This window comes from Enterobacter cloacae complex sp. SYL001 (assembly GCF_049237025.1).
GTDB lineage: Bacteria > Pseudomonadota > Gammaproteobacteria > Enterobacterales > Enterobacteriaceae > Enterobacter > Enterobacter intestinihominis.
On the sequence record NZ_JBMKJI010000008.1, the window covers coordinates 1 to 57,671 of the forward strand.

A 57,671-nucleotide genomic window follows, 5' to 3' on the forward strand; every position below is an offset into this window, starting at 1 on the left:
GCCTCAGCGATTTACAGCCGGACCAGGGCATCGCTGACAGCCCTCAGTCATTTAGAAAGCACCTTTATTGCTTCTGCATAAAAAAATTACTGGGGATCCCTCAGCCCCGTGGGAGAGGGTTAGGGTGAGGGCATCAGGCCGCACTATTCTGAGCAACAAAAACAAAAAAGCCCGCAGAGCGGGCTTGTTTGTTTTAAGTGGCTGGGGTGCAGGGATTCGAACCCCGGAATGCTGGTATCAGAAACCAGAGCCTTACCGCTTGGCGACACCCCAATTGCGTTAAACAAACTGCTTAACGACTTTAAAGTGGCTGGGGTACGAGGATTCGAACCTCGGAATGCCGGAATCAGAATCCGGTGCCTTACCGCTTGGCGATACCCCAACAATGTTCAGTTTACCGAATCGTATTCGATAACATAAATATGGTGGCTACGACGGGATTCGAACCTGTGACCCCATCATTATGAGTGATGTGCTCTAACCAACTGAGCTACGTAGCCAGTACTGCAATCTTCGATGGCTGGGGTACCTGGATTCGAACCAGGGAATGCCGGTATCAAAAACCGGTGCCTTACCGCTTGGCGATACCCCAATACCGCGGAGAACCGCATGATCGAAGAAATATGGCTGGGGTACCTGGATTCGAACCAGGGAATGCCGGTATCAAAAACCGGTGCCTTACCGCTTGGCGATACCCCATCCGTGCAACGCTTACCTGGGAATGGTGCGGGAGGCGAGACTTGAACTCGCACACCTTGCGGCGCCAGAACCTAAATCTGGTGCGTCTACCAATTTCGCCACTCCCGCAAAAAAGATGGTGGCTACGACGGGATTCGAACCTGTGACCCCATCATTATGAGTGATGTGCTCTAACCAACTGAGCTACGTAGCCATCTTTTTTTCGCGTTACCTTATCGGCGTTGCGGGGCGCATTATGCGTATAGACCCTTGCAGCGTCAACACCTTTTTCAATGAAAATAGCCGGAATGTGACTGTTTGGTTAGGTTGCGAACAGCGAGGCCGAATATTCGACAATTATTGGTTATTAATCGATTTTATGCGGGGAAAAGAGAGGAAAAAAAATCAGGCCCCGGAGGGCCTGATGATACTCTGAACATTATTTATAGGCAGACTGGTGAACGCCCACTGCGCGTCCTGACGGATCGTTCATGGCTTTGAAGGATTCATCCCATTCAATGGCTTTAGCAGAAGAGCAGGCGACCGATGGACCACCCGGTACGCACTCGGCTGCACTTGGAACCGGGAACAGCTCCTCAAAGATCTCACGGTACAAATACGCTTCTTTCGAGGCTGGCGTGTTGTACGGGAAGCGGAAGCTCGCAGTTTCCAGTTGTTGATCAGAAACCTGTTTTGCCGCCACCTCTTTCAGAGTGTCGATCCAGCTGTAACCCACGCCATCCGAGAACTGCTCTTTCTGACGCCACGCCACGCTCGCCGGCAGGTAGGATTCAAAACATTCACGCAGGATATGTTTCTCCATTTTGCCGTTGCCGCACATTTTGTCCTGCGGGTTGATGCGCATCGCCACATCGAGGAATTTCTTATCGAGGAACGGCACGCGGGCTTCCACACCCCAGGCGGACATCGCTTTGTTGGCGCGCGCGCAGTCAAACATGTGCAGCGCCTGTAGCTTACGCACCGTTTCTTCATGCAGCTCTTTGGCGTTTGGCGCTTTGTGGAAATAGAGATAACCGCCAAACACTTCGTCAGAACCTTCGCCGGAGAGCACCATCTTGATGCCCATCGCTTTGATCTTCCGCGACATCAAATACATCGGCGTGGAGGCGCGAATGGTGGTCACATCATAGGTTTCAATGTGATAGATCACATCGCGGATCGCATCCAGACCTTCCTGTACGGTGAAGTGAATTTCATGGTGCACCGTGCCGAGATGGTTCGCCACTTCCTGGGCGGCTTTCAGGTCAGGTGCCCCTTCCAGACCCACGGCAAAGGAGTGCAGCTGCGGCCACCAGGCTTCAGAGCGCTCCTGATCTTCCACGCGACGTGCGGCGAATTTCTTGGTAATCGCGGAGATCACGGAGGAGTCCAGACCGCCGGAGAGCAGTACGCCATAAGGTACGTCTGACATCAGGTGGCTTTTCACTGACTCTTTTAGGGCCTGACGCAGTTCGGCTTTATCCGTCACGTTGTCTTTCACCGCTTCATAATCAAACCAGTCGCGCTGGTAGTACGGGCGGATCTCGCCGTCTTTACTCCACAGGTAGCTACCTGCCGGGAACTCTTTGATGGTGCGGCACACCGGTACCAGGGCTTTCATCTCTGAGGCAACGTAGAAGTTACCGTGTTCATCGTGTCCCATGTACAGCGGGATAATACCAATATGGTCGCGGCCAATCAGGTAAGCGTCTTTTTCGCTGTCGTACAGCGCGAAGGCGAACATACCTTGCAGGTCGTCGAGGAACTCCGGGCCTTTCTCCTGATACAGCGCCAGGATCACTTCGCAGTCTGAGCCGGTCTGAAACGCATAGCGATCGCCGTACTCAGCGCGCAGCGCCTGATGGTTGTAAATTTCACCGTTAACAGCAAGCGCGTGCGTTTTTTTCTCGTTATACAGCGGCTGTGCGCCAGCGTTGACATCAACAATGGAAAGACGTTCGTGAGCCAGAATCGCTTTATCGCTGGCGTAAACGCCTGACCAGTCCGGACCGCGATGGCGCATCAGGCGGGACAATTCGAGTGCTTTTTTACGCAGTTCGCCCGCGTCAGTTTTAATATCCAGTACGCCAAAAATAGAACACATAACCTTCTCCGTTAACCCTGTTGCGTTGTGATGTTGCTTGCTTATGAAAATGCCGCAAAAAGGGGAGGGGGCGCAAGCGTTTTACCGATGAAAACGTAAAAAGTGCAATGGCAATTGCCGAATCTTAAAAAAAGAGTATGCATTAAGCCATTCTATTGATGATTTCTCAATGAAGAGCTGATTTCGTTAGATGAAGTGATATTTTCAGGCAGCAGAAATGAAAAACCACGCCCTGAGGCGTGGTTCTGAATCAAATAACGTCGATTTCGTCGACAGAGGGGTAAATCCAGCTTGGCCGGAACGGCATCGTATCAATGTCATCAAGCTGTGAAACGCCAGAAAGCACCAGGATGGTTTCAAGCCCGGCCTGGAAGCCGGCCAAAATATCGGTGCGCAGGTTGTCGCCAACAATGACGGTTTCTTCTGAGTGTGCCTGCATCGTATTCAGTGCAGCGCGGATGATCCACGGGCTCGGTTTGCCGACAACAAACGGCTTACGGCCCGAGATTTTTTCGATACCGGCGCACAGCGCACCGCAGGCGGGATAAAAACCACGACCATGCGTATCCGGGTTAGTGGCGATAAAACGTGCACCATTGGCGACAAAGTAGGCTGCTTTATGCATCATCTCCCAGTTAAAGGAGCGCGTTTCGCCCACGATGACAAAGTCCGGATTCACGTCGGTGATGGTGAAGCCCGCTTTATACAGCTCGTGGATCAGCGCGCCTTCGCCAACCACGTAGGCTTTTTTGCCTTCCTGACGCTTCAGGAAATCCGCGGTCGCCATCGCAGAGGTATAAAACACGCTGTCCGGGACGTTGACACCCGCGGTAGCAAAGCGATTTGCCAGATCCTGACCAGTCTGTGAAGGGTAGTTCGTGAGAAGAACCAGTGGCATTCCTTTGTCGATGATGCGGTGAAGAAACTCCGCAGCACCTGGCACGGCAACGTTGTCGTGCATTAGCACGCCGTCGATATCACAAATTACATTCTTAATGGTCATGGACAATCCGACATCAAAAAAAGAAGGCGTTACTATAAGGTCCGATCAGGATTCCAGCAAATGTTGCAGCAGGATCCCGTTGAGCATGGCACGTTTTACCAGGGCGAATGCGCCAATTGCCGAGCGGTGATCGAGCGTAGATCGCACCACCGGCAAATTCTGGCGAAATGCCTTCAGCGCCTGGGTATTGATGCAGCCTTCAATGGCAGGCAGTAATACTTTTTCGGCTTCAACGATCTCGCCGGCAATCACCACTTTTTGCGGATTAAACAGGTTGATGGCAATGGCGATGGTCTTACCCAGGTGGCGTCCTACCTGTTCGATCACTTCGCAGGCCAGCGCATCGCCTTTGTTTGCCGCTTTGCAGATGGCACCGATCTTACAGTCGCCCAGCGTGACGCGGCTCTGATAACCCTGCTCCAGCAGGTGGCGGACGCGATGTTCAATGGCGGCATTGGCGGCAACGGTTTCAAGACAGCCAAAGTTACCGCAGTGGCAGCGCTCGCCAAGCGGTTCCACCTGGATATGACCGATCTCGCCTACGTTACCGTTACGACCAATAAAAATGCGGCCATTCGAGATGATACCCGCACCTGTACCACGGTGAACGCGCACCAGAATAGAGTCTTCGCAGTCCTGGCTCGCACCAAAGTAGTGCTCCGCCAGCGCCAGTGAGCGGATATCGTGACCAACAAAGCAGGTCAGCTTGAAGCGCTTTTCCAGCGCCTCAACCAGCCCCCAGTTCTCTACCTTAATGTGCGGCATGTAGCGAATAACGCCGCTTTCCGGGTCAACCAGACCGGGTAAAATCACCGAGATGGCGATGAGTTCACGGATCTTGCGCTGACAGCTTTCGATAAACTGCGCGATGGTATTCAGTAACGCGTGTTCGAGCGTCTCCTGTGTGCGCTCAGGAAGGGGGTAGTGCTCTTCGGCAATGGCCTTGCTGCTCAGATCGTAGAGCGTAAGCGTGGTGTCATGACGGCCTAAGCGAACGCCAATGGCCTGAAAATTGCGGGTTTCAGTGACGATGGAAATCGCGCGGCGGCCGCCGGTGGAGGCCTGCTGATCCACTTCTTTGATCAGGCCGCGCTCAATAAGCTGACGTGTAATTTTTGTCACGCTGGCGGGAGCAAGCTGGCTTTGTTCGGCTATCTGAATGCGTGAGATTGGCCCGTGCTGGTCAATCAGGCGATAAACTGCCGCGCTGTTAAGTTGTTTAACGAGATCGACATTACCGATTTGAGCTTGTCCGCCTGGTGTCATACTTTTACTTACTCAGTGACGACCTCGTTACCATTAACGATGGTCTTAATAATTTTATAATCGTGTGTGAACGCCGTCAGGTTTGCAACCATACCTGGCGCAATACCGCCGAGCTGTTTATCGACGCCAATAGCGCGCGCCGGATAAAGCGTGGCCATGCGCAGCACTTCCTCAAGCGCAATGCCGCAATGTTCAACGAGGTTACGTACCCCTTCGATCATCGTCAGAGAAGAACCGCTCAGCGTGCCGTTCTCATCCACACACAGTCCATTCCGGTAGTATATTGTTTTACCAGCAAAAATGAACTGGTCAATATTCGCTCCTGCCGGAGCGGTAGCATCCGTGACCAGGCAGAGCTTGTCGCCTTTAAGGCGCTTGGCGTTGCGGATGTTGGTGTAATCGACATGCAAGCCGTCGGCGATAATGCCGCAGTAGACGTCTGGTTCATCCAGAATTGCGCCAACCAGTCCCGGTTCGCGACCGGTAATATACGGCATCGCGTTATAAAGGTGTGTGGCAAATGTAATACCTGCGCGGAAACCGGCCTTCGCCTCTTTAAGCGTCGCGTTCGAATGGCCCGCAGATACCACAATCCCGGCGGCGGCCAGTTTGCTGATAACGTCCGTGCCGGTCATTTCCGGTGCCAGCGTCACTTTGGTGATCACATCGGCATTGGCGCACATGTAATCCACCAGCTCGGCATCCGGTTTGCGCACGTAGTTCGGGTTATGGGTGCCTTTCTTGACCATATTCAGCCATGGTCCTTCCAGGTGCAGACCCAGCGCCTGATTCGGATGTTTTGCCAGGTATTCGCGCATGACGCGGATACCCTGTTTCATCAGGTCATCGCTGCTGGTAATCAGCGTTGGCAGATAGCTGGTGCAGCCCGATTTCTCGTTGGCTTTTTGCATGATTTCCAGCGTTTCAACCGTTACCGCCTCTGCGGTATCGTTAAACTGGACACCGCCGCAGCCGTTAAGCTGTACGTCGATGAAACCGGGGGAGATTACTGCTCCATTGAGGGAACGTTGTTCGATCTCCGGCGGCAGTTCCGCCAGCGGGCAAACACGTTCAATCAGGCCATTGGCGATTACAATCGCATGGTCATCCAGAATTTCATGGCCGGTATAAATCCGACCGTGGGTTAAAGCGTACATATCGACCCCCGGTTAAAAAAGCGACCGCCCCTGATAAAAGAGGCGGTTATTCAATTACAGACCTTTAATGTTCTCAGCTTCCAGCTCGTTGAAGTATTTCAGCGTTTTCACTTTCAGCTCCATGGTGGACGGTTCGTCACACACGACAACCGCTTTTGGATGCAACTGTAAGCAGCTGATCGTCCACATATGGTTCACGTTGCCTTCAACGGCAGCCTGAAGCGCTTGCGCTTTCACTGCGCCCAGTACCAGAATCATCACTTCTTCGGCATCCAGCAGTGTACCCACACCCACGGTCAGCGCGTATTTCGGCACCTGATTGACGTCGCCGTCAAAGAAGCGGGAGTTAGCCACACGCGTGTCATGGGTCAACGTTTTAATACGGGTACGGGAAGCCAGTGAAGATGCCGGTTCGTTGAACGCGATATGACCATCGTTGCCTACGCCGCCCATAAACAGGTGGATTTTACCGTAGGAACGGATTTTTTCTTCATACTGACGGCATTCTGCGTCAATATCAGGCGCGTTTCCATTCAGCAGGTTAATGTTTTCAGCCGGAATATCAACGTGATCGAAGAAATTACGGTGCATAAAGCTGTGGTAACTTTCCGGATGTTCCTTTGGCAGGCCGACATATTCGTCCATGTTGAAGGTCACAACATGTTTAAAGCTAACCTGGCCCGCTTTGTGCATTTCAACCAAAGCCTTATACGCGGTCAGGGGAGTACCACCGGTTGGAAGACCGAGTACGAAAGGACGATCGGCTGTTGGTTTGAACGCGTTGATGCGGTTAACGATATGACGAGCAGCCCATTTTCCGACTTGTTCAGCTGTTGCCAGGGGAATCAGTCTCATTATTCACCTCTAAAGTTTAAGTAAAAGTGGGCGGATGATTAGTGCAACCTGAACTAAGCGTAACCTGGAACCTTTCAGGCCGGATCAATCCGTCTTGATTTTTTGAATGATAAAATAAGTTTTCGTGGTTAGCCAGTGAAAGGGAGGGTTTAATACGATATTTGGTGACAATAATCACAAAAAATAGGTGTTTAATTTGCGATACGAATTAATTTTTCACACACTCACACTGCCAGTGAATCATCAACAGTATCTATCGTTCGTGACACAATAAAAACATAGTTTATGCGCGAGTCTTAACAAAGGGTCTCGTAGGGGGAATAGGATGAATATTTTAGGTTTTTTCCAGCGCCTCGGTAGGGCTTTGCAGCTCCCTATCGCCGTGCTACCGGTTGCAGCGTTGCTGCTGCGATTCGGGCAACCCGATCTTCTTAATGTGCCGTTTATTGCCCAGGCAGGCGGCGCCATTTTTGACAACCTTGCGCTGATTTTCGCCATCGGCGTGGCGTCAAGCTGGTCAAAAGACAGCGCCGGTGCTGCGGCACTGGCAGGGGCGGTAGGTTACTTCATCCTCACGAAAGCGATGGTAACCATCAACCCGGAAATCAACATGGGTGTACTGGCGGGTATCATTACCGGTCTGGTCGGTGGCGCCGTGTACAACCGCTGGGCGGGTATCAAACTGCCTGACTTCCTGAGCTTCTTCGGCGGTAAACGTTTTGTGCCGATTGCGACGGGCTTTTTCTGTCTGATCCTCGCCGCCATCTTTGGCTACGTTTGGCCACCGGTTCAGCATGCTATCCATGCGGGTGGCGAGTGGATCGTGTCTGCGGGTGCAATGGGCGCGGGCATCTTCGGTTTCATTAACCGTCTGCTGATCCCAACCGGTCTGCATCAGGTACTGAACACCATCGCCTGGTTCCAGATTGGTGAGTTCACCAACGCGGCTGGCGCGGTATTCCACGGTGATATCAACCGCTTCTACGCAGGTGACGGCACCGCGGGCATGTTCATGTCCGGCTTCTTCCCAATCATGATGTTTGGTCTGCCTGGCGCCGCGCTGGCAATGTACCTGGCTGCGCCGAAAGCGCGTCGCCCAATGGTTGGCGGGATGCTGCTGTCCGTTGCGATCACCGCCTTCCTGACCGGCGTGACCGAGCCACTGGAATTCCTGTTCATGTTCCTGGCTCCGCTGCTGTATCTGATGCACGCGATCCTGACCGGTATCAGCCTGTTCGTTGCCACCCTTCTGGGTATCCATGCAGGCTTCTCCTTCTCCGCAGGCGCTATCGACTATGTGTTGATGTACAACCTGCCGGCGGCAAGCAGCAACGTCTGGATGCTGGTGGTGATGGGCCTGATCTTCTTCGTTATCTACTTCGTTCTGTTCAGCGCGGTTATTCGTATGTTTAACCTGAAGACGCCGGGCCGCGAAGATACGAAAGATGATGTTGTGACCAGTGAAGCCAACAGCAATACCGAAGAGGGTTTAACCCAGCTGGCAACCAGCTATATTGCCGCTGTGGGTGGCACCGACAACCTGAAAGCGATCGATGCCTGTATTACCCGTCTGCGTCTGACCGTGGGCGACTCCGCGCGCGTGAGCGATGCAATGTGCAAACGCCTTGGTGCGTCTGGTGTGGTGAAGCTGAACAAACAAACCATCCAGGTTATCGTGGGTGCGAAAGCCGAATCTATCGGCGATGAAATGAAAAAAGTGGTTGCCCGTGGGCCGGTCGCTGCCGCCTCAACGGATAACGCGCCAGTAGCTGACGCGCCGGTTGCAAAACCGCAGGCTGTGCCAAATGCGGTGACCATCGCTGCGCTGGTTTCTCCGGTGACAGGTGACGTTGTTGCGCTTGAGCAGGTGCCTGACGAAGCGTTCGCCAGCAAAGCGGTCGGTGATGGCGTGGCGGTGAAACCAACGGACAAAACCGTGGTCTCTCCGGCAGCCGGTACTATCGTGAAAATCTTCAACACCAACCACGCGTTCTGCCTGGAAACGGAAAAAGGCGCGGAGATCGTTGTCCATATGGGTATCGATACCGTTGCGCTGAACGGTCAGGGCTTTACTCGCCTGGTGGAAGAGGGCGCTGAAGTGGCGGCAGGCCAGCCGATTCTGGAAATGGATCTGGAGTTCCTGAACGCCAACGCGCGCTCCATGATAAGCCCGGTAGTGTGCAGCAACATCGACGACTTCAGCGGTCTGGTGATCCAGGCGCAGGGGCAGGTAGTTGCAGGCCAAACGCCACTGTATGAGATTAAAGGCAAGTAATCGCTCCTGAGTAGAGTTATGCCTTTAGCGGCGGGGGATATCCTCCGCCGCTTTTTTTTGCAGCAATTGCCCCCATTATTTTCTTCCGGGACGTTTTAAGGGTTGTCACTACGTCCGGCTTATAAGATCATATGCCGTTATACGTTGTTTACGCTTTGAGGAATCCACGATGAGTGAGGCAGAAGCCCGCCCGAGTAACTTTATTCGTCAGATCATCGATGAAGATCTGGCCAGTGGTAAGCACACCACAGTCCACACGCGTTTCCCGCCGGAGCCAAATGGCTACCTGCACATTGGTCACGCCAAATCGATCTGCCTGAACTTTGGTATTGCGCAAGACTACCAGGGGCAGTGCAACCTGCGTTTCGATGACACCAACCCTGTAAAAGAAGACATCGAATACGTTGAGTCGATTAAAAACGACGTGCAATGGCTGGGCTTCAACTGGTCTGGTGATATCTGCTATTCCTCAGACTATTTCGATCAGCTGTATGCCTATGCGGTTGAACTGATTAACAAGGGTCTGGCATACGTCGACGAGCTCTCTGCTGACGAAATCCGTGAATACCGCGGTACGCTGACTCAGCCCGGTAAGAACAGTCCGTTCCGCGATCGTAGCGTGGAAGAGAACCTGGCGCTGTTTGAAAAAATGCGTGCCGGTGGCTTTGAAGAAGGTAAAGCGTGTCTGCGTGCCAAAATCGATATGGCGTCTCCGTTCATCGTGATGCGCGATCCGGTGCTGTACCGCATTAAGTTCGCAGAACACCACCAGACCGGTAACAAGTGGTGCATCTACCCGATGTACGACTTCACCCATTGCATCAGCGATGCGCTGGAAGGCATTACGCACTCTCTGTGCACGCTGGAATTCCAGGACAACCGTCGTCTGTACGACTGGGTGCTGGATAACATCACCATTCCTGTGCATCCGCGTCAGTACGAGTTCTCTCGTCTGAACCTGGAATACACCGTGATGTCCAAGCGTAAGCTGAACCTGCTGGTCACTGACAAGCACGTTGAAGGCTGGGACGACCCACGTATGCCGACCATTTCTGGCCTGCGTCGTCGTGGCTACACCTCTGCGTCCATTCGTGAGTTCTGCAAACGTATCGGCGTCACCAAGCAGGACAACACCATCGAAATGGCGTCTCTGGAATCCTGCATTCGTGAAGACCTGAACGAAAACGCGCCGCGCGCGATGGCGGTGATCGATCCAGTGAAACTGGTTATCGAAAACTATCCGCAGGGCGGGAGCGAACTGGTCTCTATGCCTAATCATCCGAACAAACCGGAAATGGGCACCCGCGACGTGCCGTTCAGCGGTGAAATCTGGATCGATCGTGCCGACTTCCGCGAAGAAGCGAACAAGCAGTACAAGCGTCTGGTGCTGGGCAAAGAAGTACGTCTGCGTAACGCCTATGTAATCAAAGCCGAGCGCGTAGAGAAAGATGCGGAAGGTAACATCACGACCATCTTCTGTACGTACGACGCAGAAACGCTGAGCAAAGATCCGGCGGATGGCCGTAAAGTGAAAGGTGTAATCCACTGGGTGAGCGCGCAGCATGCGCTGCCGGTTGAGATCCGTCTCTACGACCGTCTGTTCAGCGTGCCTAACCCAGGCGCAGCGGAAGACTTCCTGGCGGTTATTAACCCTGAGTCGCTGATTATCAAGCAGGGGTATGCCGAGCCGTCTCTGAAAGCCGCTGAAGCCGGTAAAGCGTTCCAGTTCGAACGTGAGGGTTATTTCTGCCTGGACAGTCGTTACAGCACGGCAGAAAAACCGGTATTTAACCGTACCGTGGGTCTGCGTGATACCTGGACTAAGATCGGCGAATAATAACGCTGCTCTGGTCAATGAGAAACAAACGCCGCGTAATGCGGCGTTTTTTTATTTAACGATCATGTCGTTAAGCATCGGGATAATCTTTTAAAGCCAACATTCCAGGTCAATGTGGTGCTACTTATTTTATTTAAAAAAAGTTTGTTGTTTTCCAAAAACAAAAACGCTGAAAAATATATTCTCAATCTCAATGTTACTTACTGAAAATTAGCGTATTCCCCCGCCAGCACTCGCTTCCCGGTAAATGTTACAAAGCACTACGAAATATGTGCTCTTCGTCATAATCCTGACTTTTGCCTGATTAAAAGCATTGATAATTCGCGTCGCGAAAAATAACCTAAAGACGGTAGTTAATTCGAGGGTATTTCTGACTACCCCTGACCATTTGGTCTTTTCTGTTTTTCGCCGTTTAAGGCGTTTTAATTCGTCAAAGAGGAATAATCTATGCGTACGTTCAGTGGCAAACGTAGTGCGCTGGCGCTGGCTATCGCCGGTGTGACAGCAATGTCGGGCCTGGTGGTTGCGCCAGAGGCAAAAGCAGCAGGTTTCATTGAAGATTCCACCCTTACGGGCGGTATTTATTACTGGCAACGTGAGCGTGACCGTAAAGACGTCACTGAAGATAAATACAAAACTAACCTTTCTCACTCGACCTGGAACGCCAACCTGGATTTCCAGTCGGGATATGCCGCCGATATGTTCGGGATCGATATTGCAGCGTTCACCGCAATTGAAATGGCCGAAAATGGCGACAGCGGCCATCCGAACGAAATTGCGTTTTCCTCCAGCAATAAAGCTTACGACGAAGACTGGTCCGGCGATAAAAGCGGAATCAGCCTGTATAAAGCGGCTGCAAAATTCAAATATGGCCCGGTCTGGGCGCGTGGTGGTTATATCCAGCCAACCGGTCAGACGCTGTTAGCGCCGCACTGGAGCTTTATGCCAGGTACCTATCAGGGCGCGGAAGCCGGTGCTAATTTTGACTACGGCGATGCGGGGGCGTTGAGCTTCTCCTATATGTGGACCAACGAGTACAAAGCGCCGTGGCACATTGAGATGGACAAGTTCTATCAAAACGATAAAAAAACCAAAGTTGATTATCTCCACTCGCTGGGGGCGAAGTACGACTTCAAAAACGATCTGGTGCTGGAAGCGGCTTTTGGTCAGGCTGAAGGCTATATCGATCAGTACTTTGCTAAAGCCAGCTACAAATTTGATATCGCAGGTAGCCCGCTGAGCACCAGCTATCAGTTCTACGGTACGCGCGACAAGGTCAGCGATGGCAGCGTAAATGATATTTATGACGGCACCGCGTGGTTACAGGCGCTGACCTTCGGCTACAAAGTGGGTCAGGTTGATTTGCGTCTGGAGGGTACATGGGTGAAGGCAGAAGGGCAGCAGGGCTACTTCCTGCAACGTATGACGCCAACCTACGCCTCTTCCAATGGTCGTCTGGATATCTGGTGGGATAACCGCTCTGACTTCAACGCCGACGGCGAAAAGGCGGTCTTCTTCGGCGCAATGTATGACCTGAAGAACTGGAACCTGCCTGGCTGGGCAGTGGGTGCGTCCTACGCGTACGCCTGGGACGCGAAGCCAGCGGATATGGCTACGCCAGACGCCTACTACGATCCGAACTACCGTCTGAAAGAGTCTTCATACAGTCTGGATGCGATTTATACCCTGCAGGAGGGTCGTGCGAAAGGCACGATGTTCAAACTGCACTTCACCCAGTATGACAACCACTCCGATATCCCGAGCTACGCGGGCGGTTACGGCAACATCTTCCAGGATGAGCGCGACGTGAAATTTATGGTCATTGCGCCATTTACCATCTTCTGATGAATGCTGCGGCGGGCTGTGTCCCGCCGTTATGGAGACTGAACATGATGAAAAAAAGGGTAATCGTTGCGCTGCTGGCATTCGGGCTGGTGGCGTGCGCGCAGGATCAGGCGCCGAAAGAAGACTCCCGTCTGAAAGAGGCGTATAGCGCTTGCATCAATACCGCACAAGGTTCACCTGAGAAGATTGAAGCCTGTCAAAGCGTGCTGAACGAGCTAAAAAAAGACAAAGCCCATGAGCAATTCGCCACGCAGGAAAACGTTCGCGTGATGGATTACCAGGCCTGCATTCAGGCGCGTAAAACCGGTAACGATCAGGAAGTGGCGAAGCGTTGCGATAAGATATGGGACGAGATTCGCAATAACAATAAATAAGTTGCTTTACGCCCGGTGGCGCTGCGCTTACCGGGCTTTTTCCAGGCAAAAAAAAGCCAACCTCACGGCTGGCTCAGAGTATGAACACTGACTTATTTTGCGTCGTGCGCATGTTCATTTTCGCGGCAATCCCCTTCAGCACAGTGACCGTACAGGTACAGGCTGTGGTTGGTCAGGCGGATGCCATGACGGGCGGCGATTTCACGCTGGCGTGATTCAATGGAATCATCGCTAAATTCAATGACCTTGCCACAGTCGAGGCAGATCAGGTGATCGTGGTGGTGCTGCTGAGTCAGCTCGAACACGGATTTACCGCCTTCGAAATTATGACGAGTAACAATGCCCGCGTCATCAAACTGGTTCAGCACACGATAGACGGTTGCCAGCCCAATCTCTTCACCCATATCGATAAGACGCTTATAAAGGTCTTCCGCACTGACATGGTGATTGTCTGGCCCCTGAAGCACTTCAAGGATTTTTAACCGAGGAAGCGTTACTTTCAGGCCAGCTTTCTTTAATGCGGTATTGTTGTCAGTCATGCGGAATCTGTCCTGTTGCTAAACGATTCACTTCAAAAGAAGAAGTGACAGAAAATGCACTTGGGATAATGCGTCTCATTATAGAACTGCCATGGCTAAATGAAAACTGCAAGTCTCAAGCAAAGTATGCTTATAAAAACGTGGTATCACCAACAAACTTGTTCGATGGCACCCACTTTTTACCAGGGGGATATTGTACAGGTCTGGACGAAAAAGTTAAAAGTTTGTAGCAATTAATTTAATCGGTTTTACCTGGACAACGGGCGCAACCGGAGTTGCGCCGCAGGGATATCAGGCGTTAAGGATATCGTCCAGGTTCAGCTCTTCACGAACCTGCTTAACCCATTTTTCTACACGCTCTGCGGTCAGCTCTGGCTGACGGTCTTCATCAATGGCAAGGCCAACGAAGTGATCGTCATCTGCCAGACCTTTGGAAGCTTCGAAGTGGTAACCCGCTGTTGGCCAGTGACCAACGATCGCCGCACCGCGCGGCTCAATGATGTCGCGAATAGTGCCCAGCGCATCACAGAAATACTCAGCGTAGTCTTCCTGATCGCCACAGCCAAACAGGGCAACCAGCTTGCCGTTGAAGTCGACTTCTTCCAGCGTCGGGAAGAAATCGTCCCAGTCACACTGTGCTTCACCGTAGTACCAGGTCGGGATGCCCAGCAGCAGGATGTCATAGCCCTCGAGATCTTCTTTGCTGCTCTTGGCGATGTCATGCACATCAGCAACGTCTTTACCGAGCTGTTTTTGAATGTTTTTTGCGATATTTTCTGTATTGCCGGTATCACTGCCAAAGAAAATGCCGATGATTGCCATGAGTAAAATAACCTCTTGAAACTTAATGGTATGGTGGCGCAAATTGTCCACGGATAAGGGCAATAATAGCAGAACAGGCAACCCTGCGGAAACAGCTATCACGCAGGACTGCACTCTGTGCTACATGAAAAAGGTAATATTGGGGATTTTCTGACTCACGCCTTGCCGCGTAACGTCTCAAGCTGGGCGATCAGCATCTCTTCGATCAGTTCGCTGCGGCTGATGTTGCGCGCGTCAGCTAACTCGTTAAGCGCATCGACGGCATCGGCATTCAGCTTGAGTTCGACACGCTTAAGCCCACGATTTTTATCGCGTTTAAGCTGGTTGCGTTTATTGATACGCAGCTGTTCATCGCGCGAAAGCGGATTCGTTTTCGGTCGTCCCGGTCGACGCTCATTCGCGAACAGATCTAGTGTCGTACGGTCCGTTTGTTCTTTGGCCATGATTCTGAGACTTCGGGGGAAACACGCCGCCCTGCTAATGCCCGGGCGATAAGCGCGCCATCATACATCACCCAAATCCACACGCCAACGACTGGAAGCCCGTCGTCTTCCGGTCGCTGGCTTTTTAATCAATTCGCTGTATCAGTAAGATAGCGGCGAATGGCGCGCAGGACGGCATCCGGTTTTTCCGCGTGTACCCAGTGCCCGGCACCGGCGATGACGTGAGCGCGAGCCTGCGGAAATTGCGCCAGCAGCGTGTCACGGTACGCGTCAGTAACGTAAGGGGAGTTGCCGCCGCGAATAAAGAGGGTAGGGTGCGGCCAGGCGGGGACATTTTCCCACCCCACAATATGCGAATACTGATCCCACAGTACCGGGACGTTAAAGCGCCATTGTCCGTCAACAAAGGATTTCAGCAGGAACTGGACCACGCCTTCTTCATCGAGATGCTCGCGCATAACGGCTGCCGCCTGCTGGCGTGTGGAGACGCCTGACTCTGTCACGGCATTGATCGCAGCGAAAATCTCATCGTGACGGCGAACGTCGTAATTGACGGGCGCAACGTCAATGACCACCAGACCGGAAATTCGCTCAGGGGCCAGCGCTGTAAGCGCCATCACCGCTTTACCGCCCATTGAATGCCCGATGAGCGTCGCTTTCTGGATATTATTCGCATCGAGGGTGTCCCGCAGATCCTGCGCCATGGCTGCGTAGGTCATCTCCTCCGAGCGTCCTGAAAGACCGTGATTGCGCATATCAACCTGGAGGATCTTGTGATCGGTCACTAAATCGCGCGCCAGCACGCCCAGGTTATCCAGACTACCAAACAGGCCGTGAACCAGTACGATGGGAGAATTATTGTTCGGCGATTGTGCAGTTTGCGCTCGGGTATTCAATTTCATGGCAAAGTTCTTTTTTTAGGTTTGTCAGGTTAGGGTATCATGTTGACCATTCTGCCGCCCGGGGGCAAGGATCCAGTTTAATCTGACTTTTGCCGCCAACCTGGTTTGACGCTATCCGCTGTTGGGATTAGACCTTATAATCTCAACGACTTGTATTCAGATAAGATATCGCACTGGATTAAGATGAAAACAATCGAAGTTGATGACGAACTCTATCAGTATATTGCCAGCCAGACGCGGCATATTGGGGAGAGCGCGTCCGACATTTTACGGCGCATGCTTAAAATTTCCGCCGCCTCACAGCCCACTCCTGTCACTAAAGATGTCGTGTCTCAGCCGAGCGTTGTTGCACAAGTAAAACCTGCCGTCATGCCGGCAAAAGACAAAGTGCGCGCGATGCGCGAGCTGCTGCTGTCCGATGAATATGCAGAGCAGAAAAAGGCGGTTAACCGCTTTATGCTGGTGCTGTCTACACTTTACTCACTGGATAACAACGCATTTGCAGAAGCGACAGAGTCGCTGCACGGTCGCACGCGCGTTTACTTCGCAGGTGACGAGCAGACCCTGCTGCAAAATGGCAACCAAACCAAACCCAAACATGTTCCCGGTACGCCATACTGGGTGATCACCAATACCAATACGGGCCGCAAGTGCAGCATGATCGAACATATCATGCAGTCCATGCAGTTCCCGGCGGAATTGATCGAAAAGGTTTGCGGTACAATTTAACCCTTGCATCAGAAGGACCAGGCAATGGCAAATCACAGCCGTGCAGGACAACCTGCACAACAACGCGATTTGATTAACGTCGCTCAACTGACCTCGCAGTACTACGTGCTGAAGCCGGTGGTGGGCAACGCAGAACACGCAGTGAAGTTTGGTACATCTGGCCACCGCGGCAGCGCGGCGCGCCATAGCTTTAACGAACCGCACATTCTGGCCATTGCTCAGGCCATCGCGGAAGAGCGCGCCAAAAATGGCGTCACCGGTCCGTGCTATGTTGGGAAAGATACCCACGCCCTGTCTGAACCTGCCTTTATCTCCGTGCTGGAAGTACTGGCGGCAAACGGCGTAGACGTGATTGTTCAGGAGAACAACGGTTTCACGCCAACGCCTGCGGTTTCTAACGCTATTCTGGTACATAACAAAAAAGGTGGCGCGCAGGCGGACGGTATTGTGATCACCCCGTCCCACAACCCACCGGAAGATGGCGGCATCAAGTACAACCCACCTAACGGTGGCCCGGCGGATACCAACGTCACGAAAGTGGTGGAAGATCGCGCCAACGCGTTACTGGCTAACGGTCTGAACGGCGTGAAGCGCATCTCGCTGGATGAAGCCATGGCGTCCGGCCATGTGAAAGAGCAGGATCTGGTGCAGCCGTTCGTGGAAGGGCTGGCGGATATCGTCGATATGGCCGCTATCCAGAAAGCCGGTCTGAAGCTGGGCGTGGATCCGCTGGGCGGCTCCGGTATTGAATACTGGAAACGCATTGCCGAGCACTACAAGCTGGATCTGACCATCGTGAACGATCACGTCGATCAGACCTTCCGCTTTATGCACCTGGACAAAGACGGCGCGATCCGTATGGACTGCTCCTCCGAATGCGCAATGGCTGGCCTGCTGGCGCTGCGCGACAAGTTCGACCTGGCGTTTGCCAACGACCCGGACTACGACCGTCACGGCATCGTCACCCCCGCTGGGCTGATGAACCCGAACCACTACCTGGCTGTTGCGATTAACTATCTCTTCCAGCACCGTCCGCAGTGGGGCAAAGAGGTTGCGGTGGGTAAAACGCTGGTCTCTTCCGCCATGATTGACCGTGTGGTCGATGCGCTGGGCCGTAAGCTGGTGGAAGTGCCGGTGGGCTTCAAGTGGTTTGTTGATGGTCTGCACGACGGCAGCTTCGGCTTTGGTGGTGAAGAGAGCGCGGGGGCATCCTTCCTGCGCTTCGACGGCACCCCATGGTCAACCGATAAAGACGGCATCATCATGTGCCTGCTGGCGGCGGAAATCACCGCGGTTACCGGTAAGAACCCGCAGGAACATTACAACGACCTGGCAGCACGCTTTGGTGCGCCAAGCTATAACCGTATTCAGGCTGGCGCGACCTCTGCTCAGAAAGCCGCTCTGTCCAAACTCTCTCCGGAGATGGTCAGCGCCAGCACCCTGGCGGGCGATCCGATCACCGCGCGTCTGACGGCGGCACCGGGTAACGGCGCATCCATCGGCGGCCTGAAAGTGATGACTGAAAACGGCTGGTTCGCCGCGCGTCCATCCGGTACGGAAGATGCGTACAAAATCTATTGCGAAAGCTTCCTCGGCGCTGAGCACCGCCAGCAGATTGAGAAAGAAGCGGTAGAGATTGTCAGTGAAGTGCTGAAAAACGCGTAAGTGGTGTCTGGTGCGGGCTGATGCCCTCACCCCGGCCCTCTCCCACAGGGAGAGGGAGAAAACATTGATCTCGTAGGCCCGGTAAGCGTTAGCGCCACCGGGCTTCTTTTTTAACTATGCTTATTCTTCAGTTCAAATCTCGGCGATACCAGACCGTACAGCGTCCAGCCCATAAAGGTCACCATCGCGCCATACAGCATCGCCTCCTGACCGGACGAGTAGAGCGCATAGAAGCTGTAAATCGCCCCAATCAGCGCCACGATATTGGCCGCCCGGGCTTTGCGCGGATCCACCTTCGCCACCTTCTGAATAATCACCAGTGCCGCCATCGACAGAATGTACGGAATGATGTTCGTCACCACCGCCAGGTTGACCAGTACATTAAACTGGCTGTTCAGTGACGGGCTGATGGTCATCAGCGACAAACCGCTCTGGAAAATCACAATCGCCAGCATACCCTGTACCGGCGCATCCGCTTTGGTGACGCGGGAGAAGATTTTCGGGAAATAACCTTCGTCAGCGGAGGATTTGAATACCTGGGCGATGGTGAACTGCCAGCCCAGCAGCGAGCCGCAGCAGGACATCACCATCAGTCCCATGATCACTTTCCCTACCTCTGGCGTAAACATCTGCGCAAACGCCAGCCCGAACGGCGCCGTGGAGTTGGCGAGATCCATGTTGGGCACAATTCCCGCAATCACGTTGGTTGAGACGATATAGATCACCGCCGCCCCCAGCGTCCCGCCGAGTACCGCGATCGGCACGTTCTTTTCCGGGTTTTCCACCACTTCCGCATTCGCACAGGCTGACTCCAGCCCGAGGAAAGCCCATAGCGTCATGGCGATGGACGATCCCACGGCGGTAAAGAACGGCACGTGGTGCGGGTTCCAGGAATTGGCGTACAGCGTCGGGCTAAACCAGAACCAGCCGATGATGCACAGACCGACAACCGGAATGATCACGCCCCAGACGGTGATGCTGCTGAGCTGTCCGGTGATGCGCGCGCCGCCAAAGTTGGCGACGGTGCAGATCCACAGCACGCCGATGGTCGCCAGCCCAATCTGCACCGGGGTCAGCGTCGCGCCAAACAGCTCCGTACCGTAACCGACAGCGGAAATGGCAATCGCCACGTTGGCGATCAGCAGCGACACCCCGTAGGTATAGTTGGCCATAAAGTTGCCCGACTTGCCAAACGCATATTCGGCATAGCCGCCCATGCCGCCAGACTTACGGCTGAACATCCCGCACTTGGCAAACGCCCACGCCAGCGCCATTGAGCCGACTGCCGTTACCAGCCAGGAGATAATCGAAATCGTCCCCACTTCAGCGAGCTTAGTGGGCAGCATGATGATCCCGGACCCCATCATATTCACCATGGTGAGGATAGTGAGTTGTACCACGCCCATCTTGTTGGACTTACTCATAATTTTTCTCCCTTCAGCAGAGACGGCTGAGCGGCGGGTTGTTTAATGACGTAGCAGCGCACCTGTTTGCGCCCGTCACACTCCTCGACGTAAACCCCCTGTAACTCCGGCGCAAAGCCCGGCAGCAGATTGATCCCGTCTTCCAGCGCGGCGAAATAGCGCAGCACGGAACCGCCCCAGACTTCCCCCGGAACCACGCACAACACCCCCGGTGGGTAAGGCAGCGCGCCTTCCGCGGCGATACGGCCTTCCGCGTCGCGCAGTGACACCAGCTCGACCTCACCGCGCAGATAGGCATAGTTCGCCTCCTGCGGGTTCATCATGACGCGCGGGAAGTGAGACTTGCGGAACATCTCTTTCTGCAACTGCTTCACGTTATGGCGGGCGTAGAGGTCGTGCATCTCCTGACAAATCTGACGCAGGGAATAATCCGCATAACGTTCCGGATGTTGCTTATAAAGAGAGGGCAGAACCTCTTTCAGCGGCACATCGCTCTGGAGCAGTTTTTCGAAGCGCACCAGCTGGGCGACGAGCTGCTGCAATTTGCCCATGTCCTCCGCCGGGGTGAGCAGGAACAGAATGGAATTGAGGTCGCATTTTTCCGGCACGATGCCGTTTTCACGCAGGAAGTTGGCGAGGATGGTGGCGGGCACGCCGAAATCATCATACTCGCCGGTGCGGGCGTTGATGCCTGGCGTGGTCAGCAGCAGTTTGCAGGGATCGATAAAATACTGATGCTCGGCATATCCCTCAAAGGCGTGCCAGCGTTCGCCCGGAACGAAATGGAAGAAGCGCAGATCGGTGGCGATCTCCGCCGTATCCCAGCTTTCCCACGGACGGCCATCCACCGTCTCCGGCACGAACGGGCGAATAAACTGACAGTTCTGAAGGATCAGTTTTCGCGCTTCGATACCCGTCACCACGCAGTCCATCCACATGTTGCGCCCACTTTGCCCCTCGTGCATGCGGGCGTTGATATCCAGGGCGGCAAACAGCGGATAAAACGGGCTGGTGGAGGCGTGCATCATAAAGGCGTTGTTGAGGCGCTTATGCGGGACATAGCGCGGCTGGCCTTTTATGTGGCTGTCCTTCTTATGGATTTGCGAGGTTTGCGAGAAGCCCGCCTGCTGCTTATGCACCGACTGGGTAACCAGAATGCCCGGATCGTTTTCGTTCAGCTCCAGCAGCAGCGGCGAGCAGTCGGCCATCATCGGGATAAACTGCTCGTAACCCACCCAGGCGGAGTCAAACAGGATGTAATCGCACAGGTGACCAATCTTATCCACCACCTGACGGGCGTTATAAATGGTACCGTCGTAGGTGCCCAGCTGGATCACCGCCAGACGGAAGGGACGTTCATCCCGCGCGCGACCAGGCGCGACCTCTGACACCAGTTCCCGCAGGTAACTCTCGTCGAAACAGTGTGCGTCAATACCGCCGATAAACCCGTACGGGTTGCGCGCTGTTTCCAGATACACCGGCGTCGCTCCCGCCTGTAACAGTGCTCCGTGGTGATTAGATTTATGGTTATTGCGATCGAACAGCACCAGATCGCCTGGCGTGAGCAGGGCATTGAGCACCACCTTATTGGAAGAGGAGGTGCCGTTCAGCACGAAGTAGGTTTTATCCGCATTAAAGACTTTTGCCGCATGCTGTTGGGCGATGCATGGCGCACCTTCATGGATCAGCAGATCGCCCATTGCCACGTCGGCATTGCACAGATCGGCGCGGAAAAGCGTTTCGCCAAAGAAATCGACAAACTGGTTTCCGGCCGGATGGCGGCGGAAGAACTGACCTCCCTGATGTCCGGGGCAGTCAAACGCGCTGTTCCCCTGCTGGACGTAATCGACCAGCGCGCGGAAGAACGGCGGACGGAGCTGGGTTTCGTACTTCTGCGCAGCCGCTTCAAGCTGGCGTCCGTAGTACGCATTGCTGGTGTCGGAGTACTCAAAAACGCCGTGAATACGCGACAAAAATTCAGCCGGAACCCTTTCTTCTTTATGCGTGGCAATAAACACCGGAATACCGAATCCCGTGGCTTCTATTTCTTCTATGGCGCCATTGAAAATATCACTGACGGCCAGAACCACGGCTGCCACATCAATATAATCCGATGCGGTGATATCCACGATCTCGCGCGAAGTGGTAAAGCATTCAGGGCAGGCACGGCTGACGGCAATTTTTAACGTTTTCATCTTTATCTCTTTATTTCAGGCAATATGGGTCCCTCGACTTCTTGCGGTAAAGAAATCGATTTTTTCCGGAAAAAAAAGCAAAGCGTGTCCGCTGATACGAAATCAGTTAATTGCTTTTTTGCTGAGTAGAATTCAGTCCGCCCGGTTGCGGAGAATCTGAATCACAAGGAATGAGCGCAGGTGTTCACAGGCAACAGCCTGTAAAATAGCGTTTTTCAGGATAACCTGTAAGCAGATGCGCCAGAAGTCGAAGGACTACCGGGCGTTAAAGAGATGAAAGTCAAAACAGTTTCGGTGGGCAAACATCATGATATGTGTTGTCCGCCTTATATGGGGCATTAAACGATTATTGTTTTCCATGTTCATTTTCCTTTCAGTAATTGAAAGCACGGTCATTTTATCCAGGAAAAAGGGATTAACTGTGAAACAGATCACCAATAACCGATCGTTTCAGAAATAATTAGTCGTTATGAGTGAATAACGCAGATCAAAATGCTGTTTTGTTGGTTTGGTGTTAAATTGGTGTTCTAATTATGTTTAGTGAGGGCGAATATAGGCATGAAAATAATCTCGTCGTTATTTTCATGGCTATATTCAGGCTGGTGTGTTCTTTATTTAAAATTAAAGTGAATACTTATTCAGATCATAAACCGATATCCGATACCGGTTTCTGTTAATAAATGACGAGGACGCGCGGGATCGGCTTCAAGTTTCTGGCGAAGGTGTCCCATATAAATGCGTAAATAGTGACTATGTTCGACAGCATTCGGTCCCCAGACCTGGCTTAACAGCTGTCGCTGCGTTAACACTTTTCCGTGGTTACTGAGCAACACGGCCAGCAGACGAAACTCGATAGGCGTAAGGTGGATCTCTTCTTCCCCTCGCACGATGCGGCGGGCGGCAAGATCGACGCGGATATCGCCAAAGACGTACACCGGTTCAGAAGGGGTCGTGGCACTGTGTCGACGCAGCGCCACACGCAGCCGGGCCTGTAACTCGCCAATGCCAAACGGTTTGATCAGATAATCATCCGCTCCGGCATCCAGCGCGGCGATTTTATCCGTCTCTTCGGTGCGGGCAGAGAGCACCAGAATGGGCATCTGGCTCCACTGACGCACCTCACGAATAAAATCGATGCCATCGCCATCCGGGAGTCCCAGATCCAGGATCACCAGATCTGGCTTGCGGGTGGCGGCTTCAATTAACCCCCGTTGAAGCGTACCGGCTTCATGAACGCGCAAACCGTCGCCTTCCAGCGCGGTACGCAGAAATCGGCTGATAGCGAGCTCATCTTCAACAATCAGAACGTTAATCACAAATCCTCTGGTAATTCATCAAGTTCTGGTGGGGTTTCAAGAGGAAGTGTAACACAAAAGCGTGCCCCACCTTCCGGGCGGTTCTCTGCGGAAATGGTGCCGCCATGCACGTCAACAATCGCCTGGCAGATCGCCAGCCCCAGCCCGACACCCGGAATGGCAGATTCCTTATTACCGCGCGCAAATTTTTCGAATATGGCGCGCTCCTGGCCGGCCGGAATACCCGGCCCGGTATCCCAGACATCGAGCCGCAGCAAACGTTTATCCACCCTGGCAGCAATCCCCAGCCGGGCCTTTGCCCCGGCGTATTTAGCGGCATTTTCCAGAAGATTAATCAGCACGCGCTCAAACAGCGGGCCATCCACATGGATTAACGTCAGGGGTTCCGGCATGTCCAGCTCGATATGGCGCCCGCCGAGACCCGGCTCCAGCATCTTCAGCGCACTGCCGACAACCTCCTCAAGGGTGAGCCACTCTTTTTTGAGGTTAAACCCGCCGGACTGAATGCGCGCCATGTCCAGCAGGTTGTTCACCAGACGCGTGGTATTTAGCACGTGCTGACGAATTTCGCTGGCCTGCATCGCATGTTTTGATCCTTCCGCCGCCAGATCCAGCGTCAGAATTTCGGACTGACCAAACAGCACGGTAAGCGGGGTGCGCAAATCGTGAGACAGCGCTGCCAGCAGCGAATTGCGAATACTTTCGCGCTCGCTTGCCAGCCGCGCCTGCTCTTCGCTGGCGGTGAGCGCCAGCCGTTCAAGGGCGCTGGCGACCAGCAGGGTGAAGGTTTCCAGCAGGCGCTGCTGCTCGGGGATCATCAGCTGACGCAGGTTAGACGGCTCGACGATGACCAGCCCGTGATTTTTATCCGCGCTGCGCAGCGGCAGGATCTGGTAAGGCACCCCGGGCAGAGTGTCGGTGCCGGCACCGGCAGGTAAACCCTTATCAAAGCTCCAGCGGGCAATCGCTTCATCCCAGGGCGTCATCCCCGAAGGGGAGGTCAGCGGGCGAAGGCGCCCCTGCTCGTCGGGGAGCAAAATCAGGTTACTGGCGTGAAAGGTCGAACGGATAAACTGCTCGCTGGTCTGGACGATATCCTGCTGCGTGCGACCGACCGCCAGCGATTTTGACATCTCATAAAGATGGCGGGTGCGCTGCTCGCGATAGCGGGCAATGCGTGCCTGGTAGCGCACGCCTGCCGTCAGATTCCCGATCACCAGCCCGACGGTAAGCATCACGGCAAAGGTCAGAATGTACTGTACGTCCGAGACAGCAAGCGTCCCGCGCGGAGCGATAAAAAAGAGGTCGAAGCTGATGACGTTGATCACCGTTGCCAGCACCGACGGCCAGCGGCCATAAAAGAGCGCGACCACAACGACGCCCAGCAGATAAATCATGACCAGATTGGCGGCATCGAAGGCGATTAGCCACTGGCTGGCAATCACCGTAATCAGGGCGCAAAGGACCACGGCCACGAGGCAGCCCCGGATCTGGACGCGCCATTTATCGCCAAAGGTGCGTGCGTCCGGCGTACGGCCGGGCAGGGGGGCGGGCTTGTCATCCAGCGCGACGATGACTAAATCCAGATCCGGCGCGCGGCGTGCCAGCCTGTCGGCAAAAGATTCGCGGCTAAACCAGCGGCGATGCTGGCGACGTCCAATGACAATCTTGCCCAGGTTATGCTCGCGCGCGTAGCGAAGAATGGCTTTATCTTCCTGCGGATCGGACAGGGTTGCAGTTTCGGCGCCCAGCTCCTGCGCCAGCCGCAGCGCGCTCAAAATGGCGCGACGCTGATTTTCCGGCAGGCCGTGAAGCTGTGGTGTTTCGACATACACCGCGTGCCAGACGCTGCCAAACTTCGCCGCAAGCCGGGCGGCGGTGCGGACCAGTTTTTCATTGCCGCTGCCGTGACCAATGCATAACAGAATGGCGTCACGCGTGTGCCAGACGCGCTCCCGCCCCTGCAGGTCCCGCCAGGCTCGCATCTGGTCATCCACGCGATCGGCGGTGCGGCGCAGGGCCAGCTCGCGCAGGGCAATCAGGTTTCCTTTGCGGAAAAAATGTTCGATGGCGCGTTCGGCCTGGCCGGCAATATACACCTTGCCTTCGTGCAGGCGCTGGCGCAGATCGTCCGGCGGCAGGTCAACCAGTACGACTTCATCGGCAGAATCAAAAAACGGATCGGGGACGGTTTCGCGCACCTGGATACCGGTTACCCCGCTTACCACGTCGTTCAGGCTTTCCAGATGCTGAACATTCACCGTGGTGAAGACGTCGATGCCGGCTTCAAGCAGCTCCTCAACATCCTGCCAGCGCTTCGGGTGGCGTGAGCCAGGCGCGTTGCTGTGCGCCAGTTCGTCCATCAGGATCAGCGCGGGGCGGCGGGCGAGGGCGGCATCAAGATCGAACTCCGTCACCAGCCGACCGCGATGGCTGATACGCTGGGGCGGCTGCGTCGCCAGTCCCGTCAGCAGCGCCGCCGTCTCTTTGCGACCGTGGGTTTCCACCACGCCGATGAGAATATCAAGCCCCTGCGCCCGAAGCCGCTGGGCTTCCGTCAGCATGGCGAAGGTTTTCCCGACGCCCGCGCAGGCGCCGAAGAAAATTTTCAGCTTGCCGCGGTGGGCTTCAGCCGTTTGTTCAAGCAGCCTGTCCGGATCCGGGCGCATGGGCTCATCGGTCATTTAGTTCTTCCTTAGCGCATCCAGCGCCAGATTCAGCTCAACAATGTTCACTACCGGCATGCCGATGAAGCTGACCAGCGGCTTTTGCGTATGTTCTGCAACCAGCTGGCTCACCTGCTCGACGGTCAGCTGACGGGCGGCGGCCACGCGTGGGATCTGCCACGCCGCTGCGTCCGGCGTCAGGCTGTAATCCAGCCCGCTCGCGGAGGCGGTGACCAGCTCAACCGGCACCTCACGGCTGGCCTGCGGATTCGCGGCGCGCAGGGCGGCAACGCGTTCAGCAACGGCTTTGTCCAGGTCAGGATTACTGCCAGCCAGATTGCTGCCGCCGGAGGCCATTGGATTATACGGGCTTTCCGCAGTGGCGGAAGGGCGTCCCTGGAAGTAGCGCGGGTCCGTAAAGTTTTGCCCAATCAGACGCGAGCCGCGGTTTTCACCGTTCTGGATAATCAGCGAGCCGTTGGCCTGGTCCTCAAACCACCACTGGCCCAGCGCGGTTGTCATCAGCGGGTAAAGCCCGCCGGTAATCAGAGACAGCAGAATAAACAACAGTATAGCGGGACGTAACATCGTCATGAGATTCACCTTTTAAACCAGCCCGAACAGCGTTAACAACATGTCGATAACCTTGATCCCAATAAAGGGCACCACCAGCCCACCCAGACCGTAAATCCACAGGTTACGGCGCAGCATGGCGGCGGCCGTCAGTGGCTTATAGCTCACCCCTTTCAGCGCCAGCGGAATAAGAAAGACAATAATCAGCGCGTTGAAGATCACCGCGCTCAAAATGGCCGAGGCTGGAGAGTGCAGGTGCATTACGTTCAGGGCATTCAGCTGCGGATAGGTTGCCGCAAAGGCCGCCGGGATTATGGCGAAATACTTCGCCACGTCGTTGGCGATACTGAACGTGGTCAGCGAGCCGCGCGTCATCAGCATCTGCTTCCCGATATGCACCACTTCGATCAGCTTGGTCGGGTTCGAGTCGAGATCCACCATGTTGCCCGCCTCTTTTGCCGCCTGGGTACCGGAGTTCATCGCCACCGCCACGTCGGCCTGCGCCAGCGCCGGGGCGTCGTTGGTGCCGTCGCCGGTCATCGCCACCAGACGACCTTCCGCCTGATACTGGCGAATGAGCGCCAGCTTTGCTTCCGGTGTCGCTTCGGAAAGGAAATCATCCACGCCCGCTTCGGCGGCAATGGCCGCCGCAGTCAGACGGTTATCCCCGGTGATCATCACCGTTTTAATGCCCATCTTACGCATCTGGGCGAAACGCTCTTTTATACCGCCTTTAACGATATCCTTCAGGGCGATAACCCCCAGAACGCTTGCACCTTCCGCCACCACCAGCGGGGTTGCCCCCTGACGCGCCACGCTTTCCACCAGGTGGTCGACTTCCGGAGGGAAATGTCCATTATTGGCTTCAATATGACGGCGGATGGCATCAACGGAGCCTTTACGGATCATTCGGTCCTGAATGTTAATTCCACTCATCCGTGTTTGCGCCGTGAAGGGCACGAACGTGGCGTGCAGGCTTTGTACGTCGCGCTGGCGCAGGTTAAAGCGCTGCTTGGCGAGGATCACGATACTGCGACCTTCCGGCGTCTCATCGGCCAGCGAAGAAAGCTGCGCCGCGTCGGCCAGCGTTTTTTCATCCACGCCGGGAGCAGGTAAAAAGTCAGAGGCCTGACGATTACCCAGGGTGATGGTCCCGGTTTTATCCAGCAGCAGTACGTCTACGTCACCCGCCGCTTCAACGGCGCGTCCGCTGGTGGCGATGACGTTCGCGCCCAGCATACGGCTCATCCCCGCCACGCCAATCGCGGAAAGCAGGCCGCCGATAGTGGTGGGGATCAGACAGACCAGCAGGGCGATCAGTACGGTGATGCTGACCGCTGTACCGCCGTAGGCGGAGAAGGGCCACAGGGTCGCCGTTGCCAGCAGGAACACAATGGTGAGCGCCACCAGCAGAATGGTCAGGGCGATCTCGTTCGGCGTTTTACGACGCTGTGCGCCTTCCACCATGGCGATCATCCGGTCGAGAAAGGTTTCGCCCGGGTTAACGCTGCACTGGATCACTAGCCAGTCGGAAAGAATGCGCGTTCCGCCGGTAACTGAGGCGAAATCTCCGCCCGACTCACGGATCACGGGCGCGGATTCCCCGGTAATGGCGCTTTCGTCTACCGACGCGCCGCCCTCAATTACCTCCCCGTCGCAGGGGATGATGTCCCCGGCTTCCACCAGCACCACGTCACCTTTGCGCAGTTCATCCGCCGGAACGTGGTCCATCTGCGCGCCGTATTTAGGTTCGCGTAATTTGCGCGCAAAGGCGGTTTTTTTGACCCCTTTCAGACTGTTGGCCTGCGCCTTACTGCGGCCTTCCGCCAGCGCTTCGGCAAAGTTGGCGAACAGCACGGTAAACCACAGCCACAGGCTGATGGCGCCGGTAAAGGTTGCATTTCCTGAAAGGTGTCCCGTTCCCATGGCAATCGCCAATGCGGTGGTGAGTAAACTTCCAGTCCAGACAATAAACATCACCGGGTTGTGCCACTGCACTCGCGGGCTCAGTTTTTTTACCGCATCCATGAGGGCCTGACGAACTAAGGTTGGTTCGAGCAGGGCCAGTTGTTTACGACTCATGACAAATTCTCCGCAAAATCAGCGTAAAGAGAGGTATTCCGCAACCGGGCCTAACGCGAGGGCGGGGATAAAGGTCAAGGCACCTACCAGCAGAACGGTGCCAATCAGCAGGCCGACGAACAGCGCGCCGTGAGTCGGTAACGTACCGGTAGTGGTCGGCTGGATCTTCTTATTCACCAGTGTTCCGGCGATCGCCATGACGGGAATAATCACGCCGAAACGACCGAAGAACATGCAGAACGCCAGCAGACAGTTCCAGAACGGTGAGTTGGCACTTAACCCTGCAAAGGCGCTGCCGTTGTTGTTTGCGGCAGACGAAACTGCGTAAAGCACTTCGCTAAAGCCGTGAATGCCCGGGTTAAAGATGCCGCTGCGCCCGGCGTCGGTCATCAGCGCCAGGGCGGTACCGAGCAGCACAAGGGTGGGGGTGACCAGGATTGCCAGCGCGGTTAATTTCATTTCGCGGACGTCGATTTTTTTGCCGAGATATTCCGGCGTGCGGCCGATCATCAGCCCGGCGATAAACACGGCGAGCAGAACGAACAACAGCATGCCGTACAGCCCCGAACCGACCCCACCGAAGACTACCTCGCCAATCTGCATCAGCCACATCGGGATCATGCCGCCAAGCGCGGTGAAAGAGTCGTGCATGGCGTTCACCGCCCCGCAGGAGGCCGCCGTGGTGACCACCGCGTAGAGGCTGCTGGCAAGAATGCCGAAGCGGCTCTCTTTGCCTTCCAGGTTGATATTGCTGTTAGCCCCCAGCTGCATGAAATGGCTGTTGCCGTTCCATTCGGCCCACATCACCAGTGCAACGCAGACCACGAAGATTAACGACATGGCCCACAGCAGCGTACGGCCCTGGCGGCGATCGTTAACCACATCGCCAAAGGCGAAGCAGAGCGCGGCGGGGATCAGGAATATCGCCAGCATCTGTACAAAATTGGTTAATGCCGTTGGGTTTTCAAACGGATGCGATGAGTTGGCGTTGAAGAAGCCGCCCCCGTTGGTGCCCAGCATCTTGATTGCTTCCTGCGACGCCACTGGCCCCATTGGCAGGAGTTCCCTGCCCCCTTCAAGCGAGGTGTAAGGGGTATAAGGCAGCAGGTTTTGCAGAGTGCCTTGCTGTATAAAGAACAGGGCAATAATCAGCGCAACAGGCACCAGGATCCAAAGGGTGATGCGCGTGACATCAACCCACGCGTTGCCGAGCGTGCTGACATTCTGGCGGGCAAACGCGCGCGTCAGGGCGAAGATCACCGCGATACCGCTGGCTGCAGACAGAAAGTTTTGCACGGTTAACCCGGCCATCTGGCTGAAGTAGCTGAGCGTGGTTTCACCGGCGTAAGACTGCCAGTTGGTATTGGTGACAAAGCTGACCGCCGTGTTCAGCGCCAGATGCCAGGATAAACCTGGTAACTGCTGCGGATTGAACGGCAAATTGCCCTGGAGCATGAGCAGCGTAAAGAGGGCAATAAGCCCCACGATATTCAGAAGCAGTATCGCCATCAGGTACTGGCCCCAGCTCATTTCGCGGTCGCTGATACCTGAAATGCGCCAGAGCACGTTTTCAATTTTTCGCGTACCCGGCAGTGGCACGTTGTTTATCAGCCGCGCCAGCGCTGTTCCCAGCGGCCTGGCGAGCACAAACAGCAGCAGTAAAAAGCTGGCAATAAGCAAAAACGCCTGAGCAGCCATCAGAATGCCTCCGCATTAATCAGGGCATAAATCAGATAACCCAATAACAGGAACACCAGCACGATGCCGGCAATCAGACCTGCACTCACACTCCACCTCCGGGTGACTTTTGTTGTTGTACAAACGGTAGGATTTGTGGCGCAAAGATTTCGCAAAAATCAGAAGGGCAGGTGTAAAAAAAGTATAAAAATGGGAAAGACCACAATTTAACTATTGTTAAGTAAACTGTTAACTTTTTTGTAACTTAATTACAGGCGTGAATGTAAATATTCACGAAATGGATGAAAATAAGTGGTCGGATGAGTAGTAAAATTACAAACAAAGCGGTATTATTTTAACCAGGTCACAGATTTCACATTTTCCGGAGAAGGTTTCCGGCCAACTACAGGGGAGAAAAATATGGATCTTTATAAAGAGTATCCGGCTCATATCGTGTTCATGCGTCGCACTTTCGCCGTAGTGGCTGGCGTGCTGGCCCTGCCGGTGATGCTGTTCTGGAAAGATCGCGCACGTTTTTACAGCTATCTGCACCGCGTCTGGGCGAAAACCAGCGAAAAGCCGGTGTGGATGGATCAGGCCGAGAAAGCAACCTGCGATTTCTACTGATACGGTGTGACATCGTAGCCATAAAAAAACCGCCTACAGCAAAGTGGCGGTTTTTTTGTCCCTCGGGATTCGCGGTCCGTTGGGTAATCTTGCAGCCCCTACCCGGGATTTTTATCATACCCTTCTTTAAAAAGTTCGCAATCCACTTCACCTTTATAAATTCCTAATTTTACTGAAATAACTTACTTTTGGCGTTGGTGTTAATTATGATGCCACGTCCCTTTCCGCCATCTCGCAAATGGGCATCGGTCCTGGGAAAGGTGTATCCATAGCCGTAAAGCAGCCCGCCTACCCGGGCTTGTGTCCACCGATTTATCACCGGTGGTGATAGGTGGAGCGGTTAGCAGCAGGGACCGCATAGTGAAACGCTATTTATGCATCGCGTTCATGGTCGCCAGCGCACTCGTTGTAAAGAGTGATAAACCGGATGTGTTTATTGCCTTTACCCCGATAGCGCAGGACAAGTAGCGTTAAGGCCGCCTCGGGCGGCCTTTTTTATTTCATCCCGTCTACACTTCATGGCAAAGTAGTTCAATGCATGCCTTTTTCCTTTTACGGCATGCCCTTACGGACATAATGGACAATTGCCTGGAGTTTTATGCCCACCCATCTGGTTTGGTTTCGCGCGGATTTACGCATTCACGACAACTTCGCTCTCGCGGCCGCCTGCCGCGCTAAAGACGCGAATGTGCTGGCCCTGTTTATCGCCACGCCTGAACAGTGGCGGCAGCATGACATGGCGCCCCGGCAAGCGGCATTACTCAGCGCGTATCTGAATGACCTGCAACATTCACTGGCCGAAAAAGGCATTCCGCTGATCTATAAAGAGGCCCATGATTTTGCCGCACAGCTTGAGATGGTGCAGGCAATCTGTAAGCAGCACGCGGTAACGCGTCTTTTATACAACTACCAGTATGAATTTAACGAGCAGCAGCGGGATCGTCAGCTGGAGAAAAACCTTACGGGCGTGGTCTGTGAAGGCTTTGATGACAGCGTGATGCTCGCACCGGGCAGCGTGATGACCGGCAGTCACGAAATGTATAAAGTTTTCACGCCGTTTAAAAATGCTTTTATCAAACGCCTGAAAGAGGGGCTGCCAGAATGCGTTCCCGCCCCGGCCATAAGAGGGGAAACGATAACGGATCTGCAGGACATCAGGCTGAATTATCCCCAGCAGTCGTTTGATGAAACACTATTCCCCGCCAGCGAGAAAGCGGCCATCGCCCGGTTGCGTCAGTTCTGCGCGCAGGGGGCGGCGGAGTACGAGGCGCAGCGGGATTTTCCAGCGATTGAAGGCACCAGCCGCCTGTCGGCCTGTTTAGCGCTGGGCGCGCTCTCCCCGCGCCAGTGTTTACATCGGCTACTGGCGGAACAGCCTAAGGCGTTAGACGGGGGGGCGGGCGCAGTGTGGCTGAACGAACTGATCTGGCGTGAGTTTTATCGCCATCTGATGACGTATCATCCTGATTTATGTAAACATCGCCCCTTCATTCGTTGGACCGATAAGGTACAGTGGCAGTCGAATGAGAAGCTGCTGAAGGCATGGCAGCGTGGGCTTACCGGCTTCCCGATTGTTGATGCGGCTATGCGGCAGCTCAATGAAACCGGGTGGATGCATAACCGTCTGCGTATGATTACCGCCAGCTTCCTGGTAAAGGATCTGCTTATCGACTGGCGAACCGGAGAGCGTTATTTTATCTCTCAGCTGATCGATGGCGATCTCGCGGCAAATAACGGCGGCTGGCAGTGGGCGGCCTCCACCGGCACGGATGCGGCTCCCTATTTTCGGATCTTTAATCCGACCACGCAGGGACAACGATTTGACGTCGACGGCGAGTTTATCCGTCGCTGGCTGCCTGAACTTAAGGATGTCCCCGCCAAAGCCATTCATGAACCCTGGGCATGGGCGGATAAACAGCGTGTTACCCTGAACTATCCCCGTCCCATTGTCGACCATAAACAGGCGCGCGTCGCCACGCTGGCGGCGTATGAAGCCGCCCGAAAAGTTTGAGAGAATGATGATGAAAAACAGTGAACTGGAACGCCTGATTAACGAAAAACTCAACACGGCCTCGTTTAGCGACTACGGTCCGAATGGCTTACAGGTGGAGGGTCGCGAGACGGTGCAAAAAATCATCACCGGCGTAACGGCAAGCCAGGCGCTGCTGGATGAGGCGGTGCGTCAGGAAGCCGACGCGGTGATTGTCCATCACGGTTATTTCTGGAAAAACGAATCACCGATTATTCGCGGCATGAAGCGCAACCGTCTCAAAACGCTGCTGGCGAATGACATCAACCTGTACGGCTATCACCTGCCGCTCGATGCGCATCCTGAACTGGGGAATAACGTTCAGCTTGCGCAGCTGCTGGGGATTACCGTGATGGGCGAAATTGAACCCCTGGTGCCGTGGGGTGAACTGTCGATGCCGGTTCCGGGTCTGGAGCTGGCATCGTGGATCGAAGCACGCCTGGGGCGTCGTCCGCTGTGGTGCGGCGACACCGGGCCGGATACCGTGAAGCGCGTGGCATGGTGCACCGGCGGCGGCCAGGGCTTTATTGATAGCGCGGCGCGTTTCGGTGTCGACGCCTTCATTACCGGCGAGGTTTCCGAGCAGACCATTCACTCTGCCCGTGAACAAGGCCTGCATTTTTACGCGGCAGGCCATCACGCCACCGAGCGTGGCGGCATCCGCGCCCTCAGCGAGTGGCTGACGGAAAATACCGATCTGGATGTGACGTTTATTGATATCCCTAATCCGGCCTGATGAGAGGTAGTTAAGTGCAGCGAGCGCGTTGTTATCTTCTGGGTGAAACCGCAGTGGTTCTGGAACTTGAGCCTCCGGTGACGCTTGCCACGCAAAAGCGTATCTGGCGTCTGGCTCAACGACTGCCCGAGCTACCTGGCGTGGTTGAAGCTATTCCGGGTATGAATAATATCACCGTGGTGCTGCGTGATCCGCACACGGGGGCGCTGGATGCCATTGAGCGTCTGCAACGCTGGTGGGAGGAGAGCGAGGCGCTGGAGCCGGAATCGCGGACGATTGAGATCCCGGTTGTCTATGGCGGCAAGGGAGGCCCCGACCTTGGCGTGGTGGCCGAACACTGTGGATTAACGGAGAAGCAGGTTGTGGAGCTGCATAGCTCAGTCGACTATGTTGTCTGGTTTTTGGGATTTCAGCCGGGTTTCCCCTATCTGGGCGGGTTATCGCCCCAGTTGCATACGCCGCGCCGGGCTGAGCCGCGCCTGAGCGTACCGGCGGGCAGCGTGGCGATTGGTGGTGAGCAAACGGGAATTTATCCGCTCGCCTCGCCGGGAGGCTGGCAGCTTATCGGGCACACGTCCACGCCGTTATTTGAACCAGGCCGGGACGCGCCCATACTCCTGCGTCCGGGGGATACCCTGCGCTTTATCCCGCAAAAGGAGGGGATATGTTAACGCTTATTCGCGCAGGGCTTTACACCTCGGTACAGGATGCCGGGCGCTTTGGCCTGCGTCAGTCGGGCGTGAGCTACTGCGGTGCGCTTGATCGTCCCTCGCTGGAGATTGCCAACCTGCTGGTAGGCAACGCCGGCAGCACGGCGGCGTTAGAAATTACGCTGGGTCAGTGCGTGATTGAGTTTGGTCAGGAAACCTGGTTTGCCTTAACCGGCGCGGGCTGTGACGCGACGCTGGACGGCAAAGCGGTGTGGACCGGCTGGCGCCTGCGGGCGAAAGCCGGACAGCGTCTGACGCTCAAGCGTCCTCTGCACGGCGTGCGCAGCTATCTTGCGGTGGCGGGAGGTATCGACGTGCCGGAGGTGCTGGGCTCATCCAGCACCGACCAGAAAGCGGGAATGGGCGGACATGAAGGACGGCTGCTGCGCGACGGCGATCGCCTGGCGATTAAGCCATCAGCGCGCCATTTCACCACCACGCAGGGCGTGAAGCAGCTGCTGTGGGGGAACCTGATCCGCGCCCTGCCGGGGCCGGAATATCATGAGTTCGATGAGGCCTCAAAAGAGTCTTTCTGGCGCTCGCCATGGAAGATCAGCCCGCAGAGTAACCGCATGGGTTACCGGCTTCAGGGCCAGCCGCTGACCCGCACGACTGACCGGGAGCTGCTTTCCCATGGTCTGTTGCCGGGGGTGATTCAGGTGCCGGGCAACGGACAGCCCATCGTACTGATGAACGATGCGCAAACCACGGGAGGATATCCGCGTATTGCCTGCATTATTGAAGCTGATCGCTACCATCTGGCGCAAATTCCTCTCGGTCAGCCAATTCATTTTGTGCAGTGTTCGCTGGAGGAGGCGCTGAAAGCCCGTCAGGATCAGCAGCGTTATCTCGAACAGCTGGCGTGGAGGCTCGATGGTAAAGATTGATTTAAACGCCGATCTGGGGGAGGGCAGCAGCGCCGATGCGGCGCTGATGACGCTGGTCTCCTCGGTGAACATCGCCTGTGGGTTTCATGCCGGCGATGCGCAGACCATGCTGGCGAGCGTGCGCAATGCCATGAAAAACGGCGTGGCGATAGGCGCTCACCCCAGCTTTCCGGACCGGGAAAACTTTGGTCGCACGGCGATGGATCTGCCGCCTGAGACGGTTTACGCGCAAATGCTCTACCAGATCGGCGCCCTGGAGGCGATAGTGCGCGCTGAGAAGGGCGAGATGCGCCACGTCAAGCCGCACGGCATGCTCTATAACCAGGCGGCGAAAGATACGGCGCTGGCAGACGCCATTGCCCGCGCGGTACGGGACTGCAATCCGCGTCTGATTCTGGTGGGCCTGGCGGGCAGTGAGCTTATCCGTGCCGGCGAACGGCTGGGGCTGACTACGCGGCAGGAAGTGTTTGCCGATCGGGGATACCTGCCGGACGGTAGCCTGGTTCCGCGTACGCAGGCCGGTGCGCTGATCACCGACGAAGGTAAAGCGCTGGCGCAGACGCTGGAGATGGTGCGCTTCGGGCGAGTAACCTCAACGGAGGGTACAACGGCAAACGTTCAGGCTGATACGGTGTGCTTACACGGTGACGGCGAGCATGCGCTCCAGTTTGCGCGACGCCTGCGGGCGGCGTTCTCGGAAGAGGGCATTGTTGTCAGCGCAGAATAATCATGAAAGGACAATAACATGCCAGAAGGTCCGGAGATCCGCCGCGCGGCGGATAGCCTGGAGGCGGCGATAAAGGGCAAACCTCTGACACACGTCTGGTTTGCCTTTCCTCAACTCAAACCGTTTGAAACAGAGCTGGTGGGACAGACGGTGACCCACATTGAAACGCGCGGCAAAGCGTTACTCACCCACTTTTCCCATAACCTTACGTTATATAGCCACAATCAGCTTTACGGCGTCTGGAGCGTGGTAAAGGCGGACGAGCAGCCGCAAACGACCCGCGTGCTACGCGTGCGGCTACAAACGGCGGATAAGGCGATCCTGCTCTACAGCGCTTCTGATATCGAAATGTTAACGCCGGAGCAGTTGCTCACGCACCCGTTCTTACAGCGGGTTGGGCCGGACGTGCTGAATATGCGCCTGACGGCAAGCGATGTGAAAGCCCGGCTGTTATCGCCCACATTCCGCAACCGGCAGTTTTCCGGGCTGTTGCTCGATCAGGCATTTCTGGCGGGGCTGGGAAACTACCTGCGGGTGGAGATCCTCTGGGAAGTCGGGCTGGCGCCGCAGCACAAAGCGTCGCAGCTAAACGATGAACAGCTGGAGGCGCTGTCCCACGCGTTGCTGGACATTCCCCGGCTGTCGTACAACACGCGTGGCGTGGTGGATGAGAACAAGCATCACGGAGCGTTGTTTCGCTTCAAGGTGTTTCATCGGGCGGGTAAAAAGTGTGAGCGGTGTGGCGGGGTGATTGAGAAGGCGACGATCTCTTCAAGACCGTTTTACTGGTGTCCTGGGTGCCAGATGTAAAAAAGCCGGGTGGCGGCTACGCCTTACCCGGCCTACATCTCGCACTTGTAGGCCCGGCAAGCTAAGCGCCGCCGGGCGTGTTTTTTAGCGCTTAATATCAGACTTAAAGTCACGCTGCTCGTAGCCGGTATACAGCTGACGAGGACGGGCGATTTTCATGCCTTCGCTGTGCATTTCGTTCCAGTGCGCAATCCAGCCTACGGTACGCGCCATGGCGAAGATCACGGTGAACATGGAAGACGGAATGCCCATCGCTTTCAGAATAATGCCGGAGTAGAAATCGACGTTCGGGTAGAGTTTCTTCTCGATGAAGTACGGGTCGTTCAGCGCGATGTGTTCCAGCTCCATCGCCACTTCCAGCAGATCATCTTTGGTGCCCAGCTCTTTCAGCACTTCGTGGCAGGTCTCACGCATAACGGTCGCCCGCGGGTCGTAGTTTTTGTAAACACGGTGACCGAAGCCCATCAGACGGAAGGAGTCATTCTTGTCTTTCGCGCGGCGCACGAACTCAGGAATGTGCTCAACGGAGCTGATCTCTTCCAGCATCTTCAGTGCTGCTTCGTTCGCGCCGCCGTGCGCCGGTCCCCACAGGGAGGCGATACCCGCAGCGATACAGGCGAACGGGTTCGCGCCGGAAGAGCCCGCGGTACGGACGGTAGAGGTCGAGGCGTTCTGTTCGTGGTCAGCGTGCAGGATCAGAATACGGTCCATCGCGCGTTCCAGCACCGGGTTCACTTCGTACTCTTCACACGGCGTGGAGAACATCATGCGCAGGAAGTTACCTGCGTAGGAGAGGTCGTTGCGTGGATACACAAACGGCTGACCGATAGAGTATTTGTAACACATCGCCGCCATGGTAGGCATTTTGGACAGCAGACGGAACGCCGCGATATCACGGTGACGTGGGTTATTCACGTCCAGAGAATCGTGGTAAAACGCTGCCAGCGCACCGGTAATACCGCACATGACCGCCATCGGATGAGAGTCACGACGGAACGCATGGAACAGACGGGTAATCTGCTCATGGATCATGGTGTGACGGGTCACGGTGGTTTTAAATTCATCGTACTGGGCCTGCGTCGGTTTTTCGCCGTTCAGCAGGATGTAGCACACTTCCAGATAGTTGGATTCGGTGGCTAACTGATCGATGGGGAAGCCGCGATGGAGCAGGATACCTTCGTCACCGTCAATGTAGGTGATTTTGGATTCGCAAGATGCGGTGGAGGTGAATCCAGGGTCAAAGGTGAATACCCCTTTGGAACCCAGCGTACGGATATCAATAACATCCTGACCGAGCGTGCCTTTTAGCACATCCAGTTCAATAGCATCATCACCATTTAGGGTGAGTTTTGCCTTTGTATCAGCCATTTACGGTCTCCTTAGCGCCTTATGCTTAAGACTGCGCTTTACCGGATTTGCTTTCAGCTGTTAATCATCGTTACCAGATTGTTATTTGGCTTACCGCTCAGCTCACGAGGAGAAACCAGGGTACAGAGCTATGGCGCCTTGCAGGTAAACGAATGAAATATCAGTGAAACAACAGCAAATCAGCGTTTTTGCAGTCCGAATTATTCAAACCTGTATATCACTAATAACTGTCCTGATAACTTCGGTCAATACCATCACACTGTTACATAACTATTTGTCAGGTGAAAGAGAGACCTCATAACTTTTGCGCATTATATGCCTTTTCTGATGACGTTTGTAACAATATTGTTTAACATTTGTCAAATCAGATGATTAAAAATTAAAAAGATGTTGTTATCGTGACCCCGATCACTGTTCCAGAGAAAACCCAACAAACTGTATGTAGGTTAATTGTAATGATTTTGTGAACGGCCTATACTGCCGCCAGGTCTCCGGAACACCCTGCAATCCCGAGCCACCCAGCGTTGTAACGTGTCGTTTTAGCATTTGGAAGCAATGTTTTGCATGACGCGCAGTTATAGAAAAGGAACGCTGTCTGACCCGCATCGCAGTCCGGAGGAAGGAAACAATAAGAACAGCATGTGGGCGTTATTCATGATAAGAAATGTGAAAAAACAAAGACCTGTCAATCTGGATCTCAAAACGATCCGATTCCCTGTAACAGCAATAGCGTCCATTCTGCACCGTGTTTCTGGTGTGATTACGTTTGTGGCGGTTGGTATCTTGCTGTGGTTACTGGGAACCAGCCTCTCATCTCCTGAAGGATTCCTCCAGGCCTCAGCCATCATGAACAGCTTCTTCGTGAAATTTATCATGTGGGGCATTCTGACCGCGCTGGCCTATCACGTGGTTGGCGGCGTTCGCCATATGCTGATGGACTTTGGCTACCTGGAAGAGACGTTCGAGGCCGGTAAACGTACCGCTAACATTTCATTTGTGATCACTGTCGTGCTTTCACTTCTCGCAGGAGTTCTCGTATGGTAAGCAACGCCTCCGCATTAGGACGCAACGGCGTACATGACTTCATCCTGGTCCGCGCTACCGCCATCGTCCTCACGCTCTACATCATCTATATGATCGGTTTCTTCGCCACTAGCGGCACACTGACGTGGGAAATCTGGAGTGGTTTCTTTGGATCGGCCTTCACCAAAGTGTTCACCCTGCTGGCCCTGTTCTCCATCCTTATTCATGCCTGGATTGGCATGTGGCAGGTGTTGACCGATTACGTTAAACCGCTGGCGATTCGCCTTCCGCTGCAACTGATTATTGTTGTTGCTCTGCTGGTTTACGTCATTTATGGATTTGTTGTGGTGTGGGGTGTGTAATGAAACTGCCAGTCAGAGAATTTGATGCTGTTGTGATTGGTGCGGGTGGCGCAGGTATGCGTGCCGCACTGCAAATTTCCCAGAGCGGCCAGACCTGTGCGCTGCTCTCTAAAGTATTCCCGACCCGTTCCCACACTGTGTCTGCGCAGGGCGGTATCACCGTTGCGCTGGGTAATTCCCATGAAGATAACTGGGAATGGCACATGTACGATACGGTAAAGGGTTCCGACTACATCGGCGACCAGGATGCCATCGAATATATGTGTAAAACCGGCCCGGAAGCGATTCTGGAACTGGACCACATGGGTCTGCCGTTCTCCCGTCTGGAAAATGGCACCATCTATCAGCGTCCGTTTGGCGGCCAGTCGAAAAACTTCGGCGGCGAACAGGCGGCACGTACCGCAGCAGCGGCTGACCGTACCGGTCACGCTTTGCTGCACACCCTTTATCAGCAAAACCTGAAAAACCACACCACCATCTTCTCCGAGTGGTATGCGTTGGATCTGGTGAAAAACGCCGATGGCGCGGTGGTGGGTTGTACCGCACTGTGCATTGAAACCGGTGAAGTGGTCTATTTCAAAGCGCGCGCAACCGTGCTGGCCACCGGCGGCGCAGGCCGTATCTATCAGTCCACTACCAACGCCCACATCAACACCGGTGACGGCGTTGGGATGGCTATCCGCGCTGGCGTGCCGGTGCAGGACATGGAGATGTGGCAGTTCCACCCAACCGGTATCGCCGGTGCGGGCGTGCTGGTGACAGAAGGCTGCCGTGGTGAAGGTGGCTATCTGCTGAACAAACATGGCGAGCGCTTCATGGAGCGTTATGCCCCGAATGCGAAAGACCTGGCGGGCCGTGACGTGGTGGCGCGTTCCATCATGATCGAAATCCGTGAAGGCCGCGGCTGCGACGGCCCTTGGGGCCCGCACGCGAAGCTGAAACTCGACCATCTGGGTAAAGAAGTGCTGGAATCCCGTCTGCCGGGCATTCTGGAACTGTCCCGCACCTTCGCCCACGTCGACCCGGTAAAAGAGCCGATTCCGGTTATCCCAACCTGTCACTACATGATGGGCGGTATTCCGACCAAAGTGACCGGTCAGGCGCTGACCGTGAACGAGCAGGGTGAAGACGTGGTCATCCCTGGTCTGTTCGCGGTAGGCGAAATTGCCTGCGTATCCGTGCACGGCGCAAACCGTCTGGGCGGCAACTCCCTGCTGGACCTGGTGGTATTTGGCCGTGCGGTGGGGCTGCATCTCCAGGAATCTATTGCCGAGCAGGGCGCGTTGCGTGATGCGACCGACGACGAGATTGATGCCTCTCTTGAGCGCCTCAACCGCTGGAACGGCAACCGTAACGGCGAAGATCCGGTGGAAATCCGTAAAGCGCTGCAAGAGTGTATGCAGCACAACTTCTCGGTATTCCGTGAAGGTGACGCGATGGCCAAAGGGCTTGAGCAACTGAAAACGATCCGCGAGCGTCTGAAGAATGCCCGTCTGGACGATACTTCGAGCGAGTTCAACACCCAGCGCGTTGAGTGCCTGGAGCTGGATAACCTGATGGAAACCGCGTTCGCGACCGCGATGTCGGCAAACTTCCGTACCGAAAGCCGTGGCGCCCATAGCCGCTTCGACTTCCCGGATCGTGATGACGAAAACTGGCTGTGCCATTCCCTGTATCTGCCAGAGTCGGAAACCATGACGCGTCGTAGCGTTAACATGGAACCGAAACTGCGTCCGGCGTTCCCGCCGAAGATTCGTACTTACTAATGCGGAGACAGGATAATGAAACTCGAATTCTCAGTTTATCGTTATAACCCGGATGTAGACGATGCTCCGCGTATGCAGGATTACACCCTCGAAGCGGAAGAAGGTCGTGACATGATGCTGCTGGATGCTTTAATCCAGCTGAAAGAAAAAGATCCTACGCTGTCGTTCCGCCGCTCCTGCCGTGAAGGGGTATGTGGCTCTGACGGTGTAAACATGAACGGCAAAAACGGTCTGGCCTGTATCACGCCAATTTCAGCGCTACAGCGTGCAGGCCAGAAAATTGTCATCCGTCCTCTGCCTGGCCTGCCGGTCGTGCGTGATTTGGTGGTGGACATGGGGCAATTCTATGCACAATATGAGAAGATTAAGCCTTACTTATTGAATAATGGGCAAAATCCACCCGCTCGCGAGCACTTACAGTCGCCTGAGCAGCGTGAAAAGCTCGATGGGTTGTACGAGTGTATTCTCTGTGCATGCTGTTCAACGTCATGCCCGTCATTCTGGTGGAACCCGGATAAATTTATCGGCCCTGCGGGTCTGCTGGCTGCCTATCGCTTCCTGATCGACAGCCGCGATACCGAAACCGAGAATCGTCTGGAAGGGTTAAGTGACGCTTTCAGCGTATTCCGCTGCCATAGCATCATGAACTGCGTCAGTGTGTGTCCTAAGGGGCTGAACCCGACGCGCGCCATCGGCCATATTAAGTCGATGTTGTTGCAGCGCAGTGCGTAAGTAACAACGCCGGATGGCGCTGCGCTTATCCGGCCTACGTAACAGTAGGCCCGGTAAGCGTAGCGCCACCAGGCAAATTGCAGAAACCTTTAAAAACTGCCCTGAAGTTTAGACAGTTTCTAAAGGTTCCTTCGCGGGCCAAATGAAAAGAGCTCGCAGGTGAACCCCGGCACGTACACGTGGTGTGCGTGGTAGTTTCTACGGCGAAAGTAAGCATAAAAATGCTTAAGGGATCACGATGCAGAACGGCGCAATGAAAGCCTGGCTGGACTCTTCTTACCTCTCTGGTTCAAACCAGAGCTGGATAGAACAGCTCTATGAAGACTTCTTAACCGATCCTGACTCAGTGGACGCAAACTGGCGTTCCATGTTCCAGCAGTTGCCTGGTACAGGGGTCAAACCGGATCAATTCCATTCAAAAACACGTGATTATTTCCGTCGTCTGGCGAAGGATGCCTCACGTTACTCTTCTGCGATTTCCGACCCTGACACCAATGCGAAGCAGGTAAAAGTCCTGCAGCTTATCAACGCTTATCGCTTCCGTGGTCACCAGCATGCGAATCTCGATCCGCTGGGACTGTGGCAGCAGGAACGTGTAGCGGATCTCGATCCGGCTTATCACGATCTGACCGAGGCCGATTTCCAGGAAAGCTTTAACGTAGGTTCCTTTGCCATCGGCAAAGACACGATGAAGCTGGGCGATCTGATTGATGCGCTCAAGCAAACCTACTGCGGCTCCATCGGCGCGGAATATATGCACATTACCTCCACCGAAGAGAAACGCTGGATCCAGCAGCGTATCGAATCCGTGGCGGGTCACGCGAATTTCTCAGCAGACGAGAAAAAACGTTTCCTGAGCGAACTGACGGCAGCCGAAGGCCTTGAGCGCTATCTGGGCGCGAAATTCCCGGGCGCAAAACGCTTCTCACTGGAGGGCGGCGATGCGTTAGTCCCGATGCTGAAAGAGCTGATTCGTCATGCCGGTAAGAGCGGCACGCGCGAAGTGGTGCTGGGCATGGCGCACCGTGGCCGTCTGAACGTGCTGGTTAACGTGCTGGGTAAAAAACCGCAGGATCTGTTCGACGAATTTGCGGGTAAACATAAAGAGCACCTCGGCACCGGTGACGTGAAGTACCACATGGGCTTCTCGTCAGATATCGAAACCGAGGGCGGTCAGGTTCACCTGGCGCTGGCGTTTAACCCGTCGCACTTGGAAATCGTCAGCCCGGTGGTTATCGGTTCCGTGCGTGCGCGTCTGGATCGTCTGGACGAGCCGAGCAGCAATAAAGTGCTGCCAATCACCATTCACGGTGATGCGGCAGTCACAGGGCAGGGCGTGGTTCAGGAAACCCTGAACATGTCGAAAGCGCGTGGTTATGAAGTGGGCGGTACCGTTCGCATCGTAATCAACAACCAGGTGGGCTTCACCACCTCTAACCCGCTGGATGCGCGTTCTACCCCGTACTGCACCGACATCGGTAAAATGGTTCAGGCGCCAATCTTCCACGTAAACGCGGATGACCCGGAAGCCGTTGCTTTCGTTACCCGTCTGGCGCTGGACTTCCGTAACACCTTTAAGCGCGACGTGTTCATTGACCTCTTCTGCTACCGCCGTCACGGCCACAACGAAGCGGATGAGCCAAGTGCAACCCAGCCGCTGATGTACCAGAAAATCAAAAAACACCCGACGCCGCGTAAAATCTATGCTGACAAGCTGGAAAGCGAAAAAGTGGCGACGCTGGAAGATGCGACCGAAATGGTCAATCTTTATCGCGACGCGCTGGACGCGGGTGAATGCGTGGTCAAAGAGCTGCGCCCAATGAACATGCACTCCTTTACCTGGTCGCCGTACCTCAACCACGAGTGGGACGAGAGCTACCCGAACAAGGTTGAGATGAAGCGTTTGCAGGAGCTGGCTAAACGCATCAGCACCGTGCCGGAAGCGATCGAGATGCAATCCCGCGTGGCCAAGATCTATGGCGACCGCCAGGCCATGGCGGCGGGTGAAAAGCTGTTCGACTGGGGCGGCGCGGAAACGCTGGCCTATGCGACGCTGGTTGACGAAGGTATTCCGGTTCGTCTGTCCGGTGAAGATGCGGGTCGTGGCACCTTCTTCCACCGTCATGCGGTTGTACACAACCAGTCTAACGGTTCAACCTATACTCCGCTTCAGCACGTGCATAACGGTCAGGGCCAGTTCAAGGTCTGGGACTCCGTGCTGTCAGAAGAAGCGGTTCTGGCCTTCGAATACGGCTACGCCACCGCAGAACCCCGCACCCTGACTATCTGGGAAGCGCAGTTCGGTGACTTCGCCAACGGTGCGCAGGTCGTCATCGACCAGTTCATCTCCTCCGGTGAGCAGAAGTGGGGCCGTATGTGTGGTCTGGTGATGTTGCTGCCGCACGGCTATGAAGGACAAGGGCCGGAGCACTCCTCCGCGCGTCTGGAGCGTTATCTGCAACTCTGCGCCGAGCAGAACATGCAGGTCTGCGTGCCGTCCACCCCGGCTCAGGTGTACCACATGCTGCGTCGTCAGGCGCTGCGCGGTATGCGTCGTCCGCTGGTGGTCATGTCGCCAAAATCCCTGCTGCGTCATCCGCTGGCGGTTTCGAGCCTGGATGAACTGGCTAACGGCACCTTCCTGCCAGCCATCGGTGAAATTGACGAGCTGGATCCGAAGGCCGTTAAGCGTGTCGTAATGTGTTCTGGTAAGGTTTATTACGACCTGCTGGAACAGCGCCGTAAGAACGATCAGAAAGATGTCGCCATCGTGCGTATCGAGCAGCTTTATCCGTTCCCGCATCAGGCGATGCAGGAAGTACTGAAACAGTACGCTCACGTTCATGATTTTGTCTGGTGCCAGGAAGAGCCGCTCAACCAGGGCGCATGGTATTGCAGCCAGCATCATTTCCGTGAAGTGATTCCATTTGGGTCTGCCCTGCGTTATGCAGGTCGCCCGGCCTCCGCCTCTCCGGCGGTAGGGTATATGTCCGTTCACCAGAAGCAGCAACAAGATCTGGTCAATGACGCGCTGAACGTCGATTAATTAAAGGATACATAATGAGTAGCGTAGATATTCTTGTTCCCGACCTGCCTGAGTCCGTAGCAGATGCAACCGTCGCCACCTGGCACAAAAAACCAGGCGACGCGGTAACCCGTGACGAAGTGCTGGTAGAAATCGAAACTGACAAAGTGGTACTGGAAGTACCGGCTTCAGCGGATGGCATTCTGGATGCAGTCCTGGAAGACGAAGGTACGACCGTGACTTCTCGCCAGATCCTGGGTCGCCTGCGTGAAGGCAACAGCGCGGGCAAAGAGTCCAGCGCGAAATCTGAAGAGAAAGCGTCTACCCCAGCCCAGCGCCAGCAGGCGTCTCTGGAAGAGCAAACCAATGACGCGCTCAGCCCGGCGATCCGTCGCCTGCTGGCTGAGCACAGCCTCGATCCGGCAGCCATCAAAGGTACCGGCGTGGGTGGCCGTCTGACTCGCGAAGATATCGACAAGCATCTGGCAAAAGCGCCTTCAGAGGCGAAAGCGGAAGCGAAAGCCCCTGCGGCAGCACCAGCGGCACAGCCAGCTCTGGGTGCACGTAGCGAAAAACGCGTGCCGATGACCCGCCTGCGCAAGCGCGTGGCCGAGCGTCTGCTGGAAGCGAAAAACTCCACCGCGATGCTGACCACCTTCAACGAAGTCAACATGAAGCCAATCATGGACCTGCGCAAGCAGTACGGTGACGCGTTTGAAAAACGTCACGGTATCCGTCTGGGCTTCATGTCCTTCTACGTGAAAGCGGTAGTTGAAGCGCTGAAACGCTACCCGGAAGTGAACGCGTCTATCGATGGCGATGACGTGGTTTACCACAACTACTTCGACGTCAGCATGGCGGTTTCTACCCCACGCGGCCTGGTCACCCCGGTTCTGCGTGATGTGGACACCCTGGGTATGGCTGACATTGAGAAGAAAATCAAAGAGCTGGCCGTGAAAGGCCGCGACGGCAAGCTGACCGTTGAAGACCTGACCGGCGGTAACTTCACCATTACCAACGGTGGCGTGTTCGGCTCGCTGATGTCTACCCCGATCATCAACCCGCCGCAGAGCGCGATCCTGGGTATGCACGCCATTAAAGATCGTCCAATGGCGGTAGACGGTAAAGTTGAGATCCTGCCGATGATGTACCTGGCGCTCTCATACGATCACCGCCTGATCGACGGCCGCGAGTCCGTAGGCTTCCTGGTTGCCATTAAAGAGCTGCTGGAAGATCCAACGCGTCTGCTGCTGGACGTTTAGTAACTATTTAGCATCACCTGCCCTGTAGGCCGGATAAGCGTAGCGCCGGTCTACAGGTTTGAAGATAACGATTACCCTGAAGGATGGATAGAACACATGAACTTACATGAATATCAGGCCAAACAGCTGTTTGCCAGGTCAGGCTTACCGGCTCCGGTGGGTTATGCCTGTACTACCCCGCGTGAAGCAGAAGAAGCCGCATCTAAAATCGGTTCCGGCCCGTGGGTAGTTAAATGTCAGGTTCACGCTGGTGGCCGTGGTAAAGCGGGCGGTGTGAAGGTTGTTAAGAGCAAAGAAGAGATCCGTGCGTTTGCTGAACATTGGCTCGGCAAGCGTCTGGTAACCTACCAGACAGATGCGAATGGCCAGCCGGTCAACCAGATCCTGGTTGAAGCGGCAACCGACATCGCGAAAGAATTGTACCTCGGCGCAGTCGTAGACCGTAGCTCCCGTCGCGTGGTGTTCATGGCATCTACCGAAGGCGGCGTGGAAATCGAAAAAGTGGCGGAAGAGACCCCGCACCTGATCCACAAAGTGGCAATCGATCCGCTGGCGGGCCCAATGCCTTACCAGGGACGTGAGCTGGCGTTCAAACTGGGTCTGGAAGGCAAGCTGGTTCAGCAGTTCACCAAGATCTTCATGGGGCTGGCGACCATCTTCCTGGAGCGCGATCTGGCGCTGATCGAGATCAACCCGCTGGTGATCACCACCCAGGGCGACCTGATCTGCCTCGACGGCAAGCTGGGCGCTGACGGCAACGCGCTGTTCCGCCAGGCGGATCTGCGCGAAATGCGCGACCAGTCTCAGGAAGATCCGCGTGAAGCGCAGGCTGCCCAGTGGGAGCTGAACTACGTGGCGCTGGATGGCAACATCGGCTGCATGGTTAACGGTGCGGGCCTGGCAATGGGCACCATGGACATCGTTAAGCTGCACGGCGGTGAGCCAGCGAACTTCCTCGACGTGGGCGGTGGCGCAACCAAAGAGCGCGTAACCGAAGCGTTCAAAATCATTCTCTCTGACAGCAACGTAAAAGCGGTTCTGGTGAACATCTTCGGCGGTATCGTACGTTGCGACCTGATCGCCGACGGTATCATCGGCGCGGTAGGAGAAGTGGGCGTTAACGTTCCGGTTGTTGTACGTCTGGAAGGGAATAACGCTGAACTCGGCGCGAAAAAACTGGCTGACAGCGGCCTGAATATTATTGCAGCGAAAAGTCTGACGGATGCAGCTCAGCAGGTTGTTGCCGCAGTGGAGGGGAAATAATGTCCGTTTTAATTAATAAAGATACCAAGGTTATCTGCCAGGGCTTCACCGGTAGCCAGGGGACTTTCCACTCCGAACAGGCGATTGCCTACGGTACGCAGATGGTTGGCGGCGTTACGCCAGGTAAAGGCGGCACCACGCACCTGGGCCTGCCGGTGTTCAACACCGTGCGTGAAGCAGTAGAAGCGACGGGCGCAACCGCGACCGTGATCTACGTTCCAGCGCCGTTCTGTAAAGACTCTATTCTGGAAGCGATCGACGCAGGCATTAAGCTGATCATCACCATCACCGAAGGTATCCCGACGCTGGATATGCTGACCGTGAAGGTGAAGCTGGACGAAGCAGGCGTGCGCATGATCGGTCCGAACTGCCCAGGCGTTATCACCCCGGGCGAATGCAAAATCGGCATCATGCCGGGTCACATTCACAAACCGGGCAAAGTGGGCATCGTGTCCCGTTCCGGTACCCTGACCTATGAAGCAGTTAAGCAGACCACCGATTACGGCTTCGGCCAGTCCACCTGCGTGGGCATCGGCGGTGACCCGATCCCAGGCTCTAACTTCATCGACATCCTGAAGCTGTTCCAGGAAGATCCACAGACCGAAGCGATCGTGATGATCGGTGAGATCGGTGGTAGCGCGGAAGAAGAAGCGGCTGCTTACATCAAAGATCATGTGACCAAGCCGGTGGTGGGTTACATCGCGGGTGTGACCGCGCCGAAAGGCAAACGTATGGGTCACGCGGGTGCGATTATCGCTGGCGGTAAAGGTACGGCTGATGAGAAATTCGCAGCACTGGAAGCCGCAGGCGTGAAAACCGTTCGCAGCCTGGCGGATATCGGTGAAGCACTGAAATCCATCATTAAGTAAGTCCTCTCTGCTCCCCGAATGGGGCGCGTTGAAGTATAAAAAAATGTCCGTTTCGACATGGTTGGCCGCTGTAAAGCGGCCTTTTTTTATTGCCTGCGTTTAGCCACCAGAGTGAATTTATAGTCGTCGGTGTTAAACACGTTGCGACTGTATTCAAATACCCGGCCGTCTTTCAGGAAGCCGCGGGAAACTTTTTCAAGAATTGGTTTTGCCGGATCGAGCGCCAGGGCGGCAATCGCCTCATCCGATGGCATGATGGGCACCAGCTCCTGCTCGCTGCGATCGATAACCAGCTTTTTGACCTGCTCAATGTAATGGTATTTCGACTGTTCCATTACTTCCCAGGTGAGGTCGGGGAACATCGCCAGCGGCATCCATGTCTCTTCCAGATTCACCGGCTTTTCCCTGATGAAGCGTACGCGCTTGACGTGCCAGACCTTATCATCCGGATTGAGCGCCAGTTTTGCCGCGAGCCGCTCATCGGCTTTCACCACTTCAAAGACGCTGACGTCGCTGTGCGTATCAACGTTGCGATCCGCCAGTTTTTCGTAAAAGCCGGTAAGCTGATAAATATCGTAATTCACCCGCTCCTCTTTTACATACGAGCCGCTGCCCTGAATGCTTTCGATGATCTGCTCGTCGGCGAGCAGCTTCAAAGCCTGCCGCACGGTGACACGGCTAACGTTAAATGCCTCCTGAAGGCTGGATTCCGTCGGCAGCGCGTCTCCGGGTTTTAATTCCCCGGCGTTAATCTTCTCGCGGAACGCATCGGCGATCTGCCGGTACATCGGTTTATTGCCCATTGTGTTACGCCTTTTTAATACCTTTTTAGGGGAATTATGCCTTCAGTGACTGATTTGTAAATAATACAAATTAAATACAAATATCGTTGTTAGTGAAAGTGATCACATAAATGTATTATCCAGTCTGCCACAATCCTCCCCAGACAATAACTTTGGATAGGTGAGGATCTTATGAACCTGACGACTCTGACCGACCCCCGTGCTGTCTGCGTGCAGGCGCAGTTTACCAGCCGTGATGAGGCAATCCGTCAGCTTGCGACGCGGCTGGTAGCGTTGGGCAAAATAGCCGACGCCGATACGTTTCTGGCAGAGGTTTTCCATCGCGAATCGCTTGGCCCGACGGCGCTGGGCGAGGGGCTGGCCGTACCCCATGGTAAATCAGCGGCAGTAAAGGAAGCGGCTTTTGCCGTGGCAACACTGCGCGAGCCGCTGGCCTGGGAAGGCGTGGACGGACCGGAGGAGGTCGAGCTGATTTTTTTGCTCGCCATTCCTCCCGCACAAGCGGGATCAACGCATATTCAGGTGCTGACGGAACTGACGTCCCGCCTGGCGGATGACGATCTCAGGGCGCACGTGATGACGGCGACCAGCGCGGAAGCGGTGCTTGCTGCGCTGGAAATGGCGCCTGAGGCGCAAGAAACCGCCGTCGCAGAGAATGCCCCGACGATCGTCTGCGTTACCGCCTGTCCGGCCGGGATCGCCCATACCTACATGGCAGCGGAATATCTCGAAAAAGCGGGACGTAAGCTCGGCGTCAATGTAGTGGTCGAAAAGCAGGGGGCAAACGGTATTGAGGGGCGCATCACCGCGCAGCATTTGCAGGAGGCAAAAGCGTGTATCTTCGCGGCGGAAGTGGCAATCAAAGAGCGTGAGCGTTTTCAGGGGATCCCCGCCATTTCCGTGCCCGTCGCGGAACCCTTGCGCCATGCGGAAGCGCTCATTGAGCGTGCGCTGGCGCTACAGCCTGTATCCGATGCGCGTCCTGCGCACGTCGACACGGACGCGAAAAAGTCCGTTAAAACCGAACTCAAGCAAGCGCTGCTCAGCGGTATCTCCTTTGCGGTGCCGCTGATTGTCGCTGGCGGCACGGTGCTGGCCGTGTCGGTACTCCTGGCGCAAATCCTGGGCTTGCAGCACCTGTTCGATCAGGAAAACTCGTGGCTGTGGATGTACCGCAAACTGGGCGGTGGGATGCTCGGCATTCTGATGGTCCCTGTTCTGGCGGCCTATACCGCTTACTCGCTGGCGGATAAACCTGCGCTTACGCCGGGCTTTGCGGCGGGCCTTGCCGCCAATATGATCGGCTCCGGCTTTCTGGGGGCCATCGTCGGCGGGCTGATTGCGGGCTACCTGATGCGCTGGGTGAAAAACCACATCCGGCTGAGTAGCCGCTACAACGGCTTTCTGACCTTTTATCTCTATCCGGTGATTGGCGTACTGGGCGCAGGCAGCCTGATGCTGTTTGTGATCGGCGAACCGGTGGCCTGGATCAATAACGCTCTGACCGCCTGGCTTAATGGTCTCTCCGGCGCGAACGCGCTGCTGCTGGGGGCGATCCTGGGCTTTATGTGCTCGTTCGATCTGGGCGGTCCGGTCAACAAAGCCTCTTACGCGTTCTGTCTGGGCGCGATGGCCAACGGCATATACGGGCCTTATGCGATCTTCGCCTCCGTCAAAATGGTTTCGGCCTTTACCGTGACGGCATCAACGATGCTGGCTCCGAATCTGTTTAAACAGTTCGAAATTGAGACCGGCAAATCCACCTGGCTGCTGGGGCTGGCGGGCATCACCGAAGGGGCAATTCCGATGGCTATCGAGGATCCGTTGCGAGTCATCGGCTCATTTGTTCTGGGGTCAATGGCGACCGGAGCGATTGTCGGAGCGATGGGTATTGGGCTCTCCACCCCGGGCGCGGGCATTTTCTCTCTCTTCTTACTGCATGATGCCGGGCTGGGCGGCGTGATAGCCGCTGCCGGGTGGTTTGGCGCCGCGCTGGTGGGCGCCGCAATCTCTACGCTCATTTTACTGCTCTGGCGACGCCAGGCCGTGAAGAGCGGTACCTACGTGACTGAAGACATACCATCCTAAACACGCACTGACAGGAAACGAAGATGAAAGCTGTATCTCGCGTTCATATCACGCCACATATGCACTGGGACCGGGAGTGGTACTTCACCACCGAAGCGTCACGTATTCTTCTGGTCAATAATATGGAAGAGATCCTCACCCGTCTTGAGCAGGACGCAGAGTATAAATACTACGTTCTCGACGGCCAGACGGCGGTGCTGGAAGATTATTTTGCCGTGAAACCGGAAAACAGGCCACGCGTGAAGGCGCTGGTGGCGGCCGGGAAGCTGATTATCGGGCCGTGGTATACCCAGACGGACACCACCCTTGTCTCCGGCGAGTCGATTGTGCGCAATCTGATGTACGGCATGCGCGACTGTCTGGCCTTTGGCGAGCCGATGAAAATTGGCTATCTGCCGGACTCCTTCGGCATGTCTTCCCAGCTGCCACACATTTACAACGGTTTTGGCATCACGCGCACCATGTTCTGGCGCGGCTGTTCCGAGCGGCACGGTACCGATAAAACCGAATTTCTCTGGCAAAGCCAGGACGGCAGCGAAGTGACGGCACAGGTACTGCCGCTGGGCTACGCGATTGGTAAGTACTTACCGGAGGATGAAGCCGGACTGCGCAAACGGCTCGACAACTACTTCGAGGTGCTCGAAAAAGCCTCCGTGACGAAAGAAATTTTGCTGCCTAACGGCCATGATCAGATGCCGCTCCAGCAGAACATATTTGCGGTGATGGATAAGCTGCGCAAAATCTACCCGCAGCGTCAGTTTGTGATGAGCCGCTTCGAGGAGGTGTTTGACCATATCGATGCGCACCGCGATGAACTGGCGACGCTGAAAGGGGAATTTATTGACGGTAAATATATGCGGGTGCACCGGACGATCGGCTCCACGAGGATGGACATCAAAATCGCCCACGCCCGGATAGAGAATAAAATCGTCAACGTCCTCGAGCCGCTGGCTACGCTTGCCTGGACGCTGGGCTTTGACTATCACCACGGCTTGCTGGAAAAAATGTGGAAAGAGATCCTCAAGAATCACGCCCACGACAGTATCGGCTGCTGCTGCAGCGATAAAGTGCATCGCGAGGTGATGTCACGCTTTGAGCTGGCGGAAGACATGGCCGATAACCTGACGTGCTTCTATATGCGCAAGATTGTCGACAACATGCCGCAGAGCGAGGAAGACAAACTGGTGATGTTTAACCTCACGCCCTGGCCGCGTGAGGAAGTGATTAACACCACGATACGTCTGCGCGCCAGCCAGTTCCGCCTGTTGGACGAAAAGGGAAATGAAATCCCTTATTATCTCCGCAGCGCGCGTGAGATAGACCCCGGGCTGATTGACCGGCAGATAGTGCATTACGGCAACTACGATCCCTTCATGGAGTTTGACATCCAGATCAACCAGATCCTGCCATCTATGGGTTACCGCACGCTCTATATCGAGCCGCACGTGGCCGGCAAACTGCAGACGCCAGATAAATCGCCGGAGGCGTTACTGGAAAATGCTTTCTGGGAAGTAACGTTAAACGAGGACGGTACTTTGCGTCTGCTCGATAAAGCGTCCGGGCTTATCTATGACCGCGCGCTGGAAATTGAAGAGAGCTCGGATGATGGCGATGAGTACGACTACTCGCCTTCACGGGAAGAGTGGAGACTCTCTTCCGCGCAGGGCGAACATGAGGTTGAGGTGATCCACGAGGCCTGGCAGAGCAGGGCGGTGATCCGCCATCGAATGGCGGTGCCAGCGGATCTCGCTGAACGTTCTGCGCGTCAGCAGACGGGAACGCTTGAGGCAGCACTCACGGTCACGCTCAGCCATAACAGCCGACGTATCGACGTCAAGGCACGTCTCGGAAATCACGCGGATGACCACCGTGTGCGGGTTCTGATCCCGACACCATTCACCACAGAGACGGTCTTAGCCGATACCCAGTTTGGTTCGCTGACGCGCCCTGTACAGGATGAAGCGATGGCAAACTGGCAGGAGGAGGGATGGAAGGAAGCGCCGCTGCCGGTGTGGAATCTGCTCAACTACGCGGTGCTCCAGGAACGGCGTAACGGGATGGCGCTATTTACCGAAGGGTTGCGCGAATTTGAAGTAACAGGTGAGCGTCAAAACACGTTTGCCCTGACGTTGCTTCGCGGCGTCGGGTTGCTTGGGAAGGAAGACTTACTTCTGCGCCCTGGCAGACCGTCCGGGATCAAAATGCCGGTGCCTGATTCGCAGATGCGGGGTCAGTTAACCTGTCGCTTTAGCCTGTTCAGTTTTAATGGTACGCCCGTCAGTGCTGGCGTTGCGCAGCAGGCGAAGTCGTGGTTAACGCCAGTGCACTGTTATAACAAAATTCCGTGGGATGCGATGAAGCTTAACCGTGCCTCTTTCACCACACCCTGTAGCTATAGCCTGCTAACTCTGGCGCCTAACGGATGTGTACTCAGTGCGCTGAAAAAAGCGGAGGATCGTGACGAGATGATTCTTCGTCTGTACAACCCTTCGGAGACCCGCTCCTGTGACGTGGCTTTGTCTGTGAACCGTGAGGTCCAGGCCTGTTGCGAAACGGACATGAATGAGGTGTGCAAAGCGCAAGGGGAGGAGGGCTCAGCCATTACGGGGCCTTTCCGGCCAGGCCAGTCACGGACCTTCAGCATAAAAATTGAAAGGTAATCTCAAGAACAATATCAAGGCCGCATCCCCTGCGGCCTTTATTTCATCAAATAGTCACTAAAGGGTGTTAATTTTAAGATTAGCGAAGGTGAATGAAATGTAATCTTTTAGGCGGGTAGTAAAGCGGAAGAAAAATACTGTGAAGCGGATAACATTATATGTTTCTCTCCCTGCAAAAAGGTCTTTTTTCACACGCGTTAATAAAAATCACAACTGTTTATATTATCTTCTGGCTTTTATAACCATTAATGCCTTTAAATATACATGTTATTAACAAGGTTTTTACTATCCATGCCACAAAGAAACATCATTAACAGTACCGGCTGTTTTTGATTTAAATCAATGTTTAATCCTTGGAAAAAGGCTCCAAAAGGCGTTAAATTGTTCCCGATCAAAATGGCCGAAAAGTGGTAATTTTGCTATAAATTGATCGCCGTCGAAAAACGTAAATCTGTTCGAATAAAAACCTGTTTATTGTAAGGGTTTTGCAGCGTATTATATTTACGGGATCAATTTGGTTTTTTCTTAACGTATTTGTAACCTTTCATCATTGCTTTTTCCTCCTGTAGAGAATAAGCAACGAAGAAGGGAAGCAGATAACTTTGTATTGGGGCATGCGTGTGGATCCTTATCTAACGGGGTTCACTCTCGGAGTCTTCATGCGATGAGCAAGGAGTCATAATGTTAGACGTAGTCGAACTGTCGCGCTTACAGTTTGCCTTGACCGCGATGTACCACTTCCTTTTTGTGCCGCTGACGCTCGGTATGGCGTTCCTGCTGGCCATCATGGAAACGGTTTACGTCCTCTCCGGCAAACAGATTTATAAAGATATGACCAAGTTCTGGGGCAAGTTGTTTGGTATCAACTTTGCGCTGGGCGTGGCAACCGGTCTGACCATGGAGTTCCAGTTCGGGACAAACTGGTCTTACTATTCCCACTATGTAGGGGATATTTTCGGTGCGCCGCTGGCCATTGAAGGTCTGATGGCCTTCTTCCTCGAATCCACCTTTGTAGGTCTGTTCTTCTTCGGTTGGGACCGTCTGGGTAAAGTCCAGCATATGGCGGTAACCTGGCTGGTGGCATTAGGCTCCAACTTGTCCGCACTGTGGATCCTGGTGGCGAACGGCTGGATGCAAAACCCAATCGCCTCTGATTTCAACTTCGAAACCATGCGTATGGAGATGGTCAGCTTCGCTGAGCTAGTCCTGAACCCGGTTGCCCAGGTTAAATTCGTGCACACCGTGGCGTCTGGCTATGTGTGCGGCGCGATGTTCGTGCTGGGCATCAGCTCCTACTATATGCTGCGCGGCCGTGACTTCGCGTTCGCCAAGCGTTCTTTCGCTATCGCAGCAAGCTTCGGTATGGCCGCGATTCTGTCCGTTATTGTTCTGGGTGATGAATCCGGTTACGAAATGGGTGACGTGCAGAAAACCAAACTCGCCGCAATTGAAGCTGAATGGGAAACCCAGCCGGCACCGGCAGCGTTTACCCTGTTCGGCGTGCCTGACCAGGACGCGCAGGAAAACCGCTTCGCCATTCAAATTCCTTACGCTCTGGGTATTATCGCCACGCGCTCCGTCGACAAACAGGTGACTGGCCTGAAAGATCTGATGGTGCAGCATGAAGAGCGTATCCGTAACGGGATGAAAGCCTACTCGCTGCTGGAACAGCTGCGCGCCGGCTCTACCGACCAGGCCGTTCGCGATCAATTTAACGACGTGAAGAAAGACCTCGGTTACGGTCTGCTGCTGAAACGCTATACCCCGAACGTCTCCGACGCGACGGAAGCGCAGATTCAGATGGCAACCAAAGACTCTATTCCACGCGTTGCGCCGCTGTACTTCGCGTTCCGCATCATGGTGGGTTGCGGCATTATCATGCTGCTGATCATCGCGGCCTCGTTCTGGTCAGTCATTCGTAACCGTATCGGTGAGAAAAAATGGCTGCTGCGCACCGCGCTGTACGGTATCCCACTGCCATGGATTGCTATCGAGTCCGGCTGGTTTGTTGCGGAATATGGCCGTCAGCCATGGGCGATCGGTGAGGTGCTGCCAACAGCGGTAGCGAACTCCTCCCTGACCGCAGGCGACCTGATCTTCTCCATGCTGCTGATTTGCGGTCTGTACACCCTGTTCCTGGTGGCTGAACTGTTCCTGATGTTCAAGTTCGCGCGCCTTGGCCCAAGCAGCCTGAAAACCGGTCGCTACCACTACGAGCAGTCTGTTACGACTACTCAGCCGGCACGCTAAGACAGGAGTCATCAAATGATCGATTATGAAGTATTGCGTTTTATCTGGTGGCTGTTGATCGGCGTTCTGCTGATTGGTTTTGCGGTCACCGATGGTTTCGATATGGGCGTGGGCATGCTCACCCGTTTCCTCGGTCGTAATGACACCGAGCGTCGAATCATGATCAACTCCATCGCCCCGCACTGGGACGGTAACCAGGTGTGGCTGATCACCGCAGGCGGCGCGCTGTTCGCTGCCTGGCCGATGGTTTACGCGGCTGCGTTCTCCGGCTTCTATGTGGCGATGATTCTGGTGCTGGCCTCTTTATTCTTCCGTCCGGTAGGTTTTGACTACCGCTCCAAGATTGAAGACACCCGCTGGCGCAACATGTGGGACTGGGGCATCTTCATCGGTAGCTTCGTTCCACCGCTGGTCATTGGTGTGGCGTTCGGTAACCTGTTACAGGGCGTACCATTCCACGTCGACGAATATATGCGTCTGTTCTACACCGGTAACTTCTTCCAGCTGCTGAATCCGTTTGGTCTTCTGGCGGGCGTGGTGAGCGTGGCGATGATCATCACCCAGGGCGCAACCTATCTCCAGATGCGTACCGTAGGTGAACTGCACCTGCGTTCTCGTGCGACCGCTCAGGTGGCGGCGCTGGTGACGCTGGTCTGCTTCGCGCTGGCAGGCGTGTGGGTCGTGTACGGTATTGATGGCTACGTGGTGACCTCCGCCATTAACCATACCGCACCGTCTAACCCGCTGACCAAAGAGGTGGCGCGTCAGGCTGGCGCATGGCTGGTGAACTTCAACAATATGCCTGCGCTATGGGCTATCCCTGCTCTGGGTGTGCTGCTGCCACTGCTGACAGTGTTAATGTCTCGTCTGGAGAAAGGCGCTATGGCGTTCGTGTTCTCTTCCCTGACGCTGGCGTGCATTATCCTGACGGCAGGTATTGCTATGTTCCCATTCGTGATGCCATCCAGCACCATGATGAATGCTAGCCTGACCATGTGGGATGCAACGTCCAGCCAGTTGACGTTGAACCTGATGACGTACGTTGCTTGCGTGTTCGTGCCGATTATCCTGCTCTACACCGCCTGGTGTTACTGGAAAATGTTCGGTCGCATCACTAAAGAACATATCGAAAGCAACACCCACTCTATGTATTAAGTAAGGAGCTGAATATGTGGTATTTCGCATGGATTTTAGGGACGCTTCTTGCCTGTGCATTTGGTGTCATCACTGCCCTGGCGCTTGAGCAT

General features: G+C 55.0%; 46 protein-coding genes and 7 tRNA genes (1 of these 53 running past the window's edge). 26 read left to right on the forward strand and 27 right to left on the reverse strand.

All coding sequences use genetic code 11. The features are described from left to right. Positions 1 to 198: 198 nt before the first annotated feature. From ACOTZP_RS09980 to nagB, 12 genes are all read right to left on the reverse strand, one after another. A tRNA-Gln gene (locus ACOTZP_RS09980) sits at positions 199 to 273 on the reverse strand. 34 nt (positions 274 to 307) lie between these two features. Further along, positions 308 to 382: transfer RNA gene (locus ACOTZP_RS09985), tRNA-Gln, on the reverse strand. A gap of 41 nt (positions 383 to 423) precedes the next feature. Then, positions 424 to 500: transfer RNA gene (locus ACOTZP_RS09990), tRNA-Met, on the reverse strand. A 17-nt stretch (positions 501 to 517) separates the two neighbouring features. After that, positions 518 to 592 (reverse strand) — tRNA-Gln (locus tag ACOTZP_RS09995). A gap of 32 nt (positions 593 to 624) precedes the next feature. Further along, positions 625 to 699: transfer RNA gene (locus ACOTZP_RS10000), tRNA-Gln, on the reverse strand. Positions 700 to 722: 23 nt separating this feature from the next. After that, positions 723 to 807, reverse strand: a tRNA-Leu gene (locus tag ACOTZP_RS10005). An 8-nt stretch (positions 808 to 815) separates the two neighbouring features. Continuing rightward, a tRNA-Met gene (locus tag ACOTZP_RS10010) sits at positions 816 to 892 on the reverse strand. Between the two features lie 225 nt (positions 893 to 1,117). Then, the gene (gene asnB / locus ACOTZP_RS10015; protein WP_421633703.1) at positions 1,118 to 2,782 is read right to left on the reverse strand and encodes an asparagine synthase B; all 1,665 of its coding nucleotides are present in this window, start codon (positions 2,780 to 2,782) and stop codon (positions 1,118 to 1,120) included. Positions 2,783 to 3,032: 250 nt separating this feature from the next. After that, positions 3,033 to 3,785, reverse strand: a complete 753-nt coding sequence (gene nagD / locus ACOTZP_RS10020; RefSeq protein WP_003858667.1) for a ribonucleotide monophosphatase NagD — start codon at positions 3,783 to 3,785, stop codon at positions 3,033 to 3,035. A gap of 45 nt (positions 3,786 to 3,830) precedes the next feature. Then, a complete protein-coding gene (nagC, locus tag ACOTZP_RS10025; RefSeq protein ID WP_022647442.1) occupies positions 3,831 to 5,051 on the reverse strand; it encodes a DNA-binding transcriptional regulator NagC in 1,221 nt (406 codons plus the stop codon). A gap of 8 nt (positions 5,052 to 5,059) precedes the next feature. Next, positions 5,060 to 6,208 (reverse strand): N-acetylglucosamine-6-phosphate deacetylase, encoded by a 1,149-nt coding sequence (nagA, locus tag ACOTZP_RS10030; RefSeq protein WP_003858664.1) that lies wholly within the window; start codon positions 6,206 to 6,208, stop codon positions 5,060 to 5,062. A 54-nt stretch (positions 6,209 to 6,262) separates the two neighbouring features. Further along, positions 6,263 to 7,063: a glucosamine-6-phosphate deaminase gene (nagB, locus tag ACOTZP_RS10035; RefSeq protein ID WP_003858663.1), complete on the reverse strand. Its 801-nt coding sequence runs from the start codon at positions 7,061 to 7,063 to the stop codon at positions 6,263 to 6,265. 325 nt (positions 7,064 to 7,388) lie between these two features. Between nagB and nagE the strand changes: the two genes are divergently transcribed. The 4 genes from nagE (at position 7,389) to chiQ (ending at position 13,394) form a co-directional block, all read left to right on the forward strand. Next, the gene (gene nagE / locus ACOTZP_RS10040) at positions 7,389 to 9,338 is read left to right on the forward strand and encodes a PTS N-acetyl glucosamine transporter subunit IIABC (protein ID WP_022647444.1); all 1,950 of its coding nucleotides are present in this window, start codon (positions 7,389 to 7,391) and stop codon (positions 9,336 to 9,338) included. A gap of 169 nt (positions 9,339 to 9,507) precedes the next feature. After that, positions 9,508 to 11,175 (forward strand): glutamine--tRNA ligase, encoded by a 1,668-nt coding sequence (glnS, locus tag ACOTZP_RS10045; RefSeq protein WP_015571127.1) that lies wholly within the window; start codon positions 9,508 to 9,510, stop codon positions 11,173 to 11,175. Positions 11,176 to 11,622: 447 nt separating this feature from the next. Then, positions 11,623 to 13,020 carry a chitoporin ChiP gene (gene chiP, locus ACOTZP_RS10050; RefSeq protein WP_017694280.1) on the forward strand — a complete coding sequence of 466 codons (1,398 nt, stop codon included), beginning with the start codon at positions 11,623 to 11,625 and terminating at the stop codon, positions 13,018 to 13,020. 47 nt (positions 13,021 to 13,067) lie between these two features. Then, positions 13,068 to 13,394: a ChiQ/YbfN family lipoprotein gene (chiQ, locus tag ACOTZP_RS10055; protein ID WP_023299602.1), complete on the forward strand. Its 327-nt coding sequence runs from the start codon at positions 13,068 to 13,070 to the stop codon at positions 13,392 to 13,394. 92 nt (positions 13,395 to 13,486) lie between these two features. Here the strand turns inward: chiQ and fur are convergent, their stop codons facing one another. From fur to ybfF, 4 genes are all read right to left on the reverse strand, one after another. Further along, positions 13,487 to 13,933 carry a ferric iron uptake transcriptional regulator gene (gene fur, locus ACOTZP_RS10060; RefSeq protein WP_003858655.1) on the reverse strand — a complete coding sequence of 149 codons (447 nt, stop codon included), beginning with the start codon at positions 13,931 to 13,933 and terminating at the stop codon, positions 13,487 to 13,489. Between the two features lie 291 nt (positions 13,934 to 14,224). Beyond that, on the reverse strand, positions 14,225 to 14,755 hold the full coding sequence (gene fldA / locus ACOTZP_RS10065) for a flavodoxin FldA (RefSeq protein WP_003858653.1): 531 nt from the start codon (positions 14,753 to 14,755) through the stop codon (positions 14,225 to 14,227). Positions 14,756 to 14,910: 155 nt separating this feature from the next. After that, entirely contained in the window at positions 14,911 to 15,198 is a 288-nt protein-coding gene (gene ybfE, locus ACOTZP_RS10070) for a LexA regulated protein (RefSeq protein WP_003858652.1), read from the reverse strand. Positions 15,199 to 15,326: 128 nt separating this feature from the next. Then, a complete protein-coding gene (gene ybfF, locus ACOTZP_RS10075) occupies positions 15,327 to 16,100 on the reverse strand; it encodes an esterase (protein ID WP_105322551.1) in 774 nt (257 codons plus the stop codon). A 183-nt stretch (positions 16,101 to 16,283) separates the two neighbouring features. On the opposite strand from ybfF, the gene seqA reads away from it, so the two are divergent. Together seqA and pgm are read left to right on the forward strand one after the other, a co-directional pair. Beyond that, entirely contained in the window at positions 16,284 to 16,829 is a 546-nt protein-coding gene (seqA, locus tag ACOTZP_RS10080) for a replication initiation negative regulator SeqA (RefSeq protein WP_003858650.1), read from the forward strand. 24 nt (positions 16,830 to 16,853) lie between these two features. Beyond that, complete coding sequence (pgm, locus tag ACOTZP_RS10085) at positions 16,854 to 18,494, forward strand: phosphoglucomutase (alpha-D-glucose-1,6-bisphosphate-dependent) (protein ID WP_271075275.1); 1,641 nt, start codon at positions 16,854 to 16,856, stop codon at positions 18,492 to 18,494. Positions 18,495 to 18,604: 110 nt separating this feature from the next. On the opposite strand, the gene potE is transcribed toward pgm, so the two are convergent. The 9 genes from potE to kdpF form a co-directional block, all read right to left on the reverse strand. Further along, the gene (gene potE, locus ACOTZP_RS10090; protein ID WP_022647448.1) at positions 18,605 to 19,918 is read right to left on the reverse strand and encodes a putrescine-ornithine antiporter; all 1,314 of its coding nucleotides are present in this window, start codon (positions 19,916 to 19,918) and stop codon (positions 18,605 to 18,607) included. Then, positions 19,915 to 22,113, reverse strand: coding sequence for an ornithine decarboxylase SpeF (gene speF, locus ACOTZP_RS10095; protein WP_022647449.1), 2,199 nt, complete (start codon positions 22,111 to 22,113; stop codon positions 19,915 to 19,917). The genes potE and speF overlap by 4 nt, the downstream gene beginning before the upstream one ends. Positions 22,114 to 22,368: 255 nt before the next feature. Next, positions 22,369 to 22,473: a leader peptide SpeFL gene (gene speFL, locus ACOTZP_RS10100; RefSeq protein ID WP_003858645.1), complete on the reverse strand. Its 105-nt coding sequence runs from the start codon at positions 22,471 to 22,473 to the stop codon at positions 22,369 to 22,371. A gap of 278 nt (positions 22,474 to 22,751) precedes the next feature. Beyond that, positions 22,752 to 23,429, reverse strand: a complete 678-nt coding sequence (kdpE, locus tag ACOTZP_RS10105; RefSeq protein ID WP_022647450.1) for a two-component system response regulator KdpE — start codon at positions 23,427 to 23,429, stop codon at positions 22,752 to 22,754. After that, positions 23,426 to 26,113, reverse strand: coding sequence for a two-component system sensor histidine kinase KdpD (kdpD, locus tag ACOTZP_RS10110; RefSeq protein WP_332975881.1), 2,688 nt, complete (start codon positions 26,111 to 26,113; stop codon positions 23,426 to 23,428). The genes kdpE and kdpD overlap by 4 nt, the downstream gene beginning before the upstream one ends. Then, the gene (kdpC, locus tag ACOTZP_RS10115) at positions 26,114 to 26,689 is read right to left on the reverse strand and encodes a potassium-transporting ATPase subunit KdpC (protein WP_022647452.1); all 576 of its coding nucleotides are present in this window, start codon (positions 26,687 to 26,689) and stop codon (positions 26,114 to 26,116) included. It lies immediately after the preceding gene. Positions 26,690 to 26,701: 12 nt separating this feature from the next. Further along, complete coding sequence (gene kdpB, locus ACOTZP_RS10120) at positions 26,702 to 28,750, reverse strand: potassium-transporting ATPase subunit KdpB (RefSeq protein WP_023305699.1); 2,049 nt, start codon at positions 28,748 to 28,750, stop codon at positions 26,702 to 26,704. Between the two features lie 18 nt (positions 28,751 to 28,768). Continuing rightward, entirely contained in the window at positions 28,769 to 30,448 is a 1,680-nt protein-coding gene (kdpA, locus tag ACOTZP_RS10125) for a potassium-transporting ATPase subunit KdpA (protein ID WP_332975879.1), read from the reverse strand. Next, positions 30,448 to 30,537 (reverse strand): K(+)-transporting ATPase subunit F, encoded by a 90-nt coding sequence (gene kdpF, locus ACOTZP_RS10130; RefSeq protein ID WP_003858638.1) that lies wholly within the window; start codon positions 30,535 to 30,537, stop codon positions 30,448 to 30,450. Before kdpF ends, kdpA begins: the two co-directional genes overlap by 1 nt. A gap of 310 nt (positions 30,538 to 30,847) precedes the next feature. Here kdpF and ACOTZP_RS10135 point away from each other — a divergent pair, with 310 nt between their 5' ends. From ACOTZP_RS10135 to nei, 7 genes are all read left to right on the forward strand, one after another. Then, complete coding sequence (locus ACOTZP_RS10135) at positions 30,848 to 31,054, forward strand: YbfA family protein (RefSeq protein ID WP_014069366.1); 207 nt, start codon at positions 30,848 to 30,850, stop codon at positions 31,052 to 31,054. Positions 31,055 to 31,652: 598 nt separating this feature from the next. Then, the gene (gene phrB / locus ACOTZP_RS10140; protein WP_271075272.1) at positions 31,653 to 33,065 is read left to right on the forward strand and encodes a deoxyribodipyrimidine photo-lyase; all 1,413 of its coding nucleotides are present in this window, start codon (positions 31,653 to 31,655) and stop codon (positions 33,063 to 33,065) included. A gap of 10 nt (positions 33,066 to 33,075) precedes the next feature. Beyond that, entirely contained in the window at positions 33,076 to 33,819 is a 744-nt protein-coding gene (locus ACOTZP_RS10145) for a type 2 GTP cyclohydrolase I (protein ID WP_003858635.1), read from the forward strand. A 14-nt stretch (positions 33,820 to 33,833) separates the two neighbouring features. Further along, on the forward strand, positions 33,834 to 34,490 hold the full coding sequence (pxpB, locus tag ACOTZP_RS10150) for a 5-oxoprolinase subunit PxpB (RefSeq protein ID WP_271075271.1): 657 nt from the start codon (positions 33,834 to 33,836) through the stop codon (positions 34,488 to 34,490). Further along, positions 34,484 to 35,416, forward strand: coding sequence for a 5-oxoprolinase subunit PxpC (gene pxpC / locus ACOTZP_RS10155; protein WP_022647458.1), 933 nt, complete (start codon positions 34,484 to 34,486; stop codon positions 35,414 to 35,416). Before pxpB ends, pxpC begins: the two co-directional genes overlap by 7 nt. Next, on the forward strand, positions 35,403 to 36,143 hold the full coding sequence (gene pxpA / locus ACOTZP_RS10160) for a 5-oxoprolinase subunit PxpA (protein WP_045308836.1): 741 nt from the start codon (positions 35,403 to 35,405) through the stop codon (positions 36,141 to 36,143). The genes pxpC and pxpA overlap by 14 nt, the downstream gene beginning before the upstream one ends. Positions 36,144 to 36,161: 18 nt before the next feature. Then, a complete protein-coding gene (gene nei / locus ACOTZP_RS10165) occupies positions 36,162 to 36,953 on the forward strand; it encodes an endonuclease VIII (protein WP_045308835.1) in 792 nt (263 codons plus the stop codon). Between the two features lie 84 nt (positions 36,954 to 37,037). On the opposite strand, the gene ACOTZP_RS10170 is transcribed toward nei, so the two are convergent. Beyond that, entirely contained in the window at positions 37,038 to 38,321 is a 1,284-nt protein-coding gene (locus tag ACOTZP_RS10170) for a citrate synthase (protein ID WP_006809584.1), read from the reverse strand. Between the two features lie 639 nt (positions 38,322 to 38,960). On the opposite strand from ACOTZP_RS10170, the gene sdhC reads away from it, so the two are divergent. The 8 genes from sdhC (at position 38,961) to sucD (ending at position 48,623) form a co-directional block, all read left to right on the forward strand. Further along, entirely contained in the window at positions 38,961 to 39,365 is a 405-nt protein-coding gene (gene sdhC, locus ACOTZP_RS10175; protein ID WP_026080740.1) for a succinate dehydrogenase cytochrome b556 subunit, read from the forward strand. After that, on the forward strand, positions 39,359 to 39,706 hold the full coding sequence (gene sdhD, locus ACOTZP_RS10180) for a succinate dehydrogenase membrane anchor subunit (protein WP_003858621.1): 348 nt from the start codon (positions 39,359 to 39,361) through the stop codon (positions 39,704 to 39,706). Before sdhC ends, sdhD begins: the two co-directional genes overlap by 7 nt. Beyond that, complete coding sequence (sdhA, locus tag ACOTZP_RS10185) at positions 39,706 to 41,472, forward strand: succinate dehydrogenase flavoprotein subunit (RefSeq protein WP_023299611.1); 1,767 nt, start codon at positions 39,706 to 39,708, stop codon at positions 41,470 to 41,472. The genes sdhD and sdhA overlap by 1 nt, the downstream gene beginning before the upstream one ends. Positions 41,473 to 41,487: 15 nt before the next feature. After that, the gene (locus tag ACOTZP_RS10190; RefSeq protein WP_022647461.1) at positions 41,488 to 42,204 is read left to right on the forward strand and encodes a succinate dehydrogenase iron-sulfur subunit; all 717 of its coding nucleotides are present in this window, start codon (positions 41,488 to 41,490) and stop codon (positions 42,202 to 42,204) included. A gap of 238 nt (positions 42,205 to 42,442) precedes the next feature. Next, positions 42,443 to 45,250, forward strand: coding sequence for a 2-oxoglutarate dehydrogenase E1 component (gene sucA / locus ACOTZP_RS10195; RefSeq protein WP_193132145.1), 2,808 nt, complete (start codon positions 42,443 to 42,445; stop codon positions 45,248 to 45,250). A 14-nt stretch (positions 45,251 to 45,264) separates the two neighbouring features. Continuing rightward, complete coding sequence (gene odhB / locus ACOTZP_RS10200) at positions 45,265 to 46,491, forward strand: 2-oxoglutarate dehydrogenase complex dihydrolipoyllysine-residue succinyltransferase (protein WP_023299612.1); 1,227 nt, start codon at positions 45,265 to 45,267, stop codon at positions 46,489 to 46,491. 96 nt (positions 46,492 to 46,587) lie between these two features. Further along, positions 46,588 to 47,754 carry an ADP-forming succinate--CoA ligase subunit beta gene (gene sucC / locus ACOTZP_RS10205; protein WP_022647464.1) on the forward strand — a complete coding sequence of 389 codons (1,167 nt, stop codon included), beginning with the start codon at positions 46,588 to 46,590 and terminating at the stop codon, positions 47,752 to 47,754. Then, the gene (gene sucD / locus ACOTZP_RS10210; RefSeq protein ID WP_006809578.1) at positions 47,754 to 48,623 is read left to right on the forward strand and encodes a succinate--CoA ligase subunit alpha; all 870 of its coding nucleotides are present in this window, start codon (positions 47,754 to 47,756) and stop codon (positions 48,621 to 48,623) included. Before sucC ends, sucD begins: the two co-directional genes overlap by 1 nt. Positions 48,624 to 48,709: 86 nt before the next feature. On the opposite strand, the gene ACOTZP_RS10215 is transcribed toward sucD, so the two are convergent. Next, on the reverse strand, positions 48,710 to 49,426 hold the full coding sequence (locus tag ACOTZP_RS10215) for a GntR family transcriptional regulator (protein WP_063201067.1): 717 nt from the start codon (positions 49,424 to 49,426) through the stop codon (positions 48,710 to 48,712). Between the two features lie 171 nt (positions 49,427 to 49,597). Here ACOTZP_RS10215 and mngA point away from each other — a divergent pair, with 171 nt between their 5' ends. The 5 genes from mngA to cydX form a co-directional block, all read left to right on the forward strand. Further along, complete coding sequence (gene mngA / locus ACOTZP_RS10220) at positions 49,598 to 51,514, forward strand: PTS 2-O-a-mannosyl-D-glycerate transporter subunit IIABC (protein WP_271075270.1); 1,917 nt, start codon at positions 49,598 to 49,600, stop codon at positions 51,512 to 51,514. Positions 51,515 to 51,537: 23 nt separating this feature from the next. Next, a complete protein-coding gene (mngB, locus tag ACOTZP_RS10225) occupies positions 51,538 to 54,174 on the forward strand; it encodes a mannosylglycerate hydrolase (protein WP_271075269.1) in 2,637 nt (878 codons plus the stop codon). Between the two features lie 681 nt (positions 54,175 to 54,855). After that, on the forward strand, positions 54,856 to 56,424 hold the full coding sequence (cydA, locus tag ACOTZP_RS10230; protein WP_023299615.1) for a cytochrome ubiquinol oxidase subunit I: 1,569 nt from the start codon (positions 54,856 to 54,858) through the stop codon (positions 56,422 to 56,424). A 15-nt stretch (positions 56,425 to 56,439) separates the two neighbouring features. Then, positions 56,440 to 57,579 carry a cytochrome d ubiquinol oxidase subunit II gene (gene cydB / locus ACOTZP_RS10235; RefSeq protein WP_022647469.1) on the forward strand — a complete coding sequence of 380 codons (1,140 nt, stop codon included), beginning with the start codon at positions 56,440 to 56,442 and terminating at the stop codon, positions 57,577 to 57,579. A gap of 14 nt (positions 57,580 to 57,593) precedes the next feature. Further along, positions 57,594 to 57,671, forward strand: partial view of a cytochrome bd-I oxidase subunit CydX gene (gene cydX, locus ACOTZP_RS10240; RefSeq protein WP_014169181.1) — the 5' portion only. Its footprint extends 36 nt past the window's final position; 78 of the gene's 114 nt are visible here — the first part of the coding sequence; it begins with the start codon at positions 57,594 to 57,596; its stop codon lies beyond the right edge, outside the window.

What these genes read in the sequence shown, in the direction of transcription:
- asnB (WP_421633703.1), bottom strand. Translation starts at nt 2,782, where the DNA reads ATGTGTTCTATTTTTGGCGTACTGGATATTAAAACTGACGCGGGCGAA.
- nagD (WP_003858667.1), bottom strand. Translation starts at nt 3,785, where the DNA reads ATGACCATTAAGAATGTAATTTGTGATATCGACGGCGTGCTAATGCAC.
- nagC (WP_022647442.1), bottom strand. Translation starts at nt 5,051, where the DNA reads ATGACACCAGGCGGACAAGCTCAAATCGGTAATGTCGATCTCGTTAAA.
- nagA (WP_003858664.1), bottom strand. Translation starts at nt 6,208, where the DNA reads ATGTACGCTTTAACCCACGGTCGGATTTATACCGGCCATGAAATTCTG.
- nagB (WP_003858663.1), bottom strand. Translation starts at nt 7,063, where the DNA reads ATGAGACTGATTCCCCTGGCAACAGCTGAACAAGTCGGAAAATGGGCT.
- nagE (WP_022647444.1), top strand. Translation starts at nt 7,389, where the DNA reads ATGAATATTTTAGGTTTTTTCCAGCGCCTCGGTAGGGCTTTGCAGCTC.
- glnS (WP_015571127.1), top strand. Translation starts at nt 9,508, where the DNA reads ATGAGTGAGGCAGAAGCCCGCCCGAGTAACTTTATTCGTCAGATCATC.
- chiP (WP_017694280.1), top strand. Translation starts at nt 11,623, where the DNA reads ATGCGTACGTTCAGTGGCAAACGTAGTGCGCTGGCGCTGGCTATCGCC.
- chiQ (WP_023299602.1), top strand. Translation starts at nt 13,068, where the DNA reads ATGAAAAAAAGGGTAATCGTTGCGCTGCTGGCATTCGGGCTGGTGGCG.
- fur (WP_003858655.1), bottom strand. Translation starts at nt 13,933, where the DNA reads ATGACTGACAACAATACCGCATTAAAGAAAGCTGGCCTGAAAGTAACG.
- fldA (WP_003858653.1), bottom strand. Translation starts at nt 14,755, where the DNA reads ATGGCAATCATCGGCATTTTCTTTGGCAGTGATACCGGCAATACAGAA.
- ybfE (WP_003858652.1), bottom strand. Translation starts at nt 15,198, where the DNA reads ATGGCCAAAGAACAAACGGACCGTACGACACTAGATCTGTTCGCGAAT.
- ybfF (WP_105322551.1), bottom strand. Translation starts at nt 16,100, where the DNA reads ATGAAATTGAATACCCGAGCGCAAACTGCACAATCGCCGAACAATAAT.
- seqA (WP_003858650.1), top strand. Translation starts at nt 16,284, where the DNA reads ATGAAAACAATCGAAGTTGATGACGAACTCTATCAGTATATTGCCAGC.
- pgm (WP_271075275.1), top strand. Translation starts at nt 16,854, where the DNA reads ATGGCAAATCACAGCCGTGCAGGACAACCTGCACAACAACGCGATTTG.
- potE (WP_022647448.1), bottom strand. Translation starts at nt 19,918, where the DNA reads ATGAGTAAGTCCAACAAGATGGGCGTGGTACAACTCACTATCCTCACC.
- speF (WP_022647449.1), bottom strand. Translation starts at nt 22,113, where the DNA reads ATGAAAACGTTAAAAATTGCCGTCAGCCGTGCCTGCCCTGAATGCTTT.
- speFL (WP_003858645.1), bottom strand. Translation starts at nt 22,473, where the DNA reads ATGGAAAACAATAATCGTTTAATGCCCCATATAAGGCGGACAACACAT.
- kdpD (WP_332975881.1), bottom strand. Translation starts at nt 26,113, where the DNA reads ATGACCGATGAGCCCATGCGCCCGGATCCGGACAGGCTGCTTGAACAA.
- kdpC (WP_022647452.1), bottom strand. Translation starts at nt 26,689, where the DNA reads ATGACGATGTTACGTCCCGCTATACTGTTGTTTATTCTGCTGTCTCTG.
- kdpB (WP_023305699.1), bottom strand. Translation starts at nt 28,750, where the DNA reads ATGAGTCGTAAACAACTGGCCCTGCTCGAACCAACCTTAGTTCGTCAG.
- kdpA (WP_332975879.1), bottom strand. Translation starts at nt 30,448, where the DNA reads ATGGCTGCTCAGGCGTTTTTGCTTATTGCCAGCTTTTTACTGCTGCTG.
- ACOTZP_RS10135 (WP_014069366.1), top strand. Translation starts at nt 30,848, where the DNA reads ATGGATCTTTATAAAGAGTATCCGGCTCATATCGTGTTCATGCGTCGC.
- phrB (WP_271075272.1), top strand. Translation starts at nt 31,653, where the DNA reads ATGCCCACCCATCTGGTTTGGTTTCGCGCGGATTTACGCATTCACGAC.
- ACOTZP_RS10145 (WP_003858635.1), top strand. Translation starts at nt 33,076, where the DNA reads ATGAAAAACAGTGAACTGGAACGCCTGATTAACGAAAAACTCAACACG.
- pxpC (WP_022647458.1), top strand. Translation starts at nt 34,484, where the DNA reads ATGTTAACGCTTATTCGCGCAGGGCTTTACACCTCGGTACAGGATGCC.
- pxpA (WP_045308836.1), top strand. Translation starts at nt 35,403, where the DNA reads ATGGTAAAGATTGATTTAAACGCCGATCTGGGGGAGGGCAGCAGCGCC.
- nei (WP_045308835.1), top strand. Translation starts at nt 36,162, where the DNA reads ATGCCAGAAGGTCCGGAGATCCGCCGCGCGGCGGATAGCCTGGAGGCG.
- ACOTZP_RS10170 (WP_006809584.1), bottom strand. Translation starts at nt 38,321, where the DNA reads ATGGCTGATACAAAGGCAAAACTCACCCTAAATGGTGATGATGCTATT.
- sdhC (WP_026080740.1), top strand. Translation starts at nt 38,961, where the DNA reads ATGTGGGCGTTATTCATGATAAGAAATGTGAAAAAACAAAGACCTGTC.
- sdhD (WP_003858621.1), top strand. Translation starts at nt 39,359, where the DNA reads ATGGTAAGCAACGCCTCCGCATTAGGACGCAACGGCGTACATGACTTC.
- sdhA (WP_023299611.1), top strand. Translation starts at nt 39,706, where the DNA reads ATGAAACTGCCAGTCAGAGAATTTGATGCTGTTGTGATTGGTGCGGGT.
- ACOTZP_RS10190 (WP_022647461.1), top strand. Translation starts at nt 41,488, where the DNA reads ATGAAACTCGAATTCTCAGTTTATCGTTATAACCCGGATGTAGACGAT.
- sucA (WP_193132145.1), top strand. Translation starts at nt 42,443, where the DNA reads ATGCAGAACGGCGCAATGAAAGCCTGGCTGGACTCTTCTTACCTCTCT.
- odhB (WP_023299612.1), top strand. Translation starts at nt 45,265, where the DNA reads ATGAGTAGCGTAGATATTCTTGTTCCCGACCTGCCTGAGTCCGTAGCA.
- sucC (WP_022647464.1), top strand. Translation starts at nt 46,588, where the DNA reads ATGAACTTACATGAATATCAGGCCAAACAGCTGTTTGCCAGGTCAGGC.
- sucD (WP_006809578.1), top strand. Translation starts at nt 47,754, where the DNA reads ATGTCCGTTTTAATTAATAAAGATACCAAGGTTATCTGCCAGGGCTTC.
- ACOTZP_RS10215 (WP_063201067.1), bottom strand. Translation starts at nt 49,426, where the DNA reads ATGGGCAATAAACCGATGTACCGGCAGATCGCCGATGCGTTCCGCGAG.
- mngA (WP_271075270.1), top strand. Translation starts at nt 49,598, where the DNA reads ATGAACCTGACGACTCTGACCGACCCCCGTGCTGTCTGCGTGCAGGCG.
- mngB (WP_271075269.1), top strand. Translation starts at nt 51,538, where the DNA reads ATGAAAGCTGTATCTCGCGTTCATATCACGCCACATATGCACTGGGAC.
- cydA (WP_023299615.1), top strand. Translation starts at nt 54,856, where the DNA reads ATGTTAGACGTAGTCGAACTGTCGCGCTTACAGTTTGCCTTGACCGCG.
- cydB (WP_022647469.1), top strand. Translation starts at nt 56,440, where the DNA reads ATGATCGATTATGAAGTATTGCGTTTTATCTGGTGGCTGTTGATCGGC.